Source organism: Robertkochia sediminum (genome assembly GCF_016786255.1).
Classification (GTDB): Bacteria; Bacteroidota; Bacteroidia; order Flavobacteriales; family Flavobacteriaceae; genus Robertkochia; species Robertkochia sediminum.
The window spans coordinates 1-46,032 of sequence record NZ_JADMKT010000063.1; the positions used below are offsets into that span (position 1 = coordinate 1).

Sequence of the window (46,032 nt, forward strand, 5' to 3'; positions counted from 1 at the left end):
GGTAAAGTTACTATGTTTGTTTTAGGCCACAGTTCCAATGAAATAAGAGGAAAGAATCAAAGGTAGAATTGGGGCATTATTAAACAAAAAAGCATAAGCCAAGTTTTTTATTTTAAGGTAATAACAATCTAAAAAACATTGACTTATGCCGACATTAGTTAAAGATACGCCGAGAGGATTTGATGGGCAAACAATTTATATTGGAATTGACTGTCATAAGAAGAGTTGGAAGGTCACGCTTTTAAGTGATAATTTTGAACTGAAGACGATGAGTAGGGATGCTGATGCTCAAGGGTTGGCAAAATACCTTCAAAAGCATTATCCCGGAGCTTGTTATAAGGCTGTTTACGAGGCGGGCTTCAATGGGTTTACTCCTTGCAGAACACTTCGTTCATTGGGTATAGATGCTCAGGTGGTACATGCAGCAGATATCCCTACAAGTCAGAAGGATCGCCAACGAAAGAATGATACGGTCGATAGTAGGAAACTAGCCAATACACTGCGATCCCAGTTACTTAAAGGGATCGATGTTCCGGATCGGCATTTGGAGTTAGACCGTAGTTTACTGCGTTTGCGTTATAGTTTAACGAAGGATCTTTCCAGGGTGAAGAATCGGATTAAGTCGCTTTTGTTTCAGTATGGGATTTCTATTCCTGAGGAACTTGACCGGGGGAGCAAGAGTTGGACTAAGGCTTATGTTGCGTGGTTGGAAAGTGAGATGGTAAAGTATCCGGATCTTAAATTCATTATTCAGGCTCATCTGGATTACGGCCAATATTTAAAGGTCAAGAAGAAAGAGGTGAGTTCTCGTTTAAGAGCTCTGGCAAAGAGTAATAATTACCGTGAGAATGTACTATTGCTGCAAAGCATACCTGGTATAGGTGTTGTGACAGCCATGACTTTGCTGACTCAAATTGGGGATATACATCGTTTTACCAACTTTGACCGTCTTTGCGGTTATTTTGGATTAATGCCTAAGGTACATGCTTCAGGAGATCGGGAGAGCTCCTCGGGTATAAGCTCCAGAGGTCGAACTAATGTAAAGAACACATTGATCGAAGCGGCCTGGAGTGCAGTTCGCAGCGATCCTGCACTGACTTTACGATTTACCAACTTGAGTAAACGGATGAAAAAGAATAAGGCTATCATTCGAATTGCCAAGAATCTTTTAAACCGGATTCGTTATGTATTAATTCATCGAGAGCCTTATAAGTATGGGGTCGTATGTTAAAAACAAATAGCGTGAATCAGAAAGCTTTAACTTTAATGGTACTATTTATAAACCTGGGAAAATTACAAAGGGGGAACGAACGTTCGTTTACAATTGCAGCACTTGAAGATCACTGATCTGCAAGCAGACTGTTCGGTGAAGTTTACGTCCCCCTTCCTTTTAAAGTGAACAATAAATTGCAGCTAATGCCTAAGCATTGAGACTGTTGATAGAAGATTAATTGAAAGGGTTTTTAGTAAAAAAGTAGTACCATCAAAGAGAAAGAGTGTTTGAATCATGAACAGAAATGGAAGCTTTGAAAAGGGCTTCCGAAAGACTATAATGGTAAAAAACAGGCTTTTTGCTTGGAAAACAACATAGAAGAGGTAAAGAAGTAAAGATGTAAAGAAGTAAAGGGGATGGTTATTTGACAACAACCTGCTTGTCTGAATTACCCAATAAAAAAAGCAGACGATCTCGCCTGCTCTTTTGTATAAAGTTTAGTCTTATGCAATTAAAAATCGTCTTTCATCCAATTATAGGGCTTGCGCTTTACCCAATTCCCTCGCGTGAAATCAGGGAAATCTTGTGGTTCACCATTGTTGGCGATCGACCTTTCCGATAATGGTGTTACGGCGCTCCATGCGGCTGCGTCGTATACGTCCATAGGAGGCGCGATATTCTGTTTTGCCGATTCTACAAAGGCATTCATCACAAAGAAATCCATACCTCCGTGTCCGGATCCTTCAGCATAGGTACCGAACTTTTTCCATAGGGGGTGGTCGTAGGTTTCCAGGTAGCTATCCATTTTTTCCCATCCGTGACCTTCGCTTTTACCCTCAACAAAGATGCGTCTGTTGTCATAATCGAACTCCGTGAGTCCCTTTACTCCCTGAACCCTGAAGCCCAGTGAGTACGGACGAGGAAGGTTGACGTCGTGGGTAATGATAATGGTCTCGCCCTTGGCGGTTTCTATAGTGGTTGTGATCACATCACCCTGCTTCCATTTTATAGCGGCATTAGGGTGATCTTTACCACCTTTTTCATGGTTTACGATATAGTCGTGCAGTCCGACAGCTTTTGTGGCGTGAGAGGTCAGGGATACGAAACGGTTACCCCTGTTGATATCGGCCATAGTAGCCACCGGCCCAAGACCATGGGTCGGATAAACATCGGCATTTCTAAGTTCGGAGTGCTTTGTACGCCAGCGTGCTTCAGAGATTCCTTTTTCACCATACTCAACACCTCCGCCATATGGTTGTTTGCCGTCGTTAAATTTTACATGGCGAAGATCGTGCTGGTAACCACATCTAAAGTGTACCAATTCTCCGAAAAGTCCTTCCTTCACCATGTTAAGTACGGCAAGTACATCTCTTCGGTAGTTTACATTTTCCAGGATCATCAGGTGCGATCCGGTTTCTTCATGGGTATTCACCAGGTCCCAGCATTCGGTCAGGGTATTGGCTGCAGATACTTCTACTCCTGTGTATTTTCCGGCTCTCATGGCATCTTTTGACATGCGTACATGCCATAACCACGGCGTAGAGATCACTACGGCATCTACCTCTTTTAGCTCGAGGAGGTTTCTGTAATCGTAGTCATCTTTTCCGAAGGTCTTTGGTGCTGGTTTCCCCGCTTTTTTGATCGACTTAAGATTTAACGCTATACGCTCGGGATCTGTATCGCAAATAGCGGTGATGTTCACATCATCTCTTAGTAAAAGATTATTGAGGTGGTTGGTTCCCCGGAGTCCTACGCCTATAAGGGCTACGTTTAGTTTTTCCTTACCTGCATTCCTGGAAAAAGCCAGTTCAGGCATGAATAAAAGTCCGGTACCTGCCGCGGTGGTGGTGCGAATAAAATCTCTTCTCGAATTCATTATGCTTGTTTGGTTAGTAGTTTTTTTAGTTTAAGGTTTTTCACAGGTTGATCAGAAGATCACGGTTTTGATCTTTTTCCACAATCGGGTAAGGATCACGGCTCCTACAATGGCTAAGGCTGTTAGTATGGCGGCCTTGGTATACCTTCCGTAGATCCAGTATCCCGTGGCGAACAAGCTGCTGTAGATCACGAGACACCCCACCAGGGTGGCTGCGATCCCTGCAGGTACGTTCCAGGCTTCTTTACCGGATACCCCTTCTTTCGTGTCAATAACTTCTTTCTCGATGACCTTGGTCCAACCCGGGCCACCGGGGTTGATCTTTTTATAAAAATTGATCAGGGTTTCCTGGGTTTCGGGTGCGGTAAGGTAGGTTGTGGCGATCCAGATAGCAGACGATACGGCGACCACGAACGGATAGGTCATCCATCCCGGCATAAGGCCTTCGGTGCCGTCCTGACCAAAGAGTATAGCGCCCACAGCTGTAAAGTTGATGAGCAGGGAAATGATTCCGGAGGCAAACATGGCCGAGATCTCGCTCCACGCATTGATACGCCACCAGAACCATCTTAAAATAAAGATGAGTCCGGTTCCGGCCCCGAACATCAGGATGATATTGAAAAGTTGCAGGGCATTGTTAAGAAGTAAGGCCAAACCGGCAGAAACCACCATAAGTAATACCGTGGCCAGACGCCCTATGTTTACCTGCTCTTTTTGGGAAGCTTTGGGATTGATGTGCTGGATGTAAAAATCGTTTACTACATAAGACGACCCCCAGTTGAGGTGGGTAGAGATGGTCGACATATAGGCGGCTACCAGGGAAGTAAGCACCACACCTAAGAGTCCGTTGGGCAGTTTGGTAAGCATTGCCGAATAGGCGAGGTCATGTCCCAGCTTATCTTCGGTCACATTGGGGAAGGCTTCGTGTATACTGGCTACATCCGGGTATACGACCAGGGAAGCGAGGGCCACGAGGATCCATGGCCACGGACGCAGGGCATAGTGCAGGATGTTAAAGAAAAAGGTAGCGCCAATGGCGTGGTTCTCATCTTTGGCAGCGAGCATACGCTGAGCGATATAGCCACCCCCTCCAGGTTCAGCTCCCGGATACCAGGCACTCCACCATTGCACGGCCAGTGGAATGATAAGGAGGGTGATCAGGGCACTTTTATTGTCCAGGTCGGGCAGGATATCGAGTTTTCCGACTACGTTCTCATGGGTGATCAGGGCTTGTAAACCACCCACTTCAGGTAGGTTCACGCAATACCATGCGGCTCCGATCCCTCCGGCCATAGCCACAAAGAACAAGATGAAATCGGTATATACCACCCCTTTGAATCCACCAGCTGTACTGAAGATCACTGTAACGATACCGGCGATCCCGATGGTTTCAAGGGGAGAAAGGCCCAGCATGATCTGTCCGATCTTGATCGCTGCAAGGGTTACTGCCGACATGGCCAGAACATTAAAGATCACCCCGAGATATACGGCTCGGAATCCTCTTAAAAAGCGCGCTGGTTTTCCTCCGTAACGAAGTTCATAGAATTCGATGTCGGTATTTACGCCCGATCTCCTCCATAATTTTGCATAGATAAAAACGGTAAGCAGGCCGGTGATCAGAAAGGCCCACCACACCCAGTTACCACTAACACCACTGTTACGAACAATGTCGGTTACCAGGTTAGGGGTATCGGTAGAAAAGGTGGTTGCCACCATAGAGACTCCGAGAAGCCACCAGGGCATGGTTCTTCCTGAAAGGAAGTATTCTGAGGAACTTTTTCCCGATTGACGGGAAACGTAAAATCCTATACCAAGGGAAATGGTGAAAAAGGCACCAATGAACAGGTAGTCCAGGGTATTTAGTGAGATCATGGGTATGGGTTTAAGGTTGATCGGGCACCTGTTCAAGCGGTGCCCGGAGCTTAGAACCAAAAATACTTTTTTCGACCAATACCCGAAATTTTTTCGCCCGGCAACTTCCCTGAAAAGCCCAGCGCGAGATCTGAAGGGCAGAACTAATCCCAGAGCCTTTCAGGGTAGTGGTCCCTGATGCGCTTTTTTAAGATTGCAATGTCTTCTTTTGAGGTGAGGTCCGGAACATGTTCGGCCAGGGGAAGCGCTAAAACGCTTTGCTCATGGTCGTGTACCATATTGAGCAGTGCCGTTGGTAATTCTTTTTCCCGGCGTTCCGGGTTCATAGGACAATTCACGAGATAAGGATAGATCTGATCTCCGGAAAACATAAAAATGTTCATGCTCACCCTGAACTTGCCTTCAGGATCACGGTACAGCGCTGCCTCGCTCGCCGTTGGCTTTTCAATGATGTCGGCCAGATAATTGTCTGTGTCAGTTTTTACCAGGGCAAAACGGTTGATGCGTTCTGTTGAGAATTCTAGTGCGTCCCGGTCATAAGAGATAAAGGCGTTCGGAGCCCTGGTGCCCTTAAGCAGCGAAAAGGCTTCTGTCGAATACAGGTTATCGCTGTTGCAAACAATAAACCGCTCCTTTTTGAGCCAAGGTTGTTGGTCCAGGGTTTGCACAAGAGCATCTGCTGTCCCCAGGGGTTTTACCCTTCCTTCCGGAATATGCTGTAGTGCGAAATGGGTTTCAAGCCCGTGGTAATCGTTCTGGTCTCCTTTAAAGTGTTCTCTGAAAGGCAAACTATTTGGACCGGTGAGGAAGACGACCTTTTTAATGCCTGCCTCCCTGGCGTTAAAGAGGAGGTAATCGATAAGGGGATAGCCGCTATCGCCAAGTTTAATGAGGCCTTTACTGCGTTCATTGGCCTGTGCGATCTCTTCAGGAGACAAGTGTTTGTTGGCTTCTGCCATAGAGCGTTTCATACGTGAGGATGCACCCCCGGCAAGAATGACTAGAGATTGAATGGTTTTCATAGGGTTGTTTGTGGTTATACGATTCGTACTCCAGGGTCGGTAGCCACCAGGTAGGCATCTCTTGCCCCGGATCGTTTGATAGCGTCAATTACTGCTAGCTCTTTTCCTTCGGGTGCAAGGGCAATGATACTTCCTCCAAGTCCGGAGCCTACGATCTTGGCACCAAGGGCACCGGCATCGAGGGCGGCTTCGATCATTTTATCGATCAGTGGCACCGTGATCCCCAGGTTATCGCGCAATAAGGCATGGTGTTCATTGATCAGGGAACCTATCAAAGCCATATCGGGATGTTCTTTTCTGATCTCTGTCAGAGCGGTACGGGTGATCGAATGGTTGCATACGGCGGCTTCAAAAACTTTTTTCAGTGGTTCGGGCACCAGGGGCAGCAAGGTGTCGAGGTCTTCGTTACGGGCGTCGGCAATTTCGAAATCAGGATGGGTATTTTGTATGGCCTTTATGGCTTCCCATGCTTTTGTTCTCAACTCCCCAAGAAGCGAAAGGGTGGGTTTAGGAATACCGGATTCACCAACGATGAGCCCGGGAACCTCTTTTTTATAGGTTTCATAGGAGGCATTATCGTCGGTTTCCAGGTAAATGATGTCCCCAAGAGCAATGGCATATTGATCCATTCGTCCGCCGGGACTCCTTTGCTCGGTTACCTCAGCTTCATAGGCCAGTTGTGCGATATACTCACGGTCTTTCTTCATCGGGGTAGAAGAGGCAGCGAGCAGGAAGTTTACCCATCCAACCACCACGGCCGAAGAGCTGGAGATCCCTGCATTAATGGCCACGTTACCTTTAACGATGATTTTGTATCCGTTTGCCAATTGGCCTCCCTGAGCCTTAAACACCTTATAAGCGGCCAGCAAGTGATCGCCGATAACGCCCTCGCCAAAATTTTCATCCAGGGCAATGTATTTTTCTTTATTGATATCGGGTAAGACAACATGGAGGTGGTTTTCGGCTATTGGGGTTGCGGTGAGATCGATATGGCGGTCAATGGCACAGGCGATCACAGGCAGGTACATATAGTCCTGGTGATCTCCGAATAAACAGGTTCTTGCTGGACTCTTGATCCGGATCACTCCCTTTTGGTTGTGTTCTTCTGGGTTTGTTTTCATAGGTACTACTAGAGGGAACTCTAACAATAGGGTATTTGATATGCCTTGCCCAATGGCAATGGTAGAAGGGTTTGTCTTGAATAAAGTGATCAGAACCTGGCGCTGTTGAGCACTTCACTGATCTTATTGCGGAAGATGAGCAGTAAGGCACCGCAAATAAGTTGCAATCCGCTTATCGCCAGATTAGCAGATGGTTCTATGGCAGGTTTATTACGACCGATGAATCTTTCCCATGCTGAAGGTTCAGACTGATTTTTCATCAGGTTGAAGGTCTGGTAAATAAACTCAGGAAATTTACTTACCACAAGAACCCCTCCGGCAAGGATAACCCCCAGTTTGATGAGAGTAAGGGTATCGATCTTACCAAAGTGTACTTCTTTCTCTTCAAATCCCTGGTCCAACTCCAACAGGTCGATAATGGCATCACTACGAAAAACGATCACCAAAAAGAATCCGATCATAATAACGGAAACAACAAAGATCCATATGAAAGAAGAGATCTCGAAATCGGAGATACTGAAGGCCTTGGGTAAAAAAGTGAACAGGCTGATGATCAATGCATAGACCCCAAAGAGTTTTAAAATGAGCCTAAAAAGGTCACGAAGTAGCATGGAATAAGGATTTAGGTTTGTTCAAATATAGCATTTTTTCGAAATAATGTAGGTGCTAATTAGATTATTGGTAGCTATTGAACCATGTATGAAACCGTTTGGTCGAAAATGCAAAGGGACACTACCTTTGGCGTTCCCAAGGTAATGCCCCCTTTATCTGATGCATCAAAAGACGAATACCGAAGTTGTTCCCGTCCGGAGAATTTAATCTTCCTTTCCTAAAAATTTATAAGTAATCCCTGCAAGGGCAGCACCTGCAATAGGGGCAACCCAGAATAACCAGAGCTGTTGTAAAGCCATACCGCCGGCAAAAAGCGCCTGGCTGGTACTACGAGCCGGATTTACAGAGGTATTGGTTACGGGAATACTGATCAAATGGATCAGGGTAAGGGCGAGACCGATGGCGATCCCTGCAAATCCTGCCGGAGCCTTCGGATGTGTGGCCCCAAGGATCACGATAAGAAACATAAAGGTGAGTACAACCTCGGCCAGTAAAGCCGCCATCATGGAGTAGCCATCCGGAGATAAGGCGTCGTAACCATTGGCAGCAAAGGTGCCGATCTCGAATCCGGCCTTTCCGGAAGCAATACCGTAGAGTACCGCTGCTCCGGCAATTCCGCCGATGACCTGGGCACTGATGTAGGGAAGAAGTTCTTTACTTTCAAAACGTCCACCGATCCACAATCCGATAGAAACAGCCGGATTCAGGTGACATCCGGAAATGTGGCCAATGGCATAGACCATGGTTAATACTGTTAAACCAAAGGCGAGGGAAACCCCGGCAAAACCAATACCGAGTTCCGGAATACCGGCGGCGAGTACGGCACTACCGCAACCACCGAATACCAGCCAAAAAGTGCCGATGAATTCTGCGATAAATTTTTTCATAGTTCAAGTTTTAGTTGGTTGTTGCAGGATCGACCATTTCATGGATATACATATGTCATGTCCTGCGAATACGCCCGGATCCTGTATGAAAATTAACTTAAAAATATGTAAAAATACTGATTCACAGTGTGTTGTGTGTTTTCGGGGTGTTTTTATTACTCTTCCCGATGCGCCATTTCCAGTTGAAAAGCAGGGGTGCAAACCGCGAGGTACTCGCAAGGTTCATTAAACGGATTCGAATATTGAATGCGGGCTCCTTTTTGGATCACGATCGATTGCCCGGCTTCAAGCACAACGGTCTCGCCGTCGATGATGAATTGTTTTTTTCCTTTGATCACATAGGTGTACTCATCGAATTCCGGATTTTGAAAAGGCTCGCTCCATCCCGGGGGAGCGATCATATGGGCGATACTCAGGGTCTTATTCCCTGTACTCGCAAGTCCGTGGTGTTCTTCGATTAGTTTTCCGTCGGTGGTAGGTACCACAAAGGGAGCCGATTGTACGGTGTATTTTTTCATAGTGATTATCGTCTGCTTATGGCTTTATTAAGAATTCCCATGACCCCGCGAATAAAGGTGGCGCTGGTCAATACCTTTACGACCGGATTCATCCTGCTGCTTCTTGCGCGGGAAGAAGTACTTCGCCTTTCGGTCTTTGCCTTCTCTTGCATTTCTTCCTGTTGTGCGGTCTTGATCTTTTCATTGAGCATTTCATAGGCACTCTCCCGGTCGGTGGTTTCATTGTACCGGGGTGCAAGTTGTGAGCGTTTGATGAGGTCACGGAGTTCGGTATCGGTGAGGACATCCATACGGCTTTGGGGTGCACGCATCATAGTGGCGGCCAAAGGGGTAGGGCGACCTTTCTCGTCGAGCGCTGTAACCAGGGCTTCACCTATCCCCAAACTAGTGAGCACTTCGGTGGTATCGTAAAACTCGGTTAGCGGATAATTCTCTGCTGTAAGTTTGATCGCTTTTCGGTCTTTGGCGGTAAAGGCCCTCAGGGCGTGTTGTATTTTGAGTCCCAGCTGGGAGAGCACTTCATCGGGAATATCGGTTGGCGTCTGAGTGATAAAGAAGAGTCCTACACCTTTAGATCTTATGAGCTTAACAATGCTGTTGATCTGGTCGAGCAAGGCAGAGGTCGCCTTATCAAAAACCAGGTGGGCCTCATCGATAAAGATCACCAGTTCCGGCCGGTCGCTATCGCCCCGCTCCGGGAAGGTACTGTAGATCTCTGCCAGCAGGCTCAGCATAAAGGTCGAGAACATTTTGGGCTTGTCTTGTATGTCGGTAAGTCGTATCACATTAATATAACCCTGTCCGTTCTCATCTACCCGTACCAGGTCGTTCGTGTCGAAAGACCTTTCACCAAAGAACATTTCGGCACCTTGTTGTTCCAGGGCAACGATCTTACGTAAAATGGCTCCGGTAGATGCGGTTGATATCCTGCCATACGTTTCTTCAAATTCGGCCTTCCCTTGATCTGTCGCATATTGAAGTATTTTCTTGAGGTCTTTCAGATCGAGCAGCGGCAATTCGTTATCGTCACAATATTTAAAGATCACTGCCATGATGCCCTGCTGGGTTTCAGAGAGGTCCAGGATACGGGAGAGGAGTTCCGGTCCAAATTCAGACACTGTTGCCCGAAGCCGAACCCCTTCCTGCTCAGAGATACTAAGGATCTCCACCGGGTATCCCTTGGCCGTAAATTCGAGTCCGATAGCCTGCATACGTTCATCGATCTTTGGATGCGGATTCCCCGGAACTGCGAGTCCGCTAAGATCACCCTTAAGGTCCATGAGCAGCACAGGAACGCCTTTTTCTGATAGCTGTTCGGCCATAACCTGTAGCGATTTGGTCTTTCCGGTACCGGTGGCACCCGCGATAAGACCGTGGCGGTTCATGGTTTTTAACGGGATTTTTATCAGGGAGTTGGTAAGGGTTTCGCCGTCAAGCATGGCGGCTCCGATCTCCAGGGCCTCGCCCTTGGTGGTATAGCCTTTAGTAATCGATTCCCTGAATTGGTCTGCAGTAGTCATAAATTAATGCTTTGTACTAAAATACATTAAATTGACCAAAAATGATACTGCAGCAGATGAGTGGCAAAAGGCGGAGTCTAAAGGTGAAGAAAAAGGTGTAGTGCCCTCTTGTAACATCCAAAGTAGTTGTATCTTTGCCGCATGGAAAAAAGTGAGGTTTTAGCGTTGGTAGATCAGGGGGAAATGCTCCCGCTAATGGAAGAATTCTACACCATTCAGGGAGAGGGATACCACAAGGGTACCGCTGCGTATTTTATTCGCGTGGGCGGTTGCGATGTGGGGTGTCACTGGTGCGACGTGAAGGAGAGCTGGAACGCCGCTACCCACCCGCCTACACATGTGGACCATATTGTGGATAATGCCGCGAAGTATTCAGATACCATTGTGATCACCGGGGGAGAACCCCTCACCTGGGATATGGAGCCCCTTACTTCCCGATTAAAATCCAGAGGACTCAAAACTCACATAGAAACTTCAGGGGCTTATCCGCTTACCGGACAATGGGACTGGATCTGCCTTTCACCTAAAAAGATGAAGCTCCCCAAGGATGAAGTGTACCGAAACGCTCATGAGTTAAAGGTGATCATCTATAACCATCACGATTTTAAGTTTGCTGAAGAGCAGGCTGCCAAGGTGAATAAGGATTGTATACTCTATATGCAGCCGGAATGGAGTAAGCGCGATAAGATGATCCCTGAGATCGTTGACTACGTGATGAAACATCCGAAGTGGAAGGTCTCGTTGCAGACCCACAAGTATTTGAATATTCCTTAGAGAAGGTAAAGCCCTCCTTCGCTGAAGCTACGGAGGATAAAGAGGGGATTATGAATTATAGATTATAAATTTTGAATTGGACGGGCATTAAATTTGTCTACCTGTCTACCTGTCTACCTGTCTACCTGTCTACCTGTCTACCCGTCTACCCGTCTACCTGTCTACCTGTCTACCTGTCTACCTGTCTACCCGTCTACCCGTCTACCCGTCTACCCGTCTACCTGTCTACCCGTCTACCCGTCTACCTGTCTACCTGTCTACCCGTCTACCTGTCTACCTTCTTGGTGATCCGCGCCAAATAGTCGTAGTGATCGCCTTCATATACCATTTCACAATCCAGTCCGATCTCGCCGGCGAGTTCCTTTAGGCGAGGGTAGTCTATGTAGAGCCAGGGAAACGATTCAGATTCACCTTCGTAATGAACGGTAAATTCCAGCTCACCGTAATACCTGTCGGCCGGTACCCATTTCCCGCCATCATCGTCTTCATCGTACATATAGATAATATCAGAAGAGTCGATCAGGATCTGTCCGCCGGGATTGAGCAGGGAAGCCAGATGTTGTAAGGCGGATCTAACATTATTAAGAGCTCCGAAAAGGCCTGTACCGTTCATGAGCATGAGGATGGTATCATATCGGTCGGACTTGCAATGCATAAAATCGCCCACCACCGTTTTGAGCACGCCTCTTTCATTTGCTACTCTTACGGCAGAGGGGGAGATATCTATTGCAGTAACATGCAGTCCCTGATCCTGAAGCCATAGGGCGTGACTTCCTGCACCGCACCCTACATCGAATACATTGCCGCGACAGAGGTCGAGTGCCTTTTGTTCGATAGCAGGCATTTCGTCGTAATCCCTGAACATATAGGATACCGGGAATTCGTCGGCTTCTGAGATAGTCGTTTCTGCCATGACAGGTGCTGTTCGTACCCCTGTAAACTCATCATATACCGCCTTTCCTATAAGGTCTTTCATAACCATTTGTTTTTGTACTTACCTTTGCAACATGGAAGAGATGTTGAAGGCCTTACCGCAGTTAGCCAAAGATAAGCATAAAGAGAACAAGAAGTTTTTCGCCAAGCTGAAGAAAAAGCCGCCAAAGCATTTGGATGTGCTCATGCAGGAATTGCACGAAGAAGAATTCGAGCGCACCGATTGCCTGGAGTGTGCGAATTGCTGTAAGACCACCGGGCCTTTGTTCACCAATGCCGATATTGAACGTATTTCGAAATTTCTGCGGATGAAACCGCAGCAGTTCATCGAAAAATACCTTCGGGTAGATGAAGACAACGATCATGTACTGCAAAGCGTACCCTGCACCTTTCTGGACGACCAGAACTACTGCCTGATCTACGAAGTGCGCCCCAAGGCCTGCCGGGAGTACCCGCATACCGATCGAAAGAACTTTCACCAGATCACGAACCTTACCTTGAAGAACACCTCGATATGTCCGGCAGCCTTTCGCATTGTTGAAGAAATGAAAAAGCGATTGCCTAAGTAAGTCGAATGGGTTATATTTCGCCTATGGAAACCATTATCAACTACTTTGAAACCATTCCCTCATCACACCGGAGTCTGATCCTGGTGTCGGGAATTACATTTTTCTGGTTGCTGGAATATGCAGCCCCTTTATTCAAGTTCGACTACAAGAAGTTCAGGCATGCCTGGCCTAATATCTTCTTTACGCTCACCACCATTGTGATCAATTTCGTGCTGGCTTTTATCCTGCTGCAAACCAGCGACTGGACGGTGGCCAATAATTTCGGTGTCTTACAATGGCTGGATGCCCCCTTATGGGTAAGGGTGGTTTTGGGAGTTATGCTTATGGACCTCATTGGAGCCTGGCTCGCCCACTGGGTACAGCACAAGATCAAGCCCCTTTGGATGTTCCACCTCATTCACCATACCGACAATCACGTAGATACCACCACGGCCAATCGCCACCATCCGGGAGAAAGTGTGGTACGATTTCTTTTCACCACTCTGGCAACTTTGGTACTTGGGGCTCCGGTAGCCATTATCATGCTTTATCAATCCCTGTCGGTAGTATTCTCTCAGTTTAATCACGCCAACATCGAACTGCCCAAAAAGCTGGACGATGTGATAAGCTGGATCATTGTTTCTCCGGATATGCACAAGGTGCATCATCATTATGTATTGCCGTACACCGATACCAATTACGGAAATATCTTTTCTATCTGGGACCGACTCTTTGGTACGTTTGCCAAAATGCGTAATGACGAATTGATCTATGGGGTAGACACCTATCCGGATGTCGATTCGAACGCGAAGATCGACAAGCTGTTAAAACTTCCTTTCGGGAAGTACCGTGCTCCTGAAGGTGCCAAGTTCGAAGCCGATTCAGGGGTAGAGGAGGTAAGGAGCTCGTAATTCGAGGAAGGCTTTGATCCCTTCCTGCCAGGTATCGCGAATCGCTTCGGCGGTCATGCCCCCTTCGATCTGCCTGCGCAGTACATCGGTACCGGCATGAAGGGTAAACGACCGGTCTTTAAAAAAAGTTTCTTTTTGGTCTGTCTGGGCATAGGCTTCTACAAGCCATCTCAGATCGACCATTTTTTTTGGGGTCACCTGAGAGAGGTCTCTGCCGTAACATACTTCCCCCTCGTGTTTTGGGTGCTTAGCCCCGAAGTTAGGTTCAGGAGTGTATTGAAAGTCGAAATGTTCCTTATTCAGAAATGGTGCACCAAAACGTTGAAACTGGAATTCGGTGCCTCTCCCGGCATTGATATGGGTGCCTTCAAATAAGCCCAGGCTGGGATACAGGGCTATAGACTGGTCATTAGGCAGGTTGGGCGATGGCCTTACCGGAAGTGAGTAAGTCATATTTCTGTTGTAACCTTCCATGGTGATCACCTGCAGTTCGCATTGCATGCTATTTTCGAGCCATCCTTCACCATTGATCATTTGGGCGTATTCGCCAATGGTCATCCCATGTACCAGTGGTATGGGGTGTTTGCCGAGAAAACTGCTGTGTTCTTTTTCCAGCGTAGGACCATCTACCCACGCCCCGTTGGGGTTAGGGCGGTCCAGAACCATAACCGGAATACCCAGTGCTGCACAGGCTTCCATAACCAGATGGAGGGTAGAAATATAGGTGTAAAAGCGCACTCCGACATCCTGAATATCGAATACCACCATGTCAACGTTCTCCAGCTGTGCTGCAGTTGGTTTTTTATTACTGCCATATAGTGAGATCAGGGGGAGTCCTGTTTTTTTATCGGTGCCATCGGCTACGGTTTCTCCGGCATCGACATCTCCTCGAAAGCCGTGCTCCGGAGCAAAGACCTTGGTCAGGGTAATGCCACTGCTCATAAGGGTATCTACCAGGTGGGTGTGTTTTCCGTGCCTGTTGGTGATCACCGAGGTAGGATTGGCTACTACGGCGATTTGCTTTCCTTTTAATTGCTCAAGGTAGGTTGCCGTGTTTTGGGCAGCAGGTACCGGAACGTTCCGGCCGACGCTATTTTCCTGGGCAGGTTGCCGGTGCGAGCGGGCGTTCGACGTACTGCAGGCCAGGATGATGAAAAACGATAATAAAAATGTATTTTTGAGGCTTACTAAGCGGATCATACTTTGAATTTAGAATATTTTATTGCCAAACGCCTGATCAAAGGCAAGGAGCATAAAAGTAGCATTTCGGCCCCAATTATAAAAATAGCTATCGCCGCCATCGCTATAGGTCTGGTGATGATGATGATCGCCGTGGCTACCGGGATCGGACTACAGCGAAAGATCCGCGAAAAAGTATCGGCCTTTAACGGCCATATACAGATCTACAACTACGACAACAATCAAAGTGATGTATCGGTAAATCCGGTGTCTCTCGACCAGGAATTCTATCCCGAGTTCAAGGATATCGAAGGCATATCTCATGTGCAGGCAGTTGCCACCAAAGGAGGGATCATACGTACCCCTGAGACCTTTGAGGGGATCATTGCCAAGGGTGTAGGTGCCGATTACAACTGGGCGCCTTTCGAAGAATATCTCAAGGCGGGACGATTACCCGACTATAGCGGAAAACGAAATGAAGAAGCCCTGATCTCGGCCTACCTTGCCGGCAGACTGAAATTAAAGGTGGGCGATTCGTTCTGGGCATTCTTTCTAAAAGAAAAGACCAGCGATCTGCCTAACCAGGTTAGATTCGAGGTCGTTGGGATCTACGATAGCGGATTCCGGGATTTTGATGCGAATTATATGTTTACCGATCTCCGCCATATTCAGCGTATGAACCGGTGGAGCGAAGATCAGGTGGGGGCTTTTGAGGTTTTTATAGAAGATTTTGATCGATTGGAGGAAAAAGGACGTGAAGTGTACGGCAGTACATTATCGACACTGGATTCACAGACCATATCCAATAAATACTACGCCATTTTTGAATGGTTATCACTCTTCGATTTTAATATTGCGATCATTATCGGGATCATGATCATTGTCGGGGGCATCAATATGATCACGGCACTTTTAGTGCTCATTCTTGAACGTACCCCTATGATCGGGATACTGAAAGCCCAGGGTTGTTCTAACTGGAGTATTCGAAAGATCTTTCTCTATAATGCGGCCTATCTTATCGGGGTCGGACTCTTTTGGGGTAACCTGGTGGGGCTCGGTATTTTGTTGCTCCAAAAGTATTTCGGCATCATCCCATTGGATCCCGAAACCTATTATGTGGCCTCAGCACCGGTCTATATTAATCCGCTGCACATCCTGGTGCTCAATGGGGGTACCCTTTTACTGTGCTTGCTCATGCTACTGGTGCCCTCTTACATCATTACCAAAATTTCACCGGCCAGGTCCATCAAGTTCGAATAGGGGGGATTATCGCTCTTGTATAAGGGGATGTAATTAACTAACTTACAACGTAAATAACCCCTTATGAATTACGCCGAGAACATTCTGCAAACCATTGGGAATACTCCCCTTGTAAAACTCAACACCATTACCGGTGAGATCGATGCCCTGGTACTTGCCAAGGTAGAGACCTTTAATCCCGGAAATTCGGTAAAGGACCGCATGGCCGTAAAAATGATCGAGGATGCCGAGGCAGACGGTCGTTTAAAACCGGGAGGGACCATCATCGAGGGTACCAGCGGGAATACCGGAATGGGACTTGCCCTGGGCGCCATCGTTAAAGGGTATAAACTTATTTGTGTGATCAGTGATAAGCAGTCGCGTGAAAAGATCGATATCTTGAGAGCGGTAGGGGCTGAGGTAGTCGTATGCCCTACGAACGTAGCTCCAGACGACCCACGGTCCTATTATTCGGTATCCAAACGTCTGGCGGAAGAAACCCCGAATTCCTGGTATGTGAATCAATACGATAACCTGTCGAACACCAAAGCCCATTACGAGCAAACAGGCCCGGAGATCTGGGCGCAGACCGATGGCAAGATCGATCATTTTGTGGTAGGGGTAGGGACCGGAGGTACCATAAGTGGGGTAGGGCGGTACCTGAAAGAAAAGAATCCGGAGGTGAAGATCTGGGGAATCGACACTTATGGTTCGGTGTTTAAAAAATACCACGAGACCGGAGAATTCGATGAGAACGAGATCTATCCCTACATCACCGAAGGGATCGGAGAGGATATCCTTCCTGCCAACGTTGATTTTAAGCTTATTGACGGCTTCACCAAGGTTACCGATAAAGATGCAGCGGTGTACACGCGCAAACTGGCCAGGGAAGAAGGGATCTTTTGTGGCAATTCTGCCGGGGCAGCGGTCAAAGGATTGTTACAACTAAAGGAACAATTTAAACCCGGAGAAGTTGTTGTCGTTCTTTTTCACGATTCAGGAACGCGGTATGTAGGTAAGATGTTCAATGATGACTGGATGCGGGAACGCGGATTTCTGGAAGAAACGGTTAAGAATGCCGGAGATCTTACGGCCAGGAGGGAAGGAGAATTGATCACTGTGCGAACCGAAGAGCTGGTAGGCCATGCCATTGAGCGTATGAAAAAATACAATATATCGCAGCTGCCTGTACTCGATGCTGAAGGATTTGCAGGTTCTTTGGATGAATCGACCCTGTTCAAGGCCTATATCGATAATAAGGAAATTGCCGATCTGCCGGTAAAACATATCATGCAGCCCGCTTTTCCCGTGGTCAATAAACATACCTCCCTGGATGAGGTCTCCAGGTTGATCAACCGGGAGAATAAAGCAGTACTGGTAGACCTGCATAACGGGAAGTTCAGTATTGTGACCAAACACGATATCATTAGTGCCATCTAGCAAAATGGGGAGCGTTAAGAGACACCGGCCCGTTAGCGTTAATTGTGATAACACCTGTGTTTACAGCATTGATGCCGGCTTTATACAGGAGCTTCACGCCTTTAAATAACTTCCCGCGGTGCAGTGAATTCTTACAAATTTGTAACATTATCGGTGATACTTGTCATCTTTTCTTGTTACTAATTTTGGATTTAGTCATTTTTTTCCTATATTTATTACGTATTTATTATGCCCCAAATCGATAAAATAAATACACTTGAGTAGGAAAAAACCACATTTTAGAACAAGAAATATCAACTTTTATTATATATCAACTCTTTAAATTTTCAACATTATGGGGCAAACATTACATAAACAAGAATCAACCTTACTGGTTTATGCACTTAGATTTATCGTATTTATCCTGATTTCCATGCTTTCATGGACGTTCATTTCAGCACTTTTCGGTATTGTAGGTATTTTATAATAACTGGTAAGTAAGACCCAAAAGGCTTCCATGTAGGAGGCCTTTTTTTTTGGTGTATAAGTATGGTCACCAGGGGTTGAATAACTTTCATGTTTCCCGGTGGGTGAGACGTTAAAAATTTCTTAACTTCTCCCCCTGATAACTATGCCTGTATTATAAAATGATAAAAAGTTTGATCAAGCGATTCGGTATCTGGAATATATTAATGATCCTGGTAGTATTGGTCACCATTGTAGTGGCTGAGTATGTCTTTCTCACAGGAGAGAAACTTTCAGGGATCTTTATAGGACTATGGGCACCGACTATTCTTGGATTCATGAATTATTTTAAACCAAAGGAATGATGACCGATTTTGTGCTATACTATTCTATGATCGTAGGAGCCTTCTTCCTTGGGTGGTTGGTCTATGTGATCAAGCTCTACAATAAAATGGGCCGGGGCAAGTAGTCCTGAATTGCCCCAACCCTTATGTACGTCGTTATTGCTGTGCTTTATTGAGGGTGTCGGTAACACTTCCACAAGTTAACATCATGTCGCCGTAGTACGGATTAAGAATATGCTCTTGTTTGCTCAGCCAGTCTGCTCCTTTGTTCTGATTGGCCATCGGGCAGTTTTGTACGTATAGGGTTTCCGGCAGGTCTTCCATGCGAGATGCCAGGGTAACCATAAGATCGGAAAGGATCACCAGATGTGTTCTCTGGTCTTCAATGTCACTACTGCGGGCAATGGCCGCGATCATCTGACCTGTTTTTTTAACTGCTGTACCTTCTGTTTCCCCCAGGGCCGATCGGTCTAAAGTTTCATATTGTTTTAAAAGTGCTCCTGCTTGTTCTTGTACCAAGTCCGGAGCGGAGGCTACAAAGGCATCATTCATTCGAATATACCCATCGATAAGTGGCCAGAATTCCTTTTGAAATTTTGAAGGCAGGGTAATATCCTGCATTTGGAGGGCCTCCGTTTTTTGTTCGCGATTCATCATTGATGGTTTGTCCTGTAACTGGGCAGCGGCATCTACGGTAAAAGTGCCGTTACTCACTACGTACTCCCCATCTTCGAGTCCTCCAAGTAAGGCGTACACATCCCCTTGTTCTTGACCTAGGTCGACCTCCCGAAGTTCAAATACGGGTAGGTTTGGGTCGGGTTGAACGTATACAACAGAGCGTTTGCCCGTCCACATCACGGCCGACTTAGGAACGGTGACCTCTGAGGAGGTATCGTTAGTGGCTATTTCTCCCTTAATAAACATGCCCGGTTTAAGGCGTTGATCTCTATTGGTGAGTTCTACGCGCACATCGATGGACCTGCTGGAGGTATTCATGATCGGGTCTACCAGATCGATGACGCCATTAAATGCGGTGCCGGGATAAGCGTTGGTGGTGATGGTAACTTCCTGCCCTTTTTCAAGCATGGGAATCTGTTTTTCCCAGGCGTCGAGCACTGCCCAAACGCTATTGAGATTTGCCACTTTGAAGAGGGGCTGCCCTGCGTTGATATAATCACCTTCTTTAACCAATTTCTCGGTTACCGTACCGGAGATCGTGGCGTATACTGGGAAGTATTCTGTAACGGTACCACGGGATTCTATGGCATTGATCTGTTGGTCTGAAAGCTTCCAGAGCTTTAATTTTTTACGCACAGCCTGGTAGAGTTCGGGTTGCTCACTTTTCATGGCCATGGTGGTGAGGAGTTCCTGCTGGGCAGTAATAAGCTCAGGAGCATAGAGGGTAGCCAGGAGTTGTCCCTGGTTTACTGTTTCTCCTGACGCACTTACATAAAGCTTTTCGATTCGCCCTTTAAAATAAGCCGACTGTATGGTTGAGGTCTTTTCGTTTGCTTCAATAGTTCCCGATAACACGAGGCGGTTGCTATCCTCGGTTTGAGCTCCTACCTGAGTGGTTTCGATATTTGCCAAAGCCATTGCGTGATCACTCATCTTAAATTGATTGGCGGCGAGGCCGTCTGCACCGGCTTCTGCGGGGATCAGATCCATTCCGCAAATGGGACAGTCGCCCGGTTCGGGCTGCATGATCTGTGGGTGCATCGAACAGGTGTACATGGTTGTTCCCGATTCTTCTGCCTGCTGGTGTTCGTGTGTCGCGTCTCCTTTAAAAAGGAAGTACCCTGATAGGAGCCCTATGGCCAGGGCCATACCGGTATATACGATGATCTTTTTCATGATTCAGAATTTATAGATGCCTGCTATCTATCTTGCGATGGCGGTCTTTTTGCGTTTCTTTTTAGGTTTTATAAGTTTTCTAACGGTCGGAGAAGAGATGAACCAGAGTGCAAATCCGCTCATTACCGTAATAAGTCCGAGGGCAGAAAAGGCTCTTAATACCATGGTGTTAAAATTATCCCTGCCTTCGTAATCCATGGTATGTGTCATCCACAGAAAATCGAACCACCTCCAGCTGTTGTGTCTTACCTTTTGAAAACTCCCGTCTTTAGCCGATACATAGGCGGTAAGGTCTTCGGGGTGATCAAAATCGATGCGGTAGGCGGGTAGGGGTCTTCCGCGATATTCATCATGGGCACCGGTGGTTTCGATAAGTGTGGTATTTCTCACCGGAAAGGATTCGCTCATATGTTCACGTGCTACCTCCAGGGCCTGAGCTTCTGTAATGACTTTAACTTCTTTTCCGCTTTCTGCTTCTACCAAAACAGCGTCGTTCACCCAGTAATAGGGGGTTCCTCCGATGTTTCTTAACTCGAGACTGTTTATGGCCTCTACCGGAAGGTCAAGCGTTAACGCTCCCGGTGCGAATGCCGGCGGGGCAACTTCAGAAAGGAACTGGTCTCCGTGAATTTCATCAATATCGGTCCAGCTAAAATACATACCACTTATGGTCCATATAAGGAATTGTATGCCCAGGAATATGCCGAGGTATCGATGTGCTTGCCTGATCAGGAGGGCTTTTTTTCTGTTTATCATGCTATGCTGTTAATTTGGTGTTTTTAAGTCGTAAGGCATTAGAGATCACCGATACCGAACTGAAGCTCATGGCAAGGGCAGCGATCATGGGAGAGAGCAGTAGTCCGAAAAAAGGATACAGGATCCCGGCTGCAACAGGAACCCCAATGGTATTGTAAATAAGGGCAAAAAAGAGGTTTTGCTTGATGTTCTTCATGACCTGTTCACTGAGCAGTCGCGCCTTAACGAGTCCGCCAATATCGCCTTTTAGCAGGGTAAGGGAAGCGCTTTCAATGGCTACATCGGTACCGGTGCCCATGGCGATACCTATATCGCTCTGTGCCAGGGCCGGGGCGTCGTTGATCCCGTCGCCGGTCATGGCAACGACCGCTCCTTTTTCCTGAAGTTCTTTTACCACCTTGAGCTTATCTTCCGGGAGCATACCTGCGCGATAGCTTTTGATGTTTAGTTCATCGGCTACAGCCTTGGCCGTAGCTTCGTGATCCCCGGTGAGCATGATCACTTTAATACCGTGATCCTGGAGGGATCTGATAGCGCCCTTACTCTGTTCTCTGATACGGTCGCCAATGCTTACCGAACCACAAATCACCCCATCTATAGCAATAAGGGAGACCGTATATCCTTTTTGTTGTTCCTTTTCAAAGGCAGCTTGCTGGGTAGCGCTCATGGTTACCTGATGTTGTTGCATAAGACTCAGGTTCCCTACGAGTACCTCGCTCTTCACAATGAGGGCCCTCACTCCCTTTCCGGTAATGGATTTGAACTGGCTGGCTTCGAGAAGGGTTACACCTTCTTTTTGGGCGTGTGTTGTTATGGCATTGGCCAGGGGGTGTTCACTGTTCTTATTAACAGAGGCCAGGTATTGCAGGAGGTATTGCTCACTACAGGCTTCATCCAGCGGGGTAATGGCAACCACCTCGGGCTTACCTTCGGTCAGGGTACCTGTTTTATCTACGATCAGGGTGTTTGCCTTTTGAAGGGTTTCCAGGGCTTCGGCATTCTTGACCAATACCCCGTTTCGTGCACCTTTACCAACTCCAACCATCACCGACATAGGCGTGGCGAGTCCCAGGGCACATGGGCAAGCGATAATGAGCACTGCGATGGCATTGATCAGCGCATACGTATAGCGGGGTTCCGGTCCGAGTATTGCCCAGATGATGAAGGTGAGTATTGCTGTGATCACTACAATAGGAACGAACCATGCCGCAATACGGTCGGCAAGTTTCTGGATGGGAGCGCGTGAGCGACTTGCCTGGTTGACCATGTCTATGATCTGTGCTAACAGGGTTTCTTCTCCTACCTTTTCTGCTTCCATTAGGAAGGAGCGGGTCCCGTTTATCGTACCTGCCTTAACAGTGTCGCCCTGAGTCTTATCGACTGTGAGGGGTTCCCCGGTGATCATCGACTCGTCAATATGCGTCTCTCCTTCGGTGATCCGGCCGTCTACCGGTATTTTACCTCCCGGTTTAACTTTTAGGATATCTCCTTTCTGAATATGGGCTACGGCAATGATCTCTTCTTTTCCGTCTTTGAGGCGAATGGCTTCGTTCGGACTCAGTTTCAGGAGCTCTTTTATGGCGCTGTTCGTTTTTTTATGCGCCCTTGCTTCCAGCACCTGGCCCAGGAGTACAAGGGTGAGAATCACGGTAGCCGATTCAAAATACAGGTGAACATCGCCTCCTTCGGTTCTGAATTGTGGGGGGAAGAACGCGGGGAATAACAGGGCGATCACACTGTAGGTCCAGGCCACTCCGGCACCGATCCCGATCAGGGTGAACATATTGAGGTTCCAGGTTACGATCGATCGCCAGGCGCGTTCAAAGAACATCCATGTGGCGTAGAATACCACCGGTATAGACAGGGCCAGCTGGATCCAATTCCAATATTTCGCATCCATGATATGGTACAGCGGATTGGGCTGTATCATATCAGACATGGCTATCATAAATATGGGCAGGGTGAAGGCAACGGCCAGCTTAAATTTCGTTAAGAGGCGCTTATAAGATTCATCTTCTTCTTCCCGGGGTTGCTGTGGTACCAGGTCCATGCCGCATTTCGGACAGCTTCCCGGCGTATCCTGAACCACTTCCGGGTGCATAGGGCAGGTATAGCTTGCACTGGTGGGGATGGCAGATTCTGCCTTGACCAGGTCCATGCCGCAAACCGGGCAATCGCGGTAATGGTCGTAGGTTTTATCGCCTTCGCATTGCATCGGGCAATACCAGGTTCCGGGCCCCTGATCGGTAGGGGCAGATTGCGCCTTTTGCGCTTCCGGATCGGGAGTGTGATCCCCGGGGAGTATTTGATAGCGTTCACCTTCAAAGGCCTTTTGCAGGGATTCGAGGGAAATAGGTTTGTGCACGGTAACCGTGGCCTTTTTCTCTTCAAGGTCGACATGGGCATCGGCGATCTCCGGTTGGGCCTGAAGCAGCTCTTCGACATGCTTGCGACAACCGTTGCAGCTCATGCCTTCTATATGGTAGGTTTGTGTCTTAGGTGTTGTGGGGGGGGTGTATCCCTCGGGGTGAATCTGGTATCGGCCTCCATCATCGGAAAAAGCTTTCTGTAGCGACTCCAGGGAAAGGTGATGCTCCATGGTTACCGTGGCTCTTTTTTCCTTCAGATCAACCTGGACATCAGTGATCCCGGGTTGCGCGCTCAACAGGTCTTCAACATGCTTGCGGCATCCGTTGCAACTCATTCCTTCTATATGATAGGTGTGTTTCATTTTTCGTGATGATTAAAATTGATAGAGCAAATACCCCAACAAGGAGCCTCCCAGAACGATCCAGATCACACTGATCTTCTTATATCCAAATACGGCTATGGCACCGAGTATTGCGATAAGTGCAGTACGCCAGTCGACAATACTGTCTTGTCCCATTTTAAACAGCACCGCCAGCATAATAGCTACGGCAGCTACATTGACACAATCCAGGAAATATCCCAACACCTTTGACTGGCGCATTTTAGGGACCAGCGGATTCAAGAGCCAGACAAATAAAAATGATGGCAGGAAGATCCCTGCTGTTGCAGCCAGAGCTCCGGGGAAGCCTCCTAATTGCCACCCGATAAAGGTGGCGGTAGAAAGTACCGGTCCCGGTGTAAATTGCCCCACGGCAATGGCATCGAGAAGTTCGGGCCTGCTCAACAATCCCGTTTGTACCAGCTCGGCATCGAGGTAGGCGAAAAGTACATATCCGCTACCGTAGAGAATGGCCCCTACTTTAAGGAAGGACCAAAAGATCTTTGCAGAACCTATCCCTTTGACCCCATAAGTCATCAGCGCGCCCAGGGCGATGGGGTTGAGTGACAGTGTTTTGTCGGTTTTGATCGAATGCTTTACCATAAAATACAGCGTTCCCGCTACACCTCCAAGGAGCAGGGCTGTGATCTCATTCACACCAAGGACGCTGGCAATGATCACCAGGATACCCAGGGTGAGCAATTCGTAATTCTTTATGGCTTTTTTGCCCAGCTTGTATATGGCTGAGGCAATGATGGCCAGTACTGCGGGTTTTATTCCCCCCATAAAAGGAGCTACTTCGGGTAGTGCTCCGTAGGTGGTATAGGCCCAGGCAAGGAGCCCTGTGATGACCACGGCTGGAAAGATAAAACTGATCCCGGCCACGAACAAACCGGCGGCACCACCGCGCTCATGGCCGCAATGCATGGTCATTTCGGTAGAGTTCGGACCGGGAATCAGATTGGTGGCGCCCATGAGATCCAGGAAATGTTCGCGGTCGATCCATTTTCGTTTTTCAACGATCTCCTTGTCCATCATGGCAATATGGGCAGCAGGACCGCCAAAGGCCACGCAGCCAAGTTTAAAGAATACGGCAGCTATTTCCTTAAGATGATTCATGAGTACTCAGTTTTGTTGATAACCGGGACTTCAGATCAAGATCTGAAGTCCCGATATGACTAAAGATTACTTATTTGATGGTTTCCTTAACGGTACCACAGTGCAGCATTTTGTTTCCAAAATACGGATTCATGATCTCTTTTTCTGCAGAAAACCATGCAGCTCCGGCATTGTTAAACGCCATCGGACAATATTGCTTATAGATCTCACCGCTTTCAAGAGCACCTTCGAGCATTTCACCCATAGCTTCTGTAACAGTTTCAAAAGCCTTGCGTTGTGCTTCTACATCGGTGCTTGCCGCGATAGTACCGGCAGCATTGGCTAAAGCCTCATTGTTGGCGGCTTTTTCAGAAAGGATTTTGGCAGCAGTGGCAGCAGCTCCGGCATCGGTAGCTACCAGCGCATCTTTTAATGAAAGGTATGCTCCGAATGCCGCTTCAACCTCTTTGTCTTTAAAGTTTGCAGCCATGGCCATGTCACCTTCTTTGGCTTCAGGATCCATCTCGTGATCCATATCTTCATGGTTCATGTCGTGGTCCATATGCATTTCGGTAGCTTCAGGAGTAGCAGCTTCTTCAGATTTCTTTTTTGATTCACCGCAAGAGGTCATTCCAAAAGAAAGGATCCCTGTAGCGAGTAGTAATACGAATGTTTTGTTGACGTTTTTCATGATATTACTTATTTACTTAAATAATTTACGGTTAATAATTGTTGATAGTAAGTATTTATTTCCTTTTGAATGTTGAGTTCCAGGTCCAGCTGTAGCTCAAGTATCTCGAGGAGCTCGGTCATACGTATGGATCCCGTTTGAAAGCGTTGCTTCATGATAGCGAGTACCTTATTGGTCTCCCCGATGTTCTTTAGGGCGGTTTCTACGTTTAGTCGTGCTGCCCTGGTTTTCTCTGTGGCATTGCTTAGCAGGGTTTGCAGCTGGTTGATACGTTCCTGCTTTTCGAGTTCCAGTTTTTGTTTTTGCAGTTCGGTCTGGCGATCTACAGAACGGTACTTTTTGTTAAAGATGGGAATCGATAGGGAGACCATGGGCATAATGATATCCTTTCCGTTATCTGATAGTTGTACATCGGTTCGTTCAGCTACGGGAATATAATCCAGTCCTATCCCCAGGTTAGGGCTGCCTTCCTTGCGGTTAAGTGCTTCCATCTGCACAACCGATTCATAGAGTTGATCGTATTTAAGTAACTCCGGGTGGACCGCCGAAATTTCATAGGGCCTGTCAAGGTCTTCAGGGAGCAGGGTCAAGGTATCGGGAAGTGCGATATGCTGTTCCGGTGATGTCCCTATAAGGTTTATAAAATTCACCTCGGTAGCGTTGTGTCGGGTTTCGAGGATCGCTTTTTTGTTCTTTAATTCGTTTTCGCGTATTTGTAATTTTAGTACATCGGCAATTCCTGCATTACCACTTTCCACGGCGGCCAGTATCACCTGCCTGTAGGCTTCCAGCAGAGCCAGCTGATCGTCAATAACCTCCTGTTGCGCCTTAAGGGTGTACAGGTTGTAGTATGCCGCCGAAAGGTCTTTTACCAGTTGGCGTTTCAGGATGGCAATGTTCTGGTATTCGGCCTCAGCCATCGAGGAGGCATAATGCTCACGGGAGGTAATGCTTCCGAACCACGGGATCATTTGTTTTACGGAAAACTTCGCCTTTTGGGCTCCGGTTCTGGTTTCCGGTTCACTTACAAAGTATCCAAAACCAAATTCAGTATTGGGCAGGGTTTGCACCTCTTCCTGCTTTTCCTTGCTTATTTCATACTGCAACCTGGATGCTTCCAGGCGCGGATTATGGGTCATGGCAAGGGCAATATAATCCTCGAGGTGGCCTTCCTGGGCGTAGGCGGCTGTCGCATGGATCATGCAGCATGCCAGCACAGGGATAAGTGATCTTATGATGCGATTATTTTTCATGCGTTCTTTCTTTTTAGTTGCTGTTCTTTAACCATACTAAAGATCACAGGGACCACAAACAGGGTGATCAGGGCAATGGTCATTCCTCCAAATGCCGGGATGGCCATAGGGATCATGATATCGCTTCCGCGTCCTGTGGATGTAAGGATCGGGATCAATGCCAGCAGGGTAGTGGCTGTGGTCATCAGGCAGGGGCGGATACGCTTTTCTCCGGCCTGAACTACCGAGTTTCTAATGCTTTCTACGGTATCGGGTTCATTCTGCTCAAACGTTTGGGTAAGGTAGGTTGCCATAACCACCCCATCGTCTGTAGCGATCCCGAAGAGGGCAATAAATCCAACCCACACAGCAACACTGAGATTGATGGTTTTGATATTGAATAGTTCCCTGAACTGAATGCCAAAAAGTTCGAAGTTCATGAACCACCCTTGTCCGTAAAGCCAGATCATGATAAATCCGCCGGAAAAAGCAACTGCAATACCGGTGAACACCATAAGCGAAGTACCTACCGATCTGAACTGGAAATACAGGATCAAAAAGATGATGAGCAGTGATAGGGGGACCACCAGCATAAGCGTCTTTTCGGCTCTGAGCTGATTTTCATAGGTGCCGGTGAACTGGAAATTGATGCCGGAAGGAACGGTAAGCGCTCCTGAGTCGATATGTTCGCGAATTACTTTTTGGGCATCTTCGACCACATCGACCTCTGCATAGCCGTCGAGTTTATCAAACAATACATAGCCCACGAGGAAGGTATCTTCACTTTTGATCATTTGCGGACCTTTCTCATAGCGAATTGCTGCAACTTCACTAAGCGGGATCTCCCCACCTCCGGGTAAGGGCAGGAGAATGCCTTCAAGGGTTCCCGGATCGTTGCGTAGTTCACGCGGATAGCGCACGCGTACCCCATAACGCTCGCGGCCTTCGACGGTTTGTGTAAGGGTCATTCCACCCACAACAACTTCAAGCGTTTGCTGTACGGTTTCAATATGAAGTCCGTAACGGGCCAGTTTCTCCCTGTCGAGATCGATAAGAAGGTATGGCTTTCCAACGATACGGTCTGCAAATACGGCTTCTGTCTTTACTCCCGGGGTTTGGCGTAGTAGGCGTTCGAGTTCCATCCCAAAGGCTTCTATCTTCGCGAGGTCCTGCCCTTTGATCTTGATACCCATGGGTGCGCGCATTCCGGTTTGTAGCATCACCAATCGTGTTTCAATGGGTTGCAGTTTTGGGGCTGAGGTCACCCCGGGAAGTTTGGTCACACGAACGATCTCATTCCAGATGTCATCGGGCGATTGTATCGAGGGCCTCCAGTTTCTGTAGTATTCACCCGAATTATCGGGGATAAGGTCCTGATGTTCTACCGGGAATTCTGAAGGGATCACCTCCGGTGTGTTGCTCAGGTTTGGATTTATGGTAGTGCCCCCGAGCTTCAGTACAAACTTACCTTGTTCATCGATGCGGTAGCGTTGTTTGTTCCCTTCTTCATTTTCCATATACTCAGGAGCATAGAGAATTACGTTTTCGTACATGGAAAGGGGCGCTGGATCCAATGCGCTTTCTGTGCGTCCTGCCTTTCCAACGACCGTTTCGATCTCGGGAATGGAGGCCACCGCCATGTCCAGTTGTTGCAAGACCCTTTTGTTCTCAGCTACTCCCGAATGGGGCAGGGAGGTTGGCATCAGGAGGAAGGAACCTTCGTTAAGGGCCGGCATGAATTCTTTACCCGTATTTTTCCAGATACCTATCCCCAGGGCGATCAGGGTGGCGGGCAGAAGCAGGAAAAGGAACTTATTCCTGAGGGTCCACCGCAGCATTTGCACATAATACCTTTTGAAAAGCGTAAAGATGCCCAATAGTCCGAAACAGATCACCGAAACAAACAACAAATTAGGCAGGAAAGAGCGGTTGAAGCCCAGAGGGCGCCAATAAGAAGCCAAAAGGCTAATGATCGCCAGGACCACCAATAAGGTTCTTAGTTGCACCGTTTGTTTTGGAGTGATCTTTCCGTAGATCCCTAAATAGTTGATTACCGGAAATAGGATCAGGATGACTCCGGAGTAATATCCCATCCAAATGGCGAAACCTCCTAAGAGCAGCAGTAGTACATTCACCCCTGTTCTCAGGAGTTTTGAGGTGTTTCGCTTTCTGAACAATATGGCCGCAAATGGAGGGATCAGGAACAAAGTGATCAGGATCGAAGCGGTAAGGGCCATGGTCTTGGTGAATGCTAATGGCCGAAATAGTTTTCCTTCGGCTCCGATCATGGTGAATACGGGTATAAAGCTAATGATGGTCGTTAGTACAGCGGTAATGATGGCTCCGGAAACTTCTACCGTAGCATGGTATACGGTGGTGTTTACCGGAGTGTTCGATGTGTCTTCATCCAGGTGGCGGATAATATTTTCAGAGAGGATCACTCCAACATCGACCATGGTACCTATGGCAATGGCAATTCCCGACAGGGCCACGATATTGGCATCGACATCAAAGAGCTTCATGGCTATAAAGACCATTAGCACGGCAATAGGCAATAAACCGGAGATGAGTACACTTGCCCTGAGGTTGTATACCATGATAATGATCACCAGGATCGTGATCAGGATCTCGAAGGTGAGGGCTTCATTTAGTGTGTTAAGCGTTTCTTCAATAAGCTCTGTACGATCGTAAAAGGGGACAATAGTGAGCTTGGACACCCTACCGTCTTTTAGTTCTTTGGATGGGAGGCCATCCTTGAGTTCTGCGATCCTGTCCTTTACGTTATTGATCACCTCCATAGGGTTAGCGCCATATCTGGCGACGACGGCACCTCCAACCACCTCGGCACCCTCCTTGTCCAGAATTCCTCTTCGTTCGGCAGGACCCATGCTCACCCTGGCAATATCGGCAATGCGCACCGGGGTATAATCGTAATTGGCCACTACGGTATTTTCCAGATCTTCTATAGAGCGAACGTACCCCAGCCCTCTGACCAGGTATTCGGCCTGGTTGATCTCTATGGTTTGGGCCCCTACATCGCGATTGGTCTTTTTTACGGACTGAACCAGCTGATTCAGATCGATCTGATACTGTCGCATGAGTTCCGGGTCCAGGTCGATCTGGTATTCCTGAACATAACCTCCTATGGAACTAACTTCTGATACTCCTGAGGCAGCAGAAAGCGCATATTTAACGTAGTAATCCTGTATGCTACGCAGTTCATTGAGATCCCATCCTCCGGTGGGGTTGCCTTGCTCGTCTCTTCCTTCGAGCGTATACCAGAAGATCTGTCCAAGTCCGGTAGCATCGGGGCCCAGGGTCGGGCTCACCCCGTCGGGGAGTAATCCGGAAGGGAGGGAATTTAGTTTTTCCAGAATTCTGGAGCGACTCCAGTAGAATTCCACATCCTCTTCAAAAATGATATAGATACTGGAAAATCCGAACATGGAGGAACTCCTGATGGTACGTACACCGGGAATTCCCAATAGGGAAGTGGTAAGCGGGTAGGTTACCTGGTCCTGGATGTCTTGTGGTGAGCGGCCCGGCCATTTGGAAAAAACGATCTGTTGGTTCTCTCCAATGTCGGGAATAGCATCTACGGCTACAGGGTCGTTAGGGAGAAGCGGATTTTCCCAGTTAAAAGGCGCCACCATGATTCCCCATCCGGTAAGGATCACCAGAAGGATAACAGCAATAAGTTTGTTCTCTATGAGAAATTTTATGATGCGGTTGAGCATAAGGTCTTGATGTGTTTTTTAGACAATAGAAAAAGACAGCACATTTTTTGAATGCACCTGTCCGGGTTGCTAAAAAAACAGATCAAATAAGGTAGGTCTCGTAGATCACGGGAAGGTCTTTGGTGATCAACGGCGGACTGTAGTCCGGGAATACAAACACCCGGGGAGTCTCTTCGGTAAAAAGCATTTGGTAGCTAACTGCGAAGGAGGCAACAACCATTTTAAGGTCTTCAGGAGACCATTGGGTTGAAGGTTTCACTTCATCCTGACCCTTGATGGCGATATGCTCATCCTGGCAGCAGGCGCTATTTGTGATCTGGAGGTCCTGATCAAGATCTGTTGCATACATATCCATACCGCAGGTGCTGGCGGGAAGTACAACAGATACATCAACCAGCATATCCATACAATAATGTTTATTGATGGCGAAAGACATGGTAGACAGGAGTACTACCATGGCCATGAGGATCGCTGATATTTTTGTGAAAAAGGCCTTCATTACAGCTCAAAAATACAATTCTTTTTGAAACTGCGAACTTAATGTTGTGAAAGTGCTGTTGATCAGCGTGATCGGATCAAAGAGTCCGGGTAGGGTTTTGAACGCTTCTTAGAGGGCTCCTTCCCAGCAGATATTGGCTTTGTCTACTTCGGCAATTGTCTTGTAATGATTAAAGGTAGCCTCATCTATCGCTACTTCAGACTTAACACCTGTTGCATCGTGCTCGAGTGTGGCCGTATACTCGCAGGAGTCGGTCCCGCATTGAAAGCTGAGTCCGGCAAGGTAATATTCACAGGCGGCATCATTTTCCATGGTGTCTTCAGTTTTGCTGCAGGAAGAAAGGAATAAGGAGGCCACAGCAGTAAGGCAAAGAATTGATTTGGATAGGTTGGGGATGTTCATGGCAGTAAAATTTAAAAATTTGGGTACTGCAATAAACATAATTCCCCGCTTTTTGTAAACTTTTTCGGGATAAAATTGGAATGGGGAATGGGGAATGGGGAATGGGGAAAGGGAATGGGGAATCGACTAAGAAAGTCCGATAGTCTTGGCAGGCCTATGGGAATTTAACATTTTTACGATTCAGCGATTTTGCAAATCTTCGTACCCTCGTACCCTCGTACCCTCGTACCCTCGTACCCTCGTACCCTCGTACCCTCGTACCCTCGTACCCTCGTACCCTCGTACCCTCGTACCCTCGTATCATCGTACCCTCGTCACTTCGTATTCCTCACAAATACTAAATTCTTATTGCCTTTGGGATTCTTTCTGATCTCCACCTGGAATTGAGGGATCGATTTAATAAGGGGTGTGAGTTTGGCGAATCCGTAGTTTCGAGAGTCGAAATTGGGTTGCTTCTTTTGAAGCAAGGCGCCTACTTCTCCTAAGAATGCCCATCCTTCATCGTCTTCAAGGTCGGCGATGGTATTGGCAATAAAGCGAATCACCTTTGCATTGATCTTGTCGATCCTGCCGTTAGAAGCACGCTCTGTAGTTTCTTTCTGCGGGTCGTTTTCCGGAGCTTCATGAAGGATCTCCAGGTAAATGAACCTGTCACAGGATGCGATAAAAGGTTCGGGAGTTTTCTTCTCTCCGATACCAAAAACGGTCATTCCGGCTTCACGGAGCCTGATGGCCAGGCGGGTAAAATCGCTGTCACTGGATACGAGGCAGAATCCGTTGACCTTGCCCGAATACAGAATATCCATGGCATCAATGATCATAGCCGAATCTGTAGCATTCTTACCGCGGGTGTACCCGTATTGCTGAACCGGAGAAATGGCGTTCTCAAGCAGCACCTTCTTCCATTTGCCCAGACTGGGTTTCGTCCAATCGCCATAGATACGCTTCAGGGTAGGATTACCGTATTTAGCGATCTCCTGAAGCATTTCTTTGACATAGGTAGAAGGGACATTATCGCCGTCAATGAGAACGGCCAAATTGAGGTCTGCAATATGCATTTACTCCTCGTTGCGTCTTTCGTACTCCAGCTTGTATTTAGCTTTAGCAAGTTCTACCCTGCGTGCAGCAGACGGCTTTGTAAATTGTTGTCTTTCCCTGAGATTCTGGATCTGCTTGGTCTTTCTAACCTTTTGCTTGTAACGCTTTAACGCGCGATCGATGTGTTCTCCGGGTTTCAGGTTTATAATAAGCATATATTAATGGTTTTTAATATGAGTAAAATCGAAAGGTGAGGTCTTCACTTCACCTTTCAAAATTCAATAAATTTAGTCTAAGATCTCTACGTTAATAGCGTTGATCCCTTTCTTACCTCTTTCAGTTTCATATTGAACACGGTCATTGTCTGCGATCTCGTCAATAAGACCTGAGGCATGTACAAATACGTCTTCTCCACCATCTTCAGGGGTAATAAAACCAAATCCTTTTGTTCTGTTAAAGAACTTTACTGTTCCTTCTTTCATGTGTATGTTATATAAAATATATTAAGGCACGGCCTTAAGGATGAAGTCAACCTCCAATGGGGTTGGTTTCAGCTTAGGTCGTTTAAAAGCAAAAAATAAAAAAAGGAAATAATTGATCTGGTAGGAAAAAAGATTTCTTAATCTGATTAGATCTTCTGCTATCTGGGCGCAAAGTAACGACATTCACACTGCAATTACTAATAATCAGCGTGAATACTTTAAAACTTCTCTTTTTAAGGGGGGTGATTACCGGTTGATTACATGGATTGTTTACCCTGTGTGCCGCCTGTCTTCAGGCATATCCCGACGGCTGATCCCCGACAGGCTATTTTAGTTTGAATACCAATCCTCCCCCAAGCGAGAACTGGTAAATGGTGGAATAGGTGCTGATATTGGTTCCTATACCTCCAGTGCCAATATAGATCCCGCCGCCAACGGCTTCGACTACAGAGATCAGGGTGGCCTGGAAGCGGAGAGCTACTGCTTCGGTAAGCCATAGATTGGCACCCCCTCGTATTTGCCAGGCGAACTTGGTTTCTGAATCACCGGAAAATTCCGGGCTTTTTGCACTGAAGATCCCCATACCGAGACCGCCCCCTACAAAGGGTTCAAGTTGCGGATTCACGGGAAAATACCGGGTGCTGTTGAACATGATGTAGTTCATGGCCAGGTCAAGATCTGTAAATTGTACTGGCTCGTTGCGGTTAATACGATAGGTGAGTGGAACATTAGTGTCCTGACGCAGGTATTGCAGCTCCAGCGCCGTTTTTCCCTGGATGAGGTATTCGGCACCTGCACCCCAGCGAAACCCGTCTTCAATGCGTCCCTGGTAATATCCGCCATTCACAAAGTTTTCGTTGAACTTGTCTTTGAAAACATAATCTCCGTAAGCGTTAATTCGAATTTCCTGAGCAGTCGTAATTCCGCTAATGAGGAGGATAAAAAGAAGTGTTAGAATATTTCTCATCGTTGCTTTTTTTTTGGTCCCGGGATGCTTATTCTCGGGAACATACAGTTAGAATGATGAATTTAATGTACTTATAATAAGGTAGATATACGCTCTTTTGCAGGGATAAGTCTATTAATATCGGTGAATTGTTAGATGGGTATCCGGTTGTATGAAGTTAAGGTCTGCCCATATAAAAAAAGTCTGCCAGACAACTAAATTGCCGAACAGACTTTTGAGGTTCCCCCAAACCTATTTTTTTCAAGATGGAAAGCGTATTGTTTCCGATCTTTATATGCGAAACAGTGAGTTTTTTAGAAGTAATTTACCCGCTGTTTTGATCTTTCAGGAAATAGGATATAAACTTATAGACTATTATCTTTATTTCATATAACCATTTTTGGGTATATTGCTGATAATTATTAAATAGACTGCGAAAAATAATCTATATGAAATCTTCAGAGATCATCCAGTTCTGGGAATCTAAGTATTCCACAGTGGAGGTCGCACAAAGCAACTTTAACCTTCAGCCCTTCTTGCATGGGTTCCTCTCGGCCTTTAGTCCGGGGCACTCCTATCATTACGTAGCCAACTTTAAGAATCTGGAACTGAAATTCGTATCCGATACCGTTATAGACTTTACAGGGGTCTCTAAGGAGAAGGTCACTTTTCATGACCTGCTGGCTGTGGCGGACGATGATCAGCATGAAATGATCAAATTGAAAGAACAGGTAACCTATGACTTTTACTTTAACTACCTCAGTTTGGAGGAACGTAAGAAATTCAAGGTGGTCTATCTTTATAAAATGCACGACCCCGAAGGGCGTTCCCGAATTATATTGGCCCAAGCATTACCCTTAAGTCTCGATGAGGATGGAAATCTGGAGAATGTACTCAGCGTGCATACCGATGTAAGTTATCTTTGTGTACAGCCCGATAATTCGGTGTCCTACTTTAGCCTTGATGGACGAAAATCTTATGTCAACATCAATACCGCACAGGGTAAGTTCGATCCGGATGCGCAACCCTCCCGTAATTTACTCGATGTGCTCACCCCCAGGGAAAAGGAGATCGTATCCTTGCTCGCTAAGGGACTCAGCTCAAAAGAGATCTCGGGGCAGCTTCATGTTTCTGTTCACACCGTGAACAAGCACCGCAAGAACATTCTGGCAAAGACTCAGTGTGCCAATACGTCTGAATTGGTGGGGCATTGTATCATGGCCGGATTGCTGGTGTAGGTACGACCACTTCCGCTTTATGATTATGCCACAGACGGATGGGTGAATTAGATACTGCTGGATCTGTTGGCAAAAAGTCGTTTTGAAGCTGATGCCGGAATCACCGAAAACAAAGAGCGTAAGGGAGGCAATTTTACCTGTTCGCCAAGATATCACAAGCTCTGATCACCAGCCTGATCCATTTGTCATCTAAGGCGGTTGCCGGGAAGATCATAATAATGCTAAATGCACAATTGTCTCTTATCATCGATGAGTTGGCATAGGGAAGGAAAGAACAAAGTATTGTTAAATACCTCCAGGCCTAATATCGCTACATGGAGAATGATTACCTTTCCATACCAATCGATCAAATGAATCTAAATCGCATTCAACTTCTTACCGGAATTGTATTTCTGAGTTCTTTGTTAATCCGGGCACAAGTTCGCGATCAGTCCCACCTGGAGAGTATTATTGACACCAAACTACAAAAACACATCAGGCTTTTTCCACCTCAAACTGAGGTAGCCTTGGGAATGATCTGTGGCGGGAAGGTTACTTTTAAAGGAATCCGGATGGGCATTGAGCGTCTTGAGGCAATTGAAAATTCAGAAAGTGTTTTTGAAATAGGATCGGTAACTAAGGTGTTTACTTCGGCCTTATTGGCCCATGAGGTGCTCGATGGAAGATTACATCTGGACGATCGTATTGACTTACACCTGCAGAAACCTTTGGCGGGAGACACCAAGATCACCTTTCTGCAGCTGGCCAATCATACCTCTGGTCTGCCGCGTTCTCCATCTAATTACGATCTTTCCAAAATACCGGAGAATCCATATAGGGACTTTAGCGAACAACTTCTTGAAGATTACCTGTTTAAGCACATCGATCTCGATCCCGATCACTCACCTTCCTATGCATACTCCAATTTAGGCATGGGGATTCTGGGGTATGTGTTGTCCAGGCTTGAAGATGCTCCCTACGAGCAGCTGCTCCAAACGAAAATTTTTTCGCCATACCATATGGAACGATCTGTTTTGGATGCCGGTCGTGTTGAACGTTTTATGGTAGAAGGCCGGGATCTTTATGGACAGCCCACACGGCACTGGGAGCTTTCTGCACTGGCGGGTGCAGGGGCCATCCTGTCTACGGTGAATGACCTCACTAAATTTATGCAGGCGCATTTTGATCCGGATCAGAAGGCCCTGGCCCTGACCAGGGAACCTACATATACCCTTGACCATATCTCTGATGTTGGCCTGGGGTGGGAGATCATTAAGAGGAGATCCGGAGACACCTGGTATAAGCACAGCGGACGCACGGGAGGCTATACAGCGATCATGATCATGGATGTGGCCCAAAAGAACGGAATTGTTATCCTATCGAATGTTTCCGGGTATCACCCCCGTCATGGAACGATATTTGATCTTGGGTTCGAACTCATGAACAACCTGAAACCAAAAACAAAACACCAATGAAAATAATTTTAATGGCCATTACGGCCATATGCCTGGCCGTTACCTCCTGTGGTACCGAGGGCGGAAGTCAGCCAAAACAAAAGCCGGTAACAGAGATCCACGAAATGAAAACCTTTACCGTAGACCTGGTGGCACAACTGGATAGCATCTGGATCGCTGAACAAGGCCCTTTAAGAAAACGGGATGCCATGTTTAAAAAATACGGAGCCGATTCTGAACAATACGCCAAATACCAGGCCATTTATGAAAGGAATCATGTTGTAAATGAAGCCAAGATCAAAAAGATCCTGGCCGATGGGTGGCCGGAACTACAGGTGATAGGAGACATGGGCAACCGCACCATCTGCAATGTCTTACAGCATTCCGACTACGAGACCCGCATGGCATACCTCCCGCTAATGAAGCAGGCGGTAAAAGACGGGCAATTAAGTGCGCCGCTTTTGGTAAGGGCCGAAGACCGTCTGGCCACCGACAGGGGTGAATTACAGATCTATGGGGGGCAGATAAAATACGATCCCGAAACAAAAAGTCTCGAGCTTTGGCCGGTGTTAGACCCTGAAAATATCGACAAGCGCAGGGCTGCTGTGGGATTGGGGCCTATTGCTGAATTCCTGAAGGAACGGTTTGATCTTGAATGGAACCTCGAGGAACAATTGCAGCGAACGGAGGCGTTCGTCAAAGCGAAAGAAAAGGCAGCCCTGAAAAGTAATTAAGGCAGGGAACACCTTTTTGTAACCACATAGAATCTTTATTTTCTATTATCTTTGCGCCTTCTAAAAAACGGAGCAGATGATCACCATAGATGGATTGGCAGTAGAATTTGGAGGAACCACCTTGTTTAGTGATGTTTCCTTTTCGATCAATGAAAAAGACAAGATCGCCCTTATGGGGAAGAACGGGGCGGGGAAGTCGACCCTGCTCAAGATCATTGCCGGGGTGAATAAGCCTACCCGCGGACAAGTTTCTGCGCCCAAAGAAGCGGTGATCGCCTACTTGCCACAACATTTGCTCACTACAGACGACGCTACCGTTTTTGAAGAGACTTCCAAGGCCTTTGCTTCCCTCTTTAAAATGAAGGAGGAGATCGATGCCCTCAATGAAGAGCTTACCGTGCGTACCGATTACGAGAGCGACGAGTATATGAAGCTCATCGAAAAGGTCACCGAACTCAGTGAAAAATACTATTCGATCGAAGAGGTGAACTACGAGGCTGAGGTCGAACAGGTGTTGCTCGGACTCGGATTCCTGCGTGAAGATTTTACAAGGCCTACTTCAGAATTTAGTGGAGGATGGCGCATGCGTATCGAGCTGGCCAAGATCCTCCTGCAAAAGCCGGACCTGATCCTGCTGGATGAGCCTACCAACCACATGGATATTGAGAGTATTCAATGGCTGGAAGACTTTCTGGTGAACCAGGCGAAGGCAGTAATGGTGATCTCCCATGACCGTGCCTTTGTCGATAATATCACCACACGAACCATTGAGGTGACCATGGGGCGCATCTATGATTATAAGGCGAAGTATTCCCATTACCTGGAACTGCGTAAAGATCGCCGCGCACATCAGCAAAAGGCCTATGAGGAGCAGCAAAAGATGATCGCCGAAACCAAAGAGTTCATCGAGCGTTTTAAGGGGACCTACTCCAAAACCCTTCAGGTTCAATCGCGGGTAAAGATGCTCGAAAAATTGGAATTGGTAGAGGTGGATGAGGTTGATACTTCGGCCCTCAACTTAAAATTCCCTCCTGCACCCCGAGCCGGTAAATACCCGGTAGTGGTAGAAGATCTCACCAAGTCCTACGAGGATCATCTGGTGTTCAAGAATGCCAATATGGTGATCGAACGCGGACAAAAAGTGGCCTTCGTGGGAAGAAACGGAGAAGGGAAATCGACCATGATCAAGGCTATCATGAATGAGATCGATTTTCAGGGGAACCTGGAAGTGGGCCACAATGTGAAGATCGGCTACTTTGCCCAGAATCAGGCTTCCTTACTCGATGAATCCCTGACGGTATTCGAAACCATAGACCGCATTGCCGAGGGCGATATCCGCACCAAGATCAAGGATATTCTCGGGGCTTTTATGTTTGGTGGCGATAACAGTACCAAGAAGGTGAAAGTCCTTTCCGGGGGAGAGAAGACCCGTCTGGCGATGATCAAACTCCTGCTCGAACCGGTAAACCTGCTCATTCTCGATGAGCCTACGAACCACCTCGATATGAAAACAAAGGATATCATCAAAGAGGCCCTGCAGGACTTCGACGGCACCCTTATTCTGGTGTCTCACGACCGTGATTTCTTATCCGGACTTGCAACCAAGGTGTTTGAATTTGGGAATAAGCGGGTGAAGGAGCACTTCGAAGATATTAATGGTTTCCTGGAGCTTAAAAAGATGGAGAATCTAAGAGAGATCGAAAGGAAGAACGCCTAGAGAAGATCTGCTTCAGTTCGTCATTTACCATGGGGGTATTTTCGAAATTCCGTCAGGGAAGTTGTAATTACTTGGTATTATAAGTACTTTAATTGCAAATTCTTATGGATTAAGGTGCGCATTGCATCCCTGACGCCAGTCTTCGATGATTAGGAAATGGATTTTCTATATACTGCTCATTGTTTTGGCCGTTTTATTGTTTGTATACCCAAACTTTGAAACGATCGGAGCCGGTATTGCCATTCTGCTTTTTGGCATGATCATGCTGGAAGAGGGGTTTAAAGCCTTTGCCAAAGGTCCGCTGCGCAAAATCCTTAAAAAGACCACCAATAAACTGTATAAAAGCATTACAGCCGGTGCTTTGGTCACCGCCATCATGCAATCCAGTTCCTTGGTGTCGGTGATCGCTATTTCCTTTATCAGTGCCGGACTCATAAGTCTGAGTGGTGGTATGGGGCTCATTTTTGGTGCTAATATCGGTACCACAGCCACAGCCTGGCTGGTGGCTGTTTTTGGTCTGAAAGTAAAAATATCGGCCCTGTCCATGCCCTTGTTGGTGTTTGGTATCGTGTTTTCATTTCAGAAAAAAGATACCTTTCGGGGCTTTGGAAATATCCTTGCCGGTTTGGGATTTTTCTTCCTCGGGATCCATTACATGAAGGAAGGTTTTGATGCCTTTAAAGCGTATACAGACCTGACCCAATACGCCATTTCCGGGTTTTCCGGGATCGTGGTATTTACCCTCCTAGGAATCCTCATTACCACCATACTACAGTCGAGCAGTGCTACCATGGCTTTGATCCTCACCGCCCTTGCTGCCGGGCAAATAGAATATGAGAACGCCTTGTCGCTTGCTATAGGAGCTAATATCGGTACAACGATCACTGCGGTCATAGGTTCCATAGGGACTAATACTGCAGGAAGACGACTGGCAGGGGCGCATTTGATTTTTAATCTGGTCACGGGGATCTTCGCACTATCCCTGATCTATCCGCTGGCCCATTTGGTAGATTATCTTTCGAGGGTTACGGGTATAGCCGATGATAATTATACCCTTAAACTGGCATTGTTTCATACCATATTCAATGTGATGGGGGTGCTTATCATGCTGCCGCTCATGAAGATCACTGGGCGGTTGCTGGAACGCCTTATAAAAGACCGGGAGGATAAGGCCATAGAAAGGCCCAAATACCTCAATAAAAGTATCCTTGAGTTCCCGGGCACTGCTATCACCGCCTTGATCGATGAGTCGAAATACCTTTTTGAGAATGCTGTTTTTGAAATTCTTACCCACGCTTTAAATATTCGCAGAACGAATATCAAATCTGACCTGAAACCTAAGGAAGTCGTGAATGTCTCCACTGAGGATTTTAACATCGACGTTCGAAAACTGTATTACAAAAAGATGAAGACCATTTACGGAGAGATCCTCCGTTATGCCACTACCGCCCAGAGTAAACTGGAGATGGGTGAAGGGCAAAGCGACAGGATCGCAGAGCTCATTGTCGCCAACCGGAAAATGGTGGAGATCATAAAAGCGGCCTTTGAAATTGGTAAGAATGTCTCTCTTTTTCATGATTCAGAAAACCCATATATCGTTAAGGAATACGATAAGTTTCGTAAAAAGATCGTGACTGTACTGCGCAGTATTTATAAGTTCAGAACAGACGAAAATAGGGAGCGTTACCATGCCAAGCTTATCGCCCTTAAAGAAGAAGCGAGAAAGGATCGATACCTGGCTAATAAAAGTATCAATAAGCTTATTCGAAACGATCTGATCGATGCCGAGATGGCCTCTTCCCTGGTGAACGATAAAGACAATCTGAATCTGATCATCAAGAATCTTATTTCTGTGGCCGAACTCCTCTACAGTGAAAAAGATTCACTTTTAGAAAGTGAGGTAGAAGGCAACCACGATATCGAAGTTTCATAACCCATACCTCCCTTGGCCAAGGCCTGATTTTTAATTCCTTACGACATAAATTATTTTTAGGCCATCTATCCGTTATTTAGCGTGTCACTTTTATAGTGTAAGTGAGTTTTCTTCCAACTTCGCTCAAGCGAGCTTAACTTAGTATTATGACCTCGATATTCCGAGGACGTCCTCGTCCCTGGTTGTAAGTTTATGAATAGAATGAGAGTATTCACTGCTTTGTGTTCGTGATCTCCACAGCCATCAAGGCTGTCAAACTAATGAAGGGAATAGATGAAATCATTTGGATATGGGTGACCAAAATCTATGGCAACATTTTTGGGTCCCGATTTGCCCCCGATATAACAATTTTTCTGCCAAAAATGGATCGATCTAGGAAAGGGAGATTACCTGCGTCGCTGGGCTCCTCAGTGTTCTCCAGTGACACCAATCCTGCAATTACAAACCCAGCCAAAGGCTTTGCTTTTGTCGGTTTTGTGTTTCCATCCGCCGAGCTCAAGCAAGCTTGGCTCATCGTCTGAAAACACAAAACCCCACAGCTTTCGCTGCGGGGTTTGTGAGTGATTGTGGAGTCGGGGAGATTCGAACAAAATCCGTAATCGTACTGTTTATAGGGCTTCCGGGAGGAGGTGATTTTCATACTCCCGAATTGCCACCTTTTTAACATAGTTTAACATTCTACGATTTAAATTATATGATTTTGCCCCTATATACGGTATGATTTCATGGGTTAGCTAGGTATTGTAAAATGTTCGATCCGTGGTTCAATTATTAAATTTTAACCGAATTTCAACCCCCTAATCTTCCATAACTAACCTATGAAATGCCTGTACTAAAATGTTACTATAAACATCGAAAAGTTGTAGTAAGATAGAATATAGGACGGCTTCAATGTTTATTGGGGTTAAGCGGAATCTGTAGTAATGCGTAACATGCCTTGGCGTGTTACCCTCTCGCTATTCCGCCTCTTTTTATACTAAGATGTTTAAGAAAAGGAGGGAAGAACCTTTGAATAATAGCATATATAAACTATATTCGATACAACGTAAGTGATAGTGTTTTACCTCTGGATTTAGGGAGATATAAACCACAAAACTAATTATATAAACAAGTTGGCAACAAGCCTGAAAAAATTCATTAATTTGAAAATCAATCGAACATATTTAAAAGGAAAGTCAATATTCATCATTTCGCTCATAGTTATAGCTATTACAATTTTGACTGTTTACATCACTGGAATTAATTATAACAGAAGTTTGACTGCTAATCTTTACATTTCACTTAGTATTATTGCTTCTGTTCTTTTCCTTTTCATTACCTATGGACTTTATAAAGGCATAGGATTAGTGGATAACTATCCGAAATTTAGAAACTTTAAAAGCGGTGATTTATTTTCACAAACCGGCGACCTTCCAGATCTTCCAAGTATTAGTGTTGGTGACGGAATAGGTGGGCTTTTGTTATCAATTCTTCTATGGATCGGCATGACAATTATTTTCATTTTTTTATTAATCGCCTTGGAAGCAGTTTTTTGGTTTTCCCTATTCATAATTTTAGCAATGCTCTATTGGGTATTCTTTAGGGCTCTGAAACTAGTTTTCAATAAATCGCAAGCGACAAAAGGTGATATTAGTACTTCAGCTTTTTACGCCTTGACCTATACTGTGCTATATACCGGATGGATATTCGGAATTGTATATTTGACGGAAATAATAAAATAAAGCCAGTTGCCAACAATGGCTATAAGCCATGGCTTACTTCTTACAAGTTTCGACTATTTTCCTATATTTAAATTCATAACTAATATGAGCCTGGCAACACAGTGGCTCGAGCCCGGCAAGAGGTAATGGCCAACGATCGGCTCGATCCACTCACCCACCACGGCTCATAGCCTAACCGTTACCTGCAAGCTTGAAAACACCATCCCGAATAAGAAATGAATAATCTTAATGACTTAAATATTAACCAGGAAATTTTGCCCTTATTCGATTTTTCGTTGAACGTATTTGCGAAAAATAAAATTCTTGAGATACTTCAAACACCATTAAAGTCGACAGAAGAAATAACTGAACGTCAAAATATATTACAAGGGTATGCCCTAAATAGTGAAATCTTAAAGGACTACTCTTACACGGTTTTATATTTAAATGAAGTTTATTATTTCCTCAATGAGGAAGAAATAGATGATCTTTCGCAAAAAAAACTTAGTTACATATTGTTTGGATCAAAACAAGCAAAAACAAGATATGTAAGTAAGTTCAATCAATTGATTCTTTTTTTCCATCGCCTGGAATCAAAGTATTTTACCAGGTTAAAATTAGAGGCTTTCCCAAATGAATACGCTTCAAGTATTAAAGCAATATTGCAGTTCTTATCTCATTTCAAACTTCATAAATATGAGGCTCTTGTTCGAGATAATGGATTAAAGGACAGACACATAATTGAACTAACTCAAATAATCAATACGATAAGGGAAAAGGAATTGCTAATACCTTTTTGGGAAGATTTCTTTCTGTTCGAAGCCTACTTGTCAATTAATGTCGGTATAAAAAAACACAATTTCTCATATCCAACCTTTATACAAGGACAGATCAAGCTCCATAATTTCTATCATCCATTATTGGAGAATCCCGTCAAAAATAACCTTGAAACGAGTAGTAACGTAATTGTATTGAACGGCCCGAATATGTCTGGAAAATCAACCTTTCTTAAGGCTGTTGCTTTATGTATCTATTTTGGTCATTTAGGAATTGGTATACCTGCATCAAAAGGAGAGATCCCCTTTTGTGATTGCTTTTCCATTGAGATAAACAGAAGAGATGATATTTTAAATGGTTACAGTCATTTTATGACTGAAATTCTGAACTTGAAAAGGGTAGTTGAACAAGCATCAAGAGAAAAAAGATGCTTTGCTGTTTTTGATGAGCTTTTTAGTGGGACTAATATAGAGGATGGTTTTGAAATTTGTAAAACAACAATAAACGGATTGACCAAATTCGACAATTCATACTTCTTCATTTCTACTCATATTCAAGACCTGAAACAAGTTTCAAACGGGAAAATAGAAAACTATTACATCAATTGTGAATTGATTGAAAATAAGCCAACTTTTACTTATCAACTAAAAAAAGGTTGGTCAGATATAAAAGTTGGCCGAATTTTATTTGAAAAGGAAGGGTTAAATTTAATGTTGAAAAAGTAAAGCCAGCAGGTAACACTGGCTATATCTCATGGCTAGTTTCTTACTCCAAAAAATAATAAATTCATGAACTCAACCAGGCTTTCCGTCTCCGTCGGACACAGCATTAAAAACGCCCGCCACGAGCCATAGCCTGACCGTTGTAGCTAATCTTAAAAAAACACATGAAAAACATCCTACTTACTTTCATTGTCTTGATTCTTTGCCAAAATATTTCAGCACAGATAGACCCTCAAAAAACATCTCAGTTAATAGAAGAAAATACAGATTACGATAAAATTGACAGTATCGCTAAAGTTCTAAATCTTAAAGGAGGTGATAAAATTAGAGTCTACACTAATTTCCAAATAGATAGTACTGGTAAATTGAAAGTACTTAAGGTTAGGGCACCACATAAAGCCTTTGAAGAAGAAGCAATAAAACTATTAAATATGGTTCCTACATTAGACCCACCGAAAAGTAAAAGTGGTGAGTTTATAGGTCCAGTAACCTTCTCCATGCCTATTGTCTTTGTAATTGAGACTGAAAAACAAAAAAAGAAAAGATTAAAAAGGGAAGCACTTAAAACAGAAAAGGAAGTAAAAAAAGACTAGCTACAACATCGGCTATATCTCATGGCTAGTGTAGTACTTCTAAAAAAGAAAAAAATATTCATGAACCCAACCAGGCTATTCGTTTCCATTGGACGCATTAATCAACCCGCCCGCCACGAGCAATAGCCTGACCGTTATGTGTAAGTTTTAAAAACACCCCAACTCAATGTCTGAAACATTTATTTTAAGAAATAAGCCAGAATTAAAAATTGTCTTGAAAGAAAACGGCATTGAAATTTTCGACGCATATGATTCCATCAATAGCGATAAATACCATTACAGCCAGATTAAAAATGTAACCTATCATGAACCAAAACCCAGCTGGTTCCTTTCTACCTTTAGTTGGCTGATCGACATTCTGATAAATACCAGCTCAGGTAAAAAATACAACAGTAAGCCTTACCTAAAATTCCAATTAATAAATAAGACGTTTAAAATCTGGCTTCTTGAGTCCGATCTAGAGAAATCAAAAGCCTTAACAGAACTCATAAAAAACAAAACCTACACATAACATATGTGTATAAAGCCATTGCTCCCTTCCTACTTCATTTAGAATATTTTCTTAGATTAGTCTGCAGAACCAAAATGAACCAACCCGTCACAGCGGCTCAAGCTCTGCCAGCGCCAAAGGCCAACGCGCAAAAGCTTGATCCGCCCAACCGCAACGGTTCATACACTGACCGTTGGGATGCAATTTAACGCGCTTTCAACGTGTTTTGTTCGGAAGTACAGTGGCCTTACGGCCAGGAGTCGTAGGGGTATCGCAAGGGCGCGGATCGCCTATGATGGCCTTTGGTAAACCAAGTCGTGTTCGAAGCGGAGCCGTCGAGCGAAGCTCGATCGGTAACGAGACGTTACCCGACTTGTAGAAGATAACGGAATTATGGCAAAGGGCCAAGAATAACAGCGGACTCGCTTTCTTTTGCGATGAACACCAAATGGACTGTCCTCCCCGCCCTGCAACGGCCTAATAGCCGAAGCTATAAGGCATACCAGGACGGTTCCTTCCCTAAAAAGGAGAAATCGGTTAAACTCCGTTTATCCATTGGGGAAAACATAAAAAAACAAGTCCCAGGGTTTGGGAAAGGAGCCAGAGAAAAGAAAACCCAAGGATAAACTGCACCCAACAACGGCTAGGACCCCATGCCTAGAGTAGGGTCTGGGGATTCCTTAAGGGATGCGAAACGAACTAAGTAAAACCTAAACCATCATAGAACGGGTTCAGGCACGGTGCCTAGCCCGGTCGTT

Annotated in this window: 39 protein-coding genes; 16 read left to right on the top strand and 23 right to left on the bottom strand. The window is 46.0% G+C overall.

Annotation, left to right across the window (positions count from 1 at the left end; all coding sequences use genetic code 11):
* Positions 1-145: 145 nt before the first annotated feature.
* On the top strand, positions 146-1,231 hold the full coding sequence (locus IS446_RS01680) for an IS110 family RNA-guided transposase (protein WP_203057834.1): 1,086 nt from the start codon (positions 146-148) through the stop codon (positions 1,229-1,231).
* 493 nt (positions 1,232-1,724) lie between these two features.
* Here IS446_RS01680 and IS446_RS01685 read toward each other — a convergent pair whose 3' ends face one another.
* From IS446_RS01685 to IS446_RS01720, 8 genes are all read right to left on the bottom strand, one after another.
* Positions 1,725-3,089 (bottom strand): Gfo/Idh/MocA family protein, encoded by a 1,365-nt coding sequence (locus tag IS446_RS01685; RefSeq protein ID WP_203057835.1) that lies wholly within the window; start codon positions 3,087-3,089, stop codon positions 1,725-1,727.
* Between the two features lie 51 nt (positions 3,090-3,140).
* Positions 3,141-4,961, bottom strand: coding sequence for a sodium:solute symporter family protein (locus IS446_RS01690; protein WP_203057836.1), 1,821 nt, complete (start codon positions 4,959-4,961; stop codon positions 3,141-3,143).
* Positions 4,962-5,104: 143 nt separating this feature from the next.
* Positions 5,105-5,983: a sugar phosphate nucleotidyltransferase gene (locus IS446_RS01695; RefSeq protein ID WP_203057837.1), complete on the bottom strand. Its 879-nt coding sequence runs from the start codon at positions 5,981-5,983 to the stop codon at positions 5,105-5,107.
* Between the two features lie 14 nt (positions 5,984-5,997).
* A complete protein-coding gene (locus IS446_RS01700) occupies positions 5,998-7,104 on the bottom strand; it encodes a GHMP family kinase ATP-binding protein (protein ID WP_203057838.1) in 1,107 nt (368 codons plus the stop codon).
* Between the two features lie 89 nt (positions 7,105-7,193).
* Entirely contained in the window at positions 7,194-7,715 is a 522-nt protein-coding gene (locus tag IS446_RS01705; RefSeq protein ID WP_203057844.1) for a hypothetical protein, read from the bottom strand.
* Between the two features lie 204 nt (positions 7,716-7,919).
* The gene (aqpZ, locus tag IS446_RS01710; protein ID WP_203057846.1) at positions 7,920-8,603 is read right to left on the bottom strand and encodes an aquaporin Z; all 684 of its coding nucleotides are present in this window, start codon (positions 8,601-8,603) and stop codon (positions 7,920-7,922) included.
* A 155-nt stretch (positions 8,604-8,758) separates the two neighbouring features.
* The gene (locus IS446_RS01715; RefSeq protein WP_203057848.1) at positions 8,759-9,121 is read right to left on the bottom strand and encodes a cupin domain-containing protein; all 363 of its coding nucleotides are present in this window, start codon (positions 9,119-9,121) and stop codon (positions 8,759-8,761) included.
* Positions 9,122-9,126: 5 nt separating this feature from the next.
* A complete protein-coding gene (locus tag IS446_RS01720) occupies positions 9,127-10,641 on the bottom strand; it encodes a helicase HerA-like domain-containing protein (RefSeq protein ID WP_203057850.1) in 1,515 nt (504 codons plus the stop codon).
* A 141-nt stretch (positions 10,642-10,782) separates the two neighbouring features.
* On the opposite strand from IS446_RS01720, the gene IS446_RS01725 reads away from it, so the two are divergent.
* Entirely contained in the window at positions 10,783-11,415 is a 633-nt protein-coding gene (locus IS446_RS01725; protein ID WP_203057852.1) for a 7-carboxy-7-deazaguanine synthase QueE, read from the top strand.
* Positions 11,416-11,680: 265 nt separating this feature from the next.
* Here the strand turns inward: IS446_RS01725 and IS446_RS01730 are convergent, their stop codons facing one another.
* A complete protein-coding gene (locus IS446_RS01730) occupies positions 11,681-12,391 on the bottom strand; it encodes a class I SAM-dependent methyltransferase (protein ID WP_203057860.1) in 711 nt (236 codons plus the stop codon).
* 31 nt (positions 12,392-12,422) lie between these two features.
* On the opposite strand from IS446_RS01730, the gene IS446_RS01735 reads away from it, so the two are divergent.
* Both IS446_RS01735 and IS446_RS01740 read left to right on the top strand, forming a co-directional pair.
* A complete protein-coding gene (locus IS446_RS01735) occupies positions 12,423-12,917 on the top strand; it encodes a YkgJ family cysteine cluster protein (protein WP_203057862.1) in 495 nt (164 codons plus the stop codon).
* A gap of 23 nt (positions 12,918-12,940) precedes the next feature.
* A complete protein-coding gene (locus IS446_RS01740) occupies positions 12,941-13,807 on the top strand; it encodes a sterol desaturase family protein (protein ID WP_203057864.1) in 867 nt (288 codons plus the stop codon).
* Here the strand turns inward: IS446_RS01740 and IS446_RS01745 are convergent.
* On the bottom strand, positions 13,778-15,007 hold the full coding sequence (locus IS446_RS01745; protein ID WP_203057866.1) for an exo-beta-N-acetylmuramidase NamZ family protein: 1,230 nt from the start codon (positions 15,005-15,007) through the stop codon (positions 13,778-13,780). The genes IS446_RS01740 and IS446_RS01745 overlap by 30 nt on opposite strands.
* 3 nt (positions 15,008-15,010) lie before the next feature.
* On the opposite strand from IS446_RS01745, the gene IS446_RS01750 reads away from it, so the two are divergent.
* From IS446_RS01750 to IS446_RS01760, 3 genes are all read left to right on the top strand, one after another.
* Entirely contained in the window at positions 15,011-16,246 is a 1,236-nt protein-coding gene (locus IS446_RS01750) for an ABC transporter permease (RefSeq protein WP_203057868.1), read from the top strand.
* A gap of 63 nt (positions 16,247-16,309) precedes the next feature.
* A complete protein-coding gene (locus IS446_RS01755) occupies positions 16,310-17,665 on the top strand; it encodes a pyridoxal-phosphate dependent enzyme (protein ID WP_203057870.1) in 1,356 nt (451 codons plus the stop codon).
* Positions 17,666-18,303: 638 nt separating this feature from the next.
* Positions 18,304-18,474, top strand: a complete 171-nt coding sequence (locus IS446_RS01760) for a hypothetical protein (RefSeq protein WP_235996371.1) — start codon at positions 18,304-18,306, stop codon at positions 18,472-18,474.
* A 135-nt stretch (positions 18,475-18,609) separates the two neighbouring features.
* Here IS446_RS01760 and IS446_RS01765 read toward each other — a convergent pair whose 3' ends face one another.
* The 13 genes from IS446_RS01765 to IS446_RS01825 form a co-directional block, all read right to left on the bottom strand.
* Entirely contained in the window at positions 18,610-20,307 is a 1,698-nt protein-coding gene (locus tag IS446_RS01765; RefSeq protein WP_203057874.1) for an efflux RND transporter periplasmic adaptor subunit, read from the bottom strand.
* 27 nt (positions 20,308-20,334) lie between these two features.
* Complete coding sequence (locus IS446_RS01770; protein WP_203057876.1) at positions 20,335-21,063, bottom strand: PepSY domain-containing protein; 729 nt, start codon at positions 21,061-21,063, stop codon at positions 20,335-20,337.
* A 1-nt stretch (position 21,064) separates the two neighbouring features.
* Positions 21,065-23,794 carry a heavy metal translocating P-type ATPase gene (locus IS446_RS01775; RefSeq protein ID WP_203057878.1) on the bottom strand — a complete coding sequence of 910 codons (2,730 nt, stop codon included), beginning with the start codon at positions 23,792-23,794 and terminating at the stop codon, positions 21,065-21,067.
* 12 nt (positions 23,795-23,806) lie between these two features.
* On the bottom strand, positions 23,807-24,931 hold the full coding sequence (chrA, locus tag IS446_RS01780; protein ID WP_203057888.1) for a chromate efflux transporter: 1,125 nt from the start codon (positions 24,929-24,931) through the stop codon (positions 23,807-23,809).
* 70 nt (positions 24,932-25,001) lie between these two features.
* Positions 25,002-25,601 (bottom strand): DUF3347 domain-containing protein, encoded by a 600-nt coding sequence (locus tag IS446_RS01785; RefSeq protein ID WP_203057890.1) that lies wholly within the window; start codon positions 25,599-25,601, stop codon positions 25,002-25,004.
* 8 nt (positions 25,602-25,609) lie between these two features.
* Positions 25,610-26,854: a TolC family protein gene (locus IS446_RS01790; RefSeq protein WP_203057892.1), complete on the bottom strand. Its 1,245-nt coding sequence runs from the start codon at positions 26,852-26,854 to the stop codon at positions 25,610-25,612.
* Positions 26,851-30,570 (bottom strand): efflux RND transporter permease subunit, encoded by a 3,720-nt coding sequence (locus tag IS446_RS01795; RefSeq protein WP_203057894.1) that lies wholly within the window; start codon positions 30,568-30,570, stop codon positions 26,851-26,853. The genes IS446_RS01790 and IS446_RS01795 overlap by 4 nt, the downstream gene beginning before the upstream one ends.
* 82 nt (positions 30,571-30,652) lie before the next feature.
* Positions 30,653-31,069, bottom strand: a complete 417-nt coding sequence (locus tag IS446_RS01800; protein ID WP_449619085.1) for an HYC_CC_PP family protein — start codon at positions 31,067-31,069, stop codon at positions 30,653-30,655.
* Positions 31,070-31,177: 108 nt separating this feature from the next.
* Positions 31,178-31,510, bottom strand: a complete 333-nt coding sequence (locus IS446_RS01805) for a hypothetical protein (protein ID WP_203057898.1) — start codon at positions 31,508-31,510, stop codon at positions 31,178-31,180.
* Positions 31,511-31,785: 275 nt separating this feature from the next.
* Entirely contained in the window at positions 31,786-32,529 is a 744-nt protein-coding gene (locus IS446_RS01810; protein WP_203057900.1) for an NYN domain-containing protein, read from the bottom strand.
* Positions 32,530-32,724, bottom strand: a complete 195-nt coding sequence (gene rpsU, locus IS446_RS01815; protein ID WP_203057902.1) for a 30S ribosomal protein S21 — start codon at positions 32,722-32,724, stop codon at positions 32,530-32,532.
* Positions 32,725-32,796: 72 nt separating this feature from the next.
* Positions 32,797-32,991, bottom strand: a complete 195-nt coding sequence (locus IS446_RS01820) for a cold-shock protein (protein WP_203057904.1) — start codon at positions 32,989-32,991, stop codon at positions 32,797-32,799.
* A 325-nt stretch (positions 32,992-33,316) separates the two neighbouring features.
* Positions 33,317-33,958: an outer membrane beta-barrel protein gene (locus IS446_RS01825; RefSeq protein WP_203057906.1), complete on the bottom strand. Its 642-nt coding sequence runs from the start codon at positions 33,956-33,958 to the stop codon at positions 33,317-33,319.
* Positions 33,959-34,386: 428 nt separating this feature from the next.
* Here IS446_RS01825 and IS446_RS01830 point away from each other — a divergent pair, with 428 nt between their 5' ends.
* The 9 genes from IS446_RS01830 to IS446_RS01870 all read left to right on the top strand — a co-directional run bounded on the left by IS446_RS01830 (position 34,387) and on the right by IS446_RS01870 (position 45,295).
* The gene (locus IS446_RS01830; RefSeq protein WP_203057908.1) at positions 34,387-35,175 is read left to right on the top strand and encodes a response regulator transcription factor; all 789 of its coding nucleotides are present in this window, start codon (positions 34,387-34,389) and stop codon (positions 35,173-35,175) included.
* 350 nt (positions 35,176-35,525) lie between these two features.
* Complete coding sequence (locus IS446_RS01835) at positions 35,526-36,629, top strand: serine hydrolase domain-containing protein (protein ID WP_203057910.1); 1,104 nt, start codon at positions 35,526-35,528, stop codon at positions 36,627-36,629.
* A complete protein-coding gene (locus tag IS446_RS01840) occupies positions 36,626-37,342 on the top strand; it encodes a DUF6624 domain-containing protein (protein ID WP_203057912.1) in 717 nt (238 codons plus the stop codon). The genes IS446_RS01835 and IS446_RS01840 overlap by 4 nt, the downstream gene beginning before the upstream one ends.
* 76 nt (positions 37,343-37,418) lie before the next feature.
* Positions 37,419-39,059, top strand: coding sequence for an ABC-F family ATP-binding cassette domain-containing protein (locus IS446_RS01845; RefSeq protein ID WP_203057914.1), 1,641 nt, complete (start codon positions 37,419-37,421; stop codon positions 39,057-39,059).
* A gap of 184 nt (positions 39,060-39,243) precedes the next feature.
* Complete coding sequence (locus tag IS446_RS01850) at positions 39,244-40,992, top strand: Na/Pi cotransporter family protein (protein ID WP_235996372.1); 1,749 nt, start codon at positions 39,244-39,246, stop codon at positions 40,990-40,992.
* A gap of 1,142 nt (positions 40,993-42,134) precedes the next feature.
* Complete coding sequence (locus IS446_RS01855) at positions 42,135-42,713, top strand: hypothetical protein (protein WP_203057924.1); 579 nt, start codon at positions 42,135-42,137, stop codon at positions 42,711-42,713.
* A 215-nt stretch (positions 42,714-42,928) separates the two neighbouring features.
* Complete coding sequence (locus tag IS446_RS01860; RefSeq protein ID WP_203057918.1) at positions 42,929-44,194, top strand: MutS-related protein; 1,266 nt, start codon at positions 42,929-42,931, stop codon at positions 44,192-44,194.
* Between the two features lie 161 nt (positions 44,195-44,355).
* On the top strand, positions 44,356-44,784 hold the full coding sequence (locus IS446_RS01865) for a hypothetical protein (RefSeq protein WP_203057920.1): 429 nt from the start codon (positions 44,356-44,358) through the stop codon (positions 44,782-44,784).
* Between the two features lie 166 nt (positions 44,785-44,950).
* On the top strand, positions 44,951-45,295 hold the full coding sequence (locus IS446_RS01870) for a hypothetical protein (RefSeq protein ID WP_203057922.1): 345 nt from the start codon (positions 44,951-44,953) through the stop codon (positions 45,293-45,295).
* Positions 45,296-46,032 lie beyond the last annotated feature (737 nt).

Bases quoted from the DNA above. Each gene is read 5' to 3' on its own strand.
- IS446_RS01680 (WP_203057834.1), top strand. From the start codon at position 146: ATGCCGACATTAGTTAAAGATACGCCGAGAGGATTTGATGGGCAAACA.
- IS446_RS01685 (WP_203057835.1), bottom strand. From the start codon at position 3,089: ATGAATTCGAGAAGAGATTTTATTCGCACCACCACCGCGGCAGGTACC.
- IS446_RS01690 (WP_203057836.1), bottom strand. From the start codon at position 4,961: ATGATCTCACTAAATACCCTGGACTACCTGTTCATTGGTGCCTTTTTC.
- IS446_RS01695 (WP_203057837.1), bottom strand. From the start codon at position 5,983: ATGAAAACCATTCAATCTCTAGTCATTCTTGCCGGGGGTGCATCCTCA.
- IS446_RS01700 (WP_203057838.1), bottom strand. From the start codon at position 7,104: ATGAAAACAAACCCAGAAGAACACAACCAAAAGGGAGTGATCCGGATC.
- IS446_RS01705 (WP_203057844.1), bottom strand. From the start codon at position 7,715: ATGCTACTTCGTGACCTTTTTAGGCTCATTTTAAAACTCTTTGGGGTC.
- aqpZ (WP_203057846.1), bottom strand. From the start codon at position 8,603: ATGAAAAAATTTATCGCAGAATTCATCGGCACTTTTTGGCTGGTATTC.
- IS446_RS01715 (WP_203057848.1), bottom strand. From the start codon at position 9,121: ATGAAAAAATACACCGTACAATCGGCTCCCTTTGTGGTACCTACCACC.
- IS446_RS01720 (WP_203057850.1), bottom strand. From the start codon at position 10,641: ATGACTACTGCAGACCAATTCAGGGAATCGATTACTAAAGGCTATACC.
- IS446_RS01725 (WP_203057852.1), top strand. From the start codon at position 10,783: ATGGAAAAAAGTGAGGTTTTAGCGTTGGTAGATCAGGGGGAAATGCTC.
- IS446_RS01730 (WP_203057860.1), bottom strand. From the start codon at position 12,391: ATGAAAGACCTTATAGGAAAGGCGGTATATGATGAGTTTACAGGGGTA.
- IS446_RS01735 (WP_203057862.1), top strand. From the start codon at position 12,423: ATGGAAGAGATGTTGAAGGCCTTACCGCAGTTAGCCAAAGATAAGCAT.
- IS446_RS01740 (WP_203057864.1), top strand. From the start codon at position 12,941: ATGGAAACCATTATCAACTACTTTGAAACCATTCCCTCATCACACCGG.
- IS446_RS01745 (WP_203057866.1), bottom strand. From the start codon at position 15,007: ATGATCCGCTTAGTAAGCCTCAAAAATACATTTTTATTATCGTTTTTC.
- IS446_RS01755 (WP_203057870.1), top strand. From the start codon at position 16,310: ATGAATTACGCCGAGAACATTCTGCAAACCATTGGGAATACTCCCCTT.
- IS446_RS01765 (WP_203057874.1), bottom strand. From the start codon at position 20,307: ATGAAAAAGATCATCGTATATACCGGTATGGCCCTGGCCATAGGGCTC.
- IS446_RS01770 (WP_203057876.1), bottom strand. From the start codon at position 21,063: ATGATAAACAGAAAAAAAGCCCTCCTGATCAGGCAAGCACATCGATAC.
- IS446_RS01775 (WP_203057878.1), bottom strand. From the start codon at position 23,794: ATGAAACACACCTATCATATAGAAGGAATGAGTTGCAACGGATGCCGC.
- chrA (WP_203057888.1), bottom strand. From the start codon at position 24,931: ATGAATCATCTTAAGGAAATAGCTGCCGTATTCTTTAAACTTGGCTGC.
- IS446_RS01785 (WP_203057890.1), bottom strand. From the start codon at position 25,601: ATGAAAAACGTCAACAAAACATTCGTATTACTACTCGCTACAGGGATC.
- IS446_RS01790 (WP_203057892.1), bottom strand. From the start codon at position 26,854: ATGAAAAATAATCGCATCATAAGATCACTTATCCCTGTGCTGGCATGC.
- IS446_RS01795 (WP_203057894.1), bottom strand. From the start codon at position 30,570: ATGCTCAACCGCATCATAAAATTTCTCATAGAGAACAAACTTATTGCT.
- IS446_RS01800 (WP_449619085.1), bottom strand. From the start codon at position 31,069: ATGAAGGCCTTTTTCACAAAAATATCAGCGATCCTCATGGCCATGGTA.
- IS446_RS01805 (WP_203057898.1), bottom strand. From the start codon at position 31,510: ATGTTTATTGCAGTACCCAAATTTTTAAATTTTACTGCCATGAACATC.
- IS446_RS01810 (WP_203057900.1), bottom strand. From the start codon at position 32,529: ATGCATATTGCAGACCTCAATTTGGCCGTTCTCATTGACGGCGATAAT.
- rpsU (WP_203057902.1), bottom strand. From the start codon at position 32,724: ATGCTTATTATAAACCTGAAACCCGGAGAACACATCGATCGCGCGTTA.
- IS446_RS01820 (WP_203057904.1), bottom strand. From the start codon at position 32,991: ATGAAAGAAGGAACAGTAAAGTTCTTTAACAGAACAAAAGGATTTGGT.
- IS446_RS01825 (WP_203057906.1), bottom strand. From the start codon at position 33,958: ATGAGAAATATTCTAACACTTCTTTTTATCCTCCTCATTAGCGGAATT.
- IS446_RS01830 (WP_203057908.1), top strand. From the start codon at position 34,387: ATGAAATCTTCAGAGATCATCCAGTTCTGGGAATCTAAGTATTCCACA.
- IS446_RS01835 (WP_203057910.1), top strand. From the start codon at position 35,526: ATGAATCTAAATCGCATTCAACTTCTTACCGGAATTGTATTTCTGAGT.
- IS446_RS01840 (WP_203057912.1), top strand. From the start codon at position 36,626: ATGAAAATAATTTTAATGGCCATTACGGCCATATGCCTGGCCGTTACC.
- IS446_RS01845 (WP_203057914.1), top strand. From the start codon at position 37,419: ATGATCACCATAGATGGATTGGCAGTAGAATTTGGAGGAACCACCTTG.
- IS446_RS01860 (WP_203057918.1), top strand. From the start codon at position 42,929: ATGAATAATCTTAATGACTTAAATATTAACCAGGAAATTTTGCCCTTA.
- IS446_RS01865 (WP_203057920.1), top strand. From the start codon at position 44,356: ATGAAAAACATCCTACTTACTTTCATTGTCTTGATTCTTTGCCAAAAT.
- IS446_RS01870 (WP_203057922.1), top strand. From the start codon at position 44,951: ATGTCTGAAACATTTATTTTAAGAAATAAGCCAGAATTAAAAATTGTC.